We start from the raw sequence: 57,671 nt of genomic DNA on the forward strand, positions 1-57,671 counted from the left end.
CTGCATGCGGGAGCGTGTGGGAGAGTAGGACGCCGCCGAACTCCTTGTGGGGAAAGCCCCGTCGGATGTATCCGACGGGGCTTTCTCACGTTCAGGCCGCTCCGCTTTCCGGGGCTCGATCTCCCGTCTGTCGGCACGGACTGACGAGGGCCCGCTCTCCGGAGACGAAGTGCATGGCGGACAGCCGTGGCGGAGGCCGTCTGCTTCTGCCTGATCGAGCCGATGCTGCCGATCTGACCCGAGAAGACTCCCGGTCCGAGGTCGGTACCGGACCGGCTGTGCCTGCGGGGCATCCTGTACGGGCTCCACAACGACATCGTCTGGCAACTGCTGCCCCTGGAACTGGGTTCGTCCCGGGCTGGACCTGTTGGCTCGGGACGACCGAAACGTGACCCCATGACGAGTTCGAGGATCTTTACGGTGTGAAGAAGTCGGCGAGTGCGCGGCCGATTTGGTCGGGGGCGTTCTCCGTGGGGATGTGATCCGCATTCGGGATGCGGATGAGCGTGGTGCGGGGCATCTCCGCGGCGAATCGTTCGGCGTATTCCACCGTCTCGTGGAGGTCATCTTCCCCCCAGATCAACAGCTTGGAGACGGTGGACTGCTGCAGTGCGGGAACGAGGTCAAGGGTGTAGCGGTTGTCGGCTGCGCCCGCCAGGGCCATCCAGGAGCGGCGCACCCGCTCATCGGTCCACGGATCCACGTAGTCCGCTGTCAACGACTCCGTGGCGATACCGGCGAGCACCCTCGTAATCGCCTGCCGGCGGGCGGCCAGCACGCCCTCGCCCGTGTCTCCGCCCTGGAATCGGGCCACGTGGGGCGCGGGCCAGGAGTCGTAGAGGACCGAGTTGACCAAGGCGAACCGGGACACCTCGAGCAGGTTGTGGGCAAGAAGGTGCTGGGCGACGGCGCCGCCGATGTCGTGTCCTGCCAGGGCGACGGGACCGGCGAGGTCCAGTGCAGAGACGAATCGCGTCACCCAGTCGGCGAGGGCCGGGACGGTGGCCGTTTCGGGGGTGAGCCGGCCTCCTGAGCGTCCCAGCCCGGGGAGGTCGACCGCGAGGGGCCGCAGCCCCGCTTCGGCGAGGTGGTCGAGTACGGGGAGCCAGACACGGCTCCAGTACGTTCCGTGCAACATCAGCACGGGCGGGGCGTCCTGCCGCCCTGCGGTCAAGTAGCTGGCCATCTCGTCGTCGACCTGGACTGCGGTCCGCAGCACTGTCGCTTCGGTGCTTTCGCTCATGGGCCCACTGTGTCCTGTGCGGGTCATCCGGCCGAGAGTCCAGAAAGACGCCTAGAAGTACAATCCTGCCATGTGCTCTCATCGGGTGGTGGCCTTGCTCAATCCGCCTCAGTCGCCCTTCGAGCTCTCCTGCGCCGGCGAGGTCTTCGGCACCGCCCCACTGGACGGGCCGCCCCGCTACAGCTTCGGGATCTGCGCCGAGAGCCCCGGCCCACTGCCGACCACCGCCGGCTATGCGATGGTCGTCGACGCCGGGCTGGGGGCCCTGGAGCAGGCGGACACCGTGATCGTGCCCGGCTGGCAGCCGCCCGGCGCCCCCGCGCCACCAGCAGTCACCGCGGCACTGCGGGCTGCCCACCGCCGCGGGGCGAGGATCGTCGCCATCTGCACGGGAGCCTTCATCCTCGCCCAGGCCGGACTGCTGGACGGCCGCCGCGCCACCACTCACTGGCGCCACACCACCCAACTCGCCGCCACCTTCCCCCAGGTGCTTCTCGAGCGGGACGTGCTCTTCGTGGACCACGGTGACGTTGCCACCAGCGCCGGAACCGGCGCGGGCATCGACCTGTGCCTGCACCTGGTCCGTTCCGATCACGGCGCTGCGTACGCGGCCCAGATCGCCAGAAACATGGTCCTGCCGCCGCATCGCGAGGGCAGCCAACTCCAGTACGCCGTACAGCCCACACCGGCCAAGGCGGACGAGTCGTTGGCACCTCTGCTGGAGTGGGCCACCTCCCGGCTCGACACCCGACTGACCCTCGACCGACTCGCCGAACGCGCCGGGCTGTCCAGCCGGACCCTCGCCCGGCGCTTCACCGAACAACTCGGCACCAGTCCAGGGCAGTGGCTGCTCGACCAGCGTGTCGACGCGGCACGCGTCTTGTTGGAAGAGACCGACCTGCCGGTCGAAGCCGTCGCCACCCGCGTCGGACTCACCTCGGCAGTCAACCTGCGCCGCCGCTTCCGGGCACATCTCGGCACCACCCCGGGCGCCTACCGACGCACCTTCAGTCAAACCTGAGGGCGGAGCCGGGCATCGGCTCCGGTGGTGTGGGGCGAAACACCCACACCACCGTGCCCTGCAAGGACACCTTCAACAACATCCTGTTACGAGCTCCCAGGGAGCACCCATCGTCCAGTGTCCGGAGATCGACCGGAGCCGATAGGCCCCTTGCCCACTGTTCACAGCCGTCCCGCGGCTTTGAGGGAGAGATACGCGTCGGTCAGCGCGGAGGCGAGACGGGACGGGGGCTCGTCCACGACAGTCACGCCATGCCGGCGCAGACGCTCTGCCGTCTCCTGCCGTTCCGCAAGCGCCTGTGCTGCGGCCGCCGCACCGTACACCGCGTCGAGAGTGCCCCGTCCGCGCGCCATCTCCTCGATGCGGGGATCGGATACCGAGGCGACGAGAACGGTGTGGCGTCGGGTGAGGAGCGGCAGAGCAGGCAGCAGCCCCGCGTCGACCGGTGCCCGGTCGAGCCCGGTCAGGAGAACCAGGAGCGACCCGCTGGGTGTGGCACGGAGGGCCCTCGCCGCCAGAGCGCGCAGGTCGGATTCCGTGAGAGCGGGCTCGAGAGGAGCCATGGCGGCTACGAGCGCGGGCAGAGCGTCGGTACCGGCGCGGCCGATGACGCTCGTCCTGGTGGCACGGTCATGGGCGAGCATGTCGACGCGGTCGCCGGCGCGGACGGCCGAGGCGGCGAGGAGCAGTGCTGCGTCCATGGCCACATCCAGGCGGGGGACGTCACCGACTCGGCCCGCCGAGGTGCGGCCCGTGTCGAGGACGAGCAGGATCCGGCGGTCCCGCTCGGGCCGCCAGGTCCGGACGGCCACCTCCGCACGGCGCGCCGTGGCACGCCAGTCGATGGAACGGGTGTCGTCTCCGGGCGCGTAGTCCCGCAGACTGTCGAACTCCGTCCCCTCGCCGCTCGTCAGGATGCTGGTGCGGCCGTCGAGTTCGCGGAGGCGGGCCAGTTTGCCCGGAAGGAGTCTCCGACTGGGGAAGGCGGGAAGGACACGGACAGTCCAGGAGACCTCGTGATGCCCCTGGCGTGCGGCGAGCCCCAGGGGGCCGCGGGAACGGACCGTGACACGTACCGCTTCGCGGTCTCCGCGGCGGGTGGGCTGGAGCCGGGTGGTGACCCGGCGCCGTTCTCCCGGGGGCACGCGGAGCGTATGGCGGCCCGCGTGGTCGGAGATGTCCTGCGGCCAACTGCTGGGCGGCCAGGCGTCGCGGAGATGCGCGTGCAGGATGCGACCACTGGGATTCGTGACGAGGAGAGAGACGAGTGCCTGTTCGCCGAGTCGAACTGAGGTGTCACCGCTTCGGGTGAACAGGAGCTGACTCACTGGCGCTGCCAGGAGAAGGTCGGCCACGATGGCAATCAGCAGGGGAAGTTCGACGGCGAGGATCCCGGTCCAACTGGGCAGCAGGAGGCCCACGATGAGTGTGGCCAGGCCGGCTGCCAGGGCCGTTCTGCCTGTGAGGGCCATGGTGGAATCCCGGATTCTCAGCGGGGGACTGGGGTGTGGGTCAGAACGGAGTGCAGCACGCTGTCAGAGGTGACACCTTCCATCTCGGCCTCGGGCCGTAGCCGGACGCGGTGTCGGAGTGCAGGCGGGGCGAACGCCTTCACGTCGTCCGGCGTGACGTAGTCGCGACCGGTGAGCCAGGCCCAGGCGCGGGCGGCGGAGAGCAGAGCGGTAGCGCCTCGGGGGGAAACCCCGAGGGAGAGCGAGGGGGAATCGCGGGTGGCACGGCAGATATCGACGACATAGCCGGTGACGTCGGAGGACACGGTGGTCCGGGCGACGGCTGCGCGCGCGGCTTCGATCTCGGCGGGGCCCGCGACGGGGCGTACGCCCACGGCGGCCAGGTCCCGGGGGTCGAAGCCCTCGGCGTGCCGGGTGAGTACATCGAGTTCGGTTTCCCGCGAGGGCAGCGGGATGTTCAGTTTGAGCAGGAAGCGGTCGAGCTGGGCTTCGGGCAGGGGATAGGTCCCCTCGTACTCGACGGGGTTCTGGGTGGCGGCGACCAGGAAGGGCTGGGGAAGCGGATGAGGTCGGCCGTCGACAGAGACCTGGTGTTCTTCCATCGCTTCCAACAGGGACGCCTGCGTCTTGGGAGGAGTGCGGTTGATTTCGTCGGCGAGCAGGAGGTTGGTGAACACCGGGCCGGGCTGGAAGGAGAACGTGGCAGCGCGCGAGTCGTAGATCAGTGATCCGGTGACATCGCCGGGCATCAGGTCCGGTGTGAACTGAACCCGCTTGGTGTCGAGTTCGAGTGCTGCCGCCAGCGTGCGCACCAGGAGTGTCTTGGCGACGCCTGGCACGCCCTCGAGTAGAACGTGCCCTCGGCACAGCAGGGCGATGACGAGGCCGGTGACTGCGGCGTCCTGTCCTACGACAGCCTTGGAGATTTCCTCACGGAGGGCTTCGAGGGCGCTGCGGGCGCTGTCTGCGGAGGGGGTGCTCACTGGGTGATGTCCTTGTCTGCCCTTCGACGGTGCTGCTGGGGGCCGGAGGGGGCGAAGAGTTCTTCGAGATGGTCGAGTTCGTCCGCGAGATGGAGCAGCGCGGCGTCGTTCGGAGGAGGGGAGCCGAAGAGGAGGGAGCGGATCCTGGCCTCGTCGTATGCCGGTTCACCCGGTTCGGGTGATGCGCGGTGCACTGGTCGTGAGGCCAGGGCAGGGACGAGGACCTCGCGGTCGTGCGCCTGCGCGCGAGGCACCCCGGCCAGGAGGGCGAGCCGGGCGCGGCAGGAGGTGCGGAGGGAGTCGGCCGCGTGCCCGCGGTCATTGGCTTTGCGGTAGAGGCGGGATCTTCCCTCTGTCGTCTCGGCCGCGGGCACAGCGACCGGGAGCTGTTCGGTGACGAGCGGGCCCAGCCGCCGTGCCCTCCACAAAGCGGCGAGGAGGGCCGCGACGGCGAGTTGTACAGCCGCCCAGGACCAGCCGCCGGGCAGCAGGTCGAAGAAACTGCGCGCCTGGTCGTCGGAGGGAGCCGCACCGCTGTCGGAGGGGAGGTACCAGAGGAGCTGTGGATGCGGTCCGAGGAGTTGGAGGGCCAGGGAGGCGTTGCCGTGGTGGTCGAAGTGTTCGTTGCGGAGGGGATCGGTCGTCCCGAGGAGGACGGTGTCGCCGCGGGATGGCGAGTGGAGGCGCAGCAGGGTGGCGCGGCCGTTCCGCGGATAGCAGCTCTCGGCGAGTCGGTCGGTGGTGCTGTAGCGGTGTCCGCCGAGATCCGCACTGCCGGCCCGGCGGGCCGCGGCCAGGTCGCAGTCCGGACGTGTCGGCTGGACGGGCAGGCCGGCGAAGGTGCGGATGCCGGGAGTGAGAGCGGAGGCCGTTCGCGCATCCGGTGCCAGCAGGACGGTGCGGCCGGAGTCCTCGGCCGCCTTGCGGACGGCGGCGCGCTGGCGCTCGGTGAGGGAGTCGGGGAAGGGGACCAGAAGTGTGGTGCCGGGGCCGGTCTGTCGTCGCAGGGCGGCGGAGCCGGTGACGACCGTGGTGTGCACGCCCCGATCAGTGAGGAGACGGGCGAGGGCTCTGCTGCCGTCGGGCGAGGCCGAGCGGGGGTCCAGCGGGGCGGTGTGCTCGGTGGAGCGGAGCGCGGCGAGGGTCACCCCGGCGACGGCGAGGAGCGCGGCAGCCAGGAGGAGCCCGCGGGCCCGCTGCCATATATGACGTGCAGGGGGCGAGGCGGATGTGGGAGCCGTGGTGGTCACACGGCCCATCCGTGGGACGTCGGCGCCGAGGAGGTGCGGCTCGCGAGCGGGGCGGGAGTGGTGCGGAGGAGGGCGTGGTCCAGGTCGCGGAGGAGGGCGTAGTCGGCGGGGTCGGCCGGCCGGTCGGCGTAGCTGACCTCGTCGAAGGTGCGGGCAGCGGCGCGCAGCCGTTCGGCGAGCTCTGGGAGGTCGGTGGCGGCCTCGGTGGTGGCTTCGTCGGCTGTGCGGCCCGGGCGGGGGTCGAGCAGTGCGCGCTCCTCCAGGGAACGGACCAGTGCGCGCATCCGCTCCTGGACGGCCGGGGTCCAGCGGTCGGCCTGGGCGTGGGATTCGGCAGCTGCGCGGTGGTCGGCCGCGCTGCGGAGCCGGTCGGGGAACAGGGCCGCGGAGCCGATGGTGGAGCGGGTGCGGAGGGCGCCCAGACGGAGGCGGAGGGCGACGAGGAGAAGGACGAGGACGAAGGCCAGGACCGTGAGGCCCACCGATCCGCCCGGGGCGGCTTCCGCGGCGGTGCGGAGCAGGTCGCCGAGGCGGTCCCACAACCAGTCGAGGGCGCGATGCAGCAGGGAGGGGTCGTGATGGTGGTACTCGGGGCGGGACAGTTCCCGCTCGGCGTCCTCGCGGGCCGGCAGCCGGGGGGTGGTGACAGGGCCGTCGCCCTCGTCGACGGTGGCCGCCCGGTGGAGAGGGGCGGCGCAGCAGCGGGAGAGCGCGTCGATGTGTCCCCCCGGCACGGTGTCAGCCTCCCGCGGCGGGGTGCTCGGTGTCCTGGTGCTCGAAGCCGGGGACGCCCGCCGCGCGGGCCAGTTCGAGGTCGAGGGCCTCGCGGCGGATGCGCTGGTCGAGGTAGAGGAGGGCGGTGATGCCTGCGCTGAGGGGAAGGGCCACGGTCGACGCCAGGACGGAGCCGATGCCGTTGATGACGAGGGAGGTCCAGGTCGTCGCGGCAGCGGGATCGGTGAGGGTGTCGCCGCCGCTGACGAGTGCGGAGATGGCAGTGGTCGGCAACGAGACCACGAAGGAGATGGCGGTGATCAGGACCAGGGTGAGCAGCTGGATGCCCAGGATGCGCCACCAGCTTCCCGTCACCAGTTTGGCCGAGCGCCGCATGGCGTCGAACAGCCCCTGCTTCTCCAGCATCAGCGCGGGCGGCGCGAGGCAGAACCGGACCCAGACCCAGGCCGCGGCGGCGATTCCGCCGAGCAGCCCGAGGAACAGCAGGATGAGCGCCGGTCCGACCGGACCCGCGAGTGCGACGAGGATCCCGGGGAGCAGGCAGCCGAAGAGGACGAGGCAGACCAGGAGAGGAAGGAGGAGGAGCAGACCGAGCAGGCGGGGGAGCTGGGGCCGTGCGTCGCGCCATGCCTCGCCGGGAGTGACCGGGCGGCCGAGGACCGCACGGCTGACGACCACGGTGAGCATCGCGGTGGCGACCACCGTGCCCAGCATCCCGACGACCCAGGTCACGCTCAGAGTGCTGAGCGTGTCGGTGAGGGCGTTGTTCAGCTCCTCGAGGCTGGGCTCGTCGTTCTTGGTCAGGGTCTCGAACGCGGTGGAGTCGCCGAGCCAGAGCCGCATGGTGAGGACCGAGACGAGCTCGGTGAGGACGGCGACGACGAGGGCGATGCCCAGCGCGGTGCGCCAGTGGGCGCGCATGGCGCTGACGGAGCCGTCCAGGATCTCGCCGATGCCCAGGGGGCGGAGCGGGACGACGCCGGGCTTCGCGGCTTGCGGCGGGTGTGCCCAGGCGGTGGGCGGGCCGTTGTGGTTCCAGCCCGGGGTGGGGCCGGGGCCGGGTGGTCCGGTTCCGGGGCCCGCTGTCCGCCCTCGGGGGCCGCCGGGGTGCTGCCGCGGGATCTGCCCCCGGTTGCCGCGCCGGGCTTGGCTGTCGTCCCGGTCGCCCCAGTTCCAGCCCTGGGGGGCGGCAGGTGGCTGGTCGGCGGCCCAGTTGCGGGGGCGATCGTCCGCCTCGGGTCGCGGTGCCTCGGGTGTGGCGCGCTCCGTGTCGTCGCCCGTCGGGTCCCCGGTGTGCTGTCCGGGCGTGCCGGAGGGGCGGGGGGCGGGCGAAGCGGATCCGGGCGAGGCCCGGTCCGGGGAGTCGTTCACGTGAGGTCACCTCGTGTAATCCCGGGCCTGGTGGGCTGCCCATCGTGCCACGGGGTGGTGCGGGTGCGGCCAGTCGGGAGCCTGCGACGCCCTTCAACGGGCCGGCGCCGAGCGGGCAGACTGGACGGATGGCTGACGAGTGTGTGCCCGTGATCCGTTACGAAGAGTCACCGGAGGGGCCCGCGGTGGTCCTTCTCGATCAGACCCGGCTGCCGGTGGAGGAGGCGGAGCTGGTGTGCGCGGACGTGCCGACGCTGGTGGCCGCCATCCGGTCGCTGGCGGTGCGGGGTGCGCCGGTTCTGGGCATCGCCGGTGGCTACGGGGTCGCGTTGGCCGCGGCGCGGGGTTCCGACGTGGCGGAGGCCGCGGAGCAGTTGGCGCATGCACGGCCGACGGCGGTGAACCTCGCCTACGGGGCGCGACGGGTGGAGGCCGCGTATCAGGAGGCTGCCGGTGGTGGTGCGGCGCATGCGGCTGCCCGGGCGCTGGCCGCGGCGCGGGCGCTGCACCTGGAGGACGCCGAGGCGAGCGAGCGGATGGCGGGGCATGGGAGGGAGCTGCTGGCGGGTCTGGTGCCCGGTGGCGGACTGCGGATCCTGACGCACTGCAACACGGGGAGGTTGGTGTCCGGTGGGGAGGGCACGGCACTGGCCGTGGTGAAGGCCGTGCACCGGGACGGTGAGCTGCGGCGGCTGTGGGTGGGGGAGACGCGTCCGCTGCTGCAGGGGTCGAGGCTGACGGCGTACGAGGCGGCCGAGGCGGGGATGGCCTACAGCGTGCTGGCGGACGGTGCCGCCGGGTCGCTGTTCGCGGCCGGTGAGGTGGATGCGGTGCTCGTGGGTGCCGACCGGATCGCGGCGGACGGTTCGGTGGCGAACAAGGTCGGCACGTATCCGTTGGCGGTGCTGGCGCGTCACCATGGGGTGCCGTTCGTGGTGGTGGCTCCGGTGACCACGATCGATCCGGACACGGAGACGGGCAGTGGTATCGAGGTGGAGCAGCGGGCGGCCCGTGAGGTGACGGTGGGGCCGGCTCCCGGGCCCGAACCGGGTCAGGCGGGTGCTGGAGGGGGCCCGGTGCTGGCTCCGGTGGGGGCGCACGCCTACAATCCGGCGTTCGATGTGACGCCGTCCGCCCTGGTCACGGCAGTGGTCACGGATGAGGGGACAGCCTCTCCCGTGACGGCTGCCAGTATTGCGGAACTGTGTTCCACATCACGAAAGCGAGCGTCACGATTGGCTAATGGGATGATGAAGGCATGAAGGGACGCGTCCTTGTCGTCGATGACGACACCGCACTGGCAGAAATGCTCGGCATTGTGCTGCGCGGAGAAGGTTTTGAACCGTCGTTCGTCGCGGACGGCGACAAGGCGCTCGCCGCCTTTCGGGAGACCAAGCCGGATCTGGTGCTGCTCGATCTGATGCTGCCGGGGAGGGACGGGATCGAGGTGTGCCGCCTGATCCGGGCCGAATCCGGCGTACCGGTGGTCATGCTCACGGCCAAGAGCGACACGGTCGATGTGGTGGTCGGGCTCGAGTCCGGGGCCGACGACTACATCGTCAAGCCGTTCAAGCCCAAGGAGCTGGTGGCGCGGATCAGGGCGCGGTTGCGGCGCTCCGAGGAGCCCGCGCCGGAGCAGTTGGCCATCGGCGACCTGGTGATCGACGTGGCCGGGCACTCGGTCAAGCGGGAGGGCCGGTCCATAGCCCTGACCCCGCTCGAGTTCGACCTCCTGGTGGCGCTGGCGCGGAAACCGTGGCAGGTCTTCACCCGCGAGGTGCTGCTGGAGCAGGTGTGGGGCTACCGGCACGCGGCGGACACCAGGCTGGTCAATGTGCACGTGCAGCGGCTGCGCTCGAAGGTCGAGAAGGACCCGGAGCGGCCGGAGATCGTCGTGACCGTGCGGGGTGTGGGCTACAAGGCCGGGCCGGGCTGAGATGGCCCGGAACACCGCACCGAACCGCACCGGTGGGGGGCGGGGCGCGGGTCGCGAGTCCGACGTGTCCAAATTCGGACGCCTGTGGAGGAGTGGAGTCCTCTTCTCCGACGGTCTGCTCCCCGAGGGGGCGACCGGTCCCGGCGCGCGCCCCATGGTGCGGTTCTTCGTGCGGTGGGTGCGGAGGCCGCTGCTGCCCGTGATGCGGCTGTGGCGGCGGAACATCCAGCTTCGGGTGGTCGTGGCGACGCTGCTGCTCTCGCTCGGAGTCGTGCTGCTCCTGGGGCTCGTCGTCATCGGGCAGGTCCGTAACGGCTTGCTGGAGGCCAAGGAGCAGACCGCGCAGAGCCAGGCTTCCGGCGGCTTCGCCGCCGCCGAGCGGATGGCCGACAGCGCCGGCAGCGGCCCCAGCGGCGGTGAGGACAGCATCCGGGGCAGCAGGGGTGCGCAGAACTCCGGCACCTGGTTGACCAACCTGGTCGAACAGCTCGCCAGCAGTGGCCAGGGCGTCTATTCGGTGGTGGCGCTCGGTTCCGACAACAGCGAGTCGCCCTTTCTCGGCAACAGCAGCCTCACCACGCGCGGCCCGCGCGCGGGCGGCGACATCCGTCCCGAGAGCATCCCCGCCGATCTGCGCAAGGCCCTGGACGACGAGCCGGGCCCGCACCGCCGGTACGCCCGGGTCTACCAGCAGGACTCGACCCGCGAACCGGCGTTGATCGTCGGCAAGCGCCTCAACGACGCGCGCGGCAACCCCTTCCAGCTCTACTACGTCTTCCCCTTCATCCAGGAGGAGGAGTCGCTGAGCCTGGTCAAGGGCACCCTGGCGACGGCAGGGGTGTTCGTCGTGGTGCTGCTGGGCGCGATCGCGTGGCTGGTCGTACGGCAGGTTGTGACGCCCGTGCGGATGGCGGCCGGGATCTCCGAGCGGCTGGCGGCCGGGCGGCTCCAGGAGCGGATGAAGGTCACCGGTGAGGACGACATCGCCCGGTTGGGGGAGTCGTTCAACAAGATGGCGCAGAACCTCCAGCTCAAGATCCAGCAGCTGGAGGAGCTGTCCCGGATGCAGCGCCGCTTCGTCTCGGATGTCTCGCACGAGCTGCGGACGCCCTTGACGACGGTGCGGATGGCGGCCGATGTGATCCACGAGGCGCGTGAGGACTTCGACCCGGTGACCGCCCGCTCGGCCGAGCTGCTGCTCGGGCAGCTCGACCGGTTCGAATCGCTGCTGGCGGACCTGCTGGAGATCAGCCGGTTCGACGCGGGCGCCGCCAACCTCGAGCCGAGCGCCGTCGATCTGCGGGATGTGGTCCACCGGGTGGTGGAGGGCAGCGAGCCGCTCGCCGAGCGCAAGGGCAGCAGGATCCGGGTGAAGGGTGACGAGCAGCCCGTGGTCGCCGAGATGGACGGCCGCAGGATCGAGCGGGTGCTGCGCAATCTGGTCGACAACGCGGTGGAGCACGGAGAGGGCCGCGACGTGGTGGTGCGCCTGGCGACCGGGGGCGGTGCCGTGGCGGTGGCCGTGCGGGACTACGGCGTCGGCCTCAAGGAGGGCGAGGCCGAGCGCGTCTTCAACCGCTTCTGGCGCGCCGACCCGGCCCGGGCCCGCACCACGGGCGGTACCGGACTGGGGCTGTCGATCGCGCTGGAGGACGCCCGGCTGCACGGTGGGTGGCTGCGCGCCTGGGGCGCGCCGGGTGACGGATCGCAGTTCCTGCTCGTCCTGCCCTGCACGGCCGGGGAGCCGCTGCGCGGCTCTCCGCTGCGGTTGGAGCCCGAGGACTCGCGCAGGAAGCGGGAGCGGGCCAGGGAGCGGCAGCGGCAGGCGGTCGCGGCGGGAATCGCGTCGGCGCCGGCCAACGGAGCAACCGGCGGGGCGCGGAACGACGAGCGGGCAGGGCACTCCGGAGAGGAGCGGGGATGAGAGCGGCCGAGGAGCGTACGCGGCGGGGCGGAACCGCCGCGCGGCGGCGGCGCGCCCTGATCGTGCTCGCCTCGTGCGGCGCGCTGCTCGCCGGGTGTGCGTCGATGCCGGACGGGGGCAAGGTCAAGCACGTCAGCTCCTCGCACCGCAGCGGAGTCGACTCCCAGGTGCGGGTCTACAGCGTCAGTCCGCAGAAGGGCGAGGCGCCGACCCAGATAGTCCGGGGTTTTTTGGAGGCGACGACCAGCGACGAGGCCACATTCCCCACCGCGCGCGAATACATGACCCCCGACATGGCCCGCAAATGGGACCCGTTCGCGTCGACGACGGTGCTCTCGGACGCGCCGGGTGCGGTGAAGGCGCCGCCGGAGAGCACCGCTGTCAAGGGCGGCTATTCGGTGGAGGTCTCGGGCGACCGGATGGCCGAGGTGGACAACAAGCACGCCTATTCGCCCTCCGAGGGCAAGTACAGCGAGGTCTTCCGGCTGACCAAGGTGAAAGGGGAGTGGCGCATCGACGAGATGCCGGACGGCCTCGTGCTCGGCGAGTCCGACTTCCAGCGCATCTACCGCCCCATCAACACCTACTACTACGCGCAGCTCGGGCCGGATGCGGCTTCGATCACCGACGGACAGAACGTGCTCGTCGCCGATCCGGTCTATCTTCGGCGACGCATCGACCCGGTCACCGAGACGGTGTCCGCGCTTCTGCAGGGTCCGTCCGGCTGGATCGACCCCGTGGTCGGCTCCTCCTTCCCGCGCGGCAGCCGCCTGGCGCGCGGACAGCACCTCTCGCTCGACGACTCGGGCGTGCTGCGGCTGCGGCTCAACGCCCGCGCTGCCGAGGCGGGTGGCAGGCGATGCGCGCGGATGGCGGCGCAGGTGCTGTACTCGGTGCAGGACCAGGCGTCGGCGAAGGTCGGCAAGGTGGAACTGGCCGGTCCCAAGGACCGGCAGCTCTGCTCCCGGACCCGGGAGCAGGTGGCCGCCTACCAGCCGGGCCGCCTCAACGGCAGCGCGAAGCGGGCGTACTTCATCGACGGGAAGCACCGCGTCGCGTCCTTCAAGAGCAAGAGCGCGTCGGCGCGGCCGGTCGAAGGCCCGCTGGGCAGCGGGCAGGTGGAGATGGGTGCGGTCGCGGTCAACCGGATCGAGAGCGAGGGCGCTGCCGTCTCGCGCGGCCGGCGCGCCCTCTACGTCGCCTCCCTTGAGGGCAGCAGTGCCAGCACCGCGCTCGGCGATCCGGTGCTCACCAGCGCGGCGGAGAAGGAGAAGGACCGGCTGACGGCGCCGAGCTGGGACGGGCTGGGCGACCTGTGGGTCGCCGACCGTGACCCGGATGCTCCCCGGCTGCTGCGGTTGCGCAGCGGCAAGGAGCAGCCCGACGAGGTGAGAGTGCCGGACCTGGGCGACGACGAGCGCATCGAGTCGCTGCGGGTCGCCTCCGACGGGGTGCGGATCCTGCTGCGGGTGCGGGACGGCGAGGGCCATGCCTCGCTGCAGCTCGGCCGGGTGGTACGCGGGGGGACGGCGAAGAACTCCCGGGTGACGGTCGAGCAGTTGCGTCCGGTCGCTCCCCAGCTGGTGGACGTCTCGGCGGTCTCGTGGGCGGGCGGCAGCCGTCTCGTGGTGGTGGGACGCGAGTCGGGGAGTGTGCAGCAACTGCAGTACATGGAGACCGACGGCTCGGTCTCCGACCAGCCGACGCTCCCGGGGATCACTGACGTGACGGGGGTTGCCGCCTCCGAGGACGAGAGCAAGCCGCTGCTCGCCGATTCCGAGGACGGCATCGTGCGGCTGCCCCCGGACGCGAACTGGCGGATGCTCACGGAGGACGGCTCGGCCCCCGCCTACCCGGGCTGAGCCCGTTCGGCGTGCCGGACCGCTGCCCGGACCGGGATCCGGCGGGCCCTGGAGGCATCTGTGAGCCGCGGTGTTGCGGCGCATGGGCGCTGACGGCCGGGGGGGGCCGGCCACCCGGGCGTTCCGGGAGTTTTCCACAGGGGTGGTGGCGCCGGATCCCCGGTGCCAGAGTGGGGCCATGTCGAGGACCTGGCTGGGACTTCGGCGGGAACTCGCAGGTCTGGTGCTGCCCGTGGGGTGTGCCGGATGCGGTCGCCCGCGCACGCGGGACCGCTTGTGCGAAGAGTGCAGCAGCGTGCTGAATGGCGCGGTGCCGCGGCGGGTGAGTCCCTCGCGCGTACCGTCCGGACTGCCGCAGGTGTATGGAGCCCTCACCTACACCGACGAGGCCCGAGCCGCGCTGCTCGCTCACAAGGAGCGCGGTGCCCTGGGGCTGGCCGCGCCGCTGGGAGCGGTGCTCGCACGTGCTGTCGAACGCGCCTCGCGTGCGGCGGGCACCTCTGCGCCGGCCGCACCCGTCCGGGGCGGGTCGTCCGTCGGGGCAGGCTGCCGGTCGGCACGGCGCCCGGCGTCGACCCTGCTGGTTCCGGTGCCCTCCATGCGGCGCGCGGTCGCGGGGCGGGGGCACGACCCGGTGCGGCGTATGGCGCGGGAGGCCGCGGCGGTGCTCAGAGGGCAGGGCATGGCCGCACAGGTGCTGCCGGTGCTGTGCCTGCGCCGGAGGGTGGTCGACCAGGCGGGGCTGGGCGCAGCGGAGCGGACCGCGAATCTTGCCGGAGCTTTGGAGATGGTGCCAGGCGGCGTACGGCTGCTGGGCGAGGGCCGGGTCGTGCTGGTGGACGATGTGATGACGACGGGCGCGACGCTCGCGGAGGCGTCGCGGGCGCTGGGAGGGGTGGACTCGGCTGCGGTGCTCGCCGTGGCCTCGGTCGAGTGATCAAGAAGAACGGAAAGTTGCCCCACGTGACGCGATGGAACTATCAGATCGGGGACGTCGTTGCAGGTGGTACCAGGGTTCGCTCCCCTGATCGGAGGTACGTGCCGGTAGGGGGTGCCGAGCCTCCCCCAGTGGAGGTACGTTCGGATTGAGTGGCGATCTCTCCTCCGGGGGAGAAGGAGGTGAAACTCGCAAGCCGACTCGAGCCGGAGAGCCAAACGGCGGGAGGGCCGAGCCTCCGGCGTCAGTGCACCAAGGACGGTCGCACGGGAATGTGGGACCGTCCGGGAACGGAGTTCTGCGTGGACATCGTCGTCAAGGGTCGCAAGACAGAGGTGCCCGACCGGTTCCGCAAGCACGTGGCCGAAAAGCTGGAGAAGGTTCAGAAGCTCGACGGCAAGGTGATCAACCTTGAGGTCGAGGTGGCCAAGGAGCACAACCCCCGGCAGGCCGACCGTTCCGACAGGGTTGAGATCACCCTGCGTACGCGTGGACCGGTCATTCGCGCGGAGGCAGCAGCCTCCGACCCGTACGCGGCGCTCGACCTGGCCTCCAGCAAGCTGGAAGCCCGGCTGCGCAAGCAGGCCGACAAGCGTCGCGTCCACCGCGGCGGCAGCCGCGCACCGATGAGCGTGGCGGCGGCGACCGCCCACCTCGCGTCGGAACTCAACGGAGAACTGGACGCCGCCGCCGGGTCGGTGGCCGTGGCTTCGGAGGCTGACGGCCAGCCCGTGGTCACCAAGATGGGACCGCTGGAGGTCCGCGGCGAAGGACCGCTCATCGTCCGCGAGAAGACGCACGCGGCAGCGCCCATGACGCTGGACCAGGCGCTCTACGAGATGGAGTTGGTGGGCCACGACTTCTATCTGTTCGTCGACTCCGAGACCAAGCAGCCCAGTGTCGTCTACCGTCGGCACGGCTATGACTACGGCGTGATTCATCTGGAGCCGGACCCGTTCGTACAGGACCCGCCGCCCGGAGCGGGCGGGGCGTTGGGCGGCTGACACCGCCCGGCGCCGGTCAGGTGCGGTCCACCGGCGATCCGCCGGGCACGGTCCGGCACCCGCTCTGCGCGCCACCGGCTTGATGTTCGCGCCCCCGGCCGGATCTCGGGACCCGGCCGGGGGCGTCGGCATGAGTAACATCAAGGCCCGGGCCAACCTCCGTTGGCCGTAGCGGGGTTGGTGGGAGATCAGGGTGCAGGGGGAGGAACGATGGTGGACAGCTTCGGGCCCGTGATGCCCGTGCCCGACGCACACCCGGGCCCGGTGGCGGAAGAGGAGCCCTACGAGCGGGAGCGGCGCAAGGAGCCGATCCGGGTGCTGGTCGTCGACGACCACGCGCTGTTCCGGCGCGGGTTGGAGATCGTGCTGGCCCAGGAGGAGGACATCCAGGTCGTCGGAGAGGCCGGGGACGGGGCCGAGGCGGTGGACAAGGCGGCGGATCTGCTGCCCGACATCGTGCTGATGGATGTGCGGATGCCGAAGCGGGGCGGGATCGAGGCGTGCACCTCCATCAAGGAGGTCGCACCGAGCGCCAAGATCATCATGCTGACGATCAGCGACGAGGAGGCCGACCTCTACGACGCCATCAAGGCGGGTGCGACCGGATATCTGCTCAAGGAGATCTCCACGGACGAGGTCTCCACGGCGATCCGGGCCGTGGCCGACGGCCAGTCGCAGATCAGTCCCTCGATGGCGGCGAAGCTCCTCACCGAGTTCAAATCCATGATCCAGCGCACCGACGAGAGCAAACTGGTGCCCGCGCCCAAGCTCACCGACCGGGAGCTGGAGGTGCTCAAGCTGGTGGCCACCGGGATGAACAACCGGGACATCGCCAAAGAGCTCTTCATCAGCGAGAACACCGTGAAGAACCACGTCCGCAACATCCTGGAGAAGCTTCAGCTCCACTCCCGGATGGAGGCCGTGGTCTACGCGATGCGGGAGAAGATCCTCGAAATCCGCTGACGCGCGGACAGCGGACCGCCGCGTGCGGACAGGAACACCGCGAACGGGCGGCAGGCGCCGCCCGCGGGCAGAGAGCCGCCGGGGTGCGGGCGGCTCACCCGCCCAGCGCGTCGAGTGCGCTGCGGAGCCGGGGCCGCAGCTCCTCGGGGGCGCAGCGCTCCACCCGCACCGCGTCGCAGCCCACCCACGCGGCCGCCTCGCACAGCGCCTGCGCCATCGGTTCCACGGCTTTCGCGCTCTTCAGGGAGAGCTGGCGGGCGACCAGCGTGGTGCCCTCCCGGGCCGGGTCCACGCGACCGACGAGCTTGCCGCCTGCCAGCAGGGGCATCGCGAAGTAGCCGTGCACCCGCCTCGGCTTCGGGACGTACGCTTCCAGCCGGTGCTGGAAGCCGAAGACGCGTTCCGTGCGGGGGCGGTCCCAGACCAGCGAGTCGAACGGGGAGAGCAGCGTCGTACGGTGCCGACCGCGCGGTGCGGACTCCAGGGCTGCCGGGTCGGCCCAGCCGGGCTTGGGCCACCCCTGCACCCGGACCGGCACCAGCCCGGTGTCCGGCAGTACCGACTCCACCTGTTCGGCCTTGAGGCGGTGGTAGTCGGCCAGATCGGCCCGGGTGGCGACGCCCAGCGCCGAGCCCGCCTGGGCGACGAGTCGGCGCAGGCATGCGGGGTCGTCCAGGTCGTCGTGGAACAAGGCGCCGGGGATCGCGCGCTCCGCGAGGTCGTAGACGCGCTTCCAGCCGCGCCGCTCGGTGACCACGACCTCCCCGATGTCCAGCAGCCACTCGACCGCGATCTTGCTCTCGGACCAGTCCCACCACTCGCCGCCGTTCCGGCCGCCGCCCAGGTCCGCCGTGGTCAGCGGGCCCTCCGCACGGAGCCGGTCGCGGACGGCCGCGCACGAGCCCTCGCGGTCGGTCATCTGGTGCCACCGGTGGCCGCGGTCGCGGAAGGCGCGGCGGCGGAAGGCGAAGTGCGGCCACTCCTCGATCGGCAGCACGCACGCGGCGTGCGACCAGTACTCGAAGCTGTGCGCTCCGGACCAGTAGGCCGACTCCACGGCCTGTCGTCCCACAGCCCCCAGCCGGGCGTAGGGCACCAGTTCGTGCGAACGGGCCAGGACCGAGATCGTGTCCAACTGGACCGCGCCCAGGTGCCGCAGTACTCCGCGCGCTCCTGCCCTGCGGTCCGGGGCTCCCAGCAGTCCCTGCGCACGCAGTGCGATCCGCCGGGCCTCGGCGGCGGAGAGGGAGACCTGCGGCGCATGGGCGCCGCCGGCCGGGACAGCGGTGGCAGGCAGACCGGTCGTCATGCGGCACACCCTAGGCGGGGCCACTGACACTCCCCGCGCCGAGCCGTCGGGCCCGAACCGCCGCCGAGCGGCTGCTCGGCGGTCGACGAGTGGCTTCCCGGCGGCTGCCTGCCTCGCACGTCTGCCCGCACCCGGCCGTGACCGGTGCTCCTGGAGCGCCCGCCCCGACTGCTGATTCCCCTCGCGGCGGTCCCCGTCTCCCGCAGCGCCTGCCAGCGCCTGCCAGCGCCTGCCAGCGCCTGCCAGCGCCTGCCAGCGCGGGCCAGCGCGGGCTGTGCGCGGGAGCTGCGCGGGCTGTTCCGGGGGAGCTATCCGCGTGGCCGCGAGGGCAGGTAGGGGGTCGGCTGCGGGTGTCCCAGGTCCGGGGGGAGCAGGGCGGCGACGCGGGCGTCACGGCGTGTTCCCCTGTGCACGATGCGTGCCCGCGCGATGCCCTCCTCCACGAAGCCGAGCCGTTGCGCCACGGCGCGTGAGCCGGTGTTCTCCACCTGGGCCAGCCACTCCAGCCGCTCCACTCCCAGCGCGGTGAACGCCCAGTCCGCCACGGCACGCGCGGCCTCCGCGGTGTAGCCCTTGCGCCGGTGGCCGCGTGCTGTCCAGAAGCCCAGTTCGGCCTGGCGTTCGGCGGTGTGCAGGGAGAGCCGGACCAGTCCCATGGAGCCCACCAGTTCGCCGCCGGTGCCGCCGTCCGCCGCACGGCCGTCCTCCGCTCCGCCGTCACCGCTCCCGTCCGCGCCGCCGCGGGTGAAGACGCCGAAGTTGTACATCGTGTCCTCCCGCCAGCCGTTCGCGCTCACACCCCGGACGAACTCCTCGGCGTCGTTGAGCGTGTACGGCTCGGGCACCGGGACGAAGCGCTGGATGTCCGGATCGTCGCAGGCCGCGGCGAGCGCCGCCGCGTCCCGCTCCTCGAAGGGACGCAGCAGCAGCCGCTCGGTCCGCAGTGTGATCGGTTCCATAGACCGATTGTGCCGCCGGGGTCCCCGGCACCTTCGGGGGCTCCGGCACGTTGGGGGTACAGGGGCAGTCGTCCCTCGCATACGATGGCCGGTGCGGTACAGGCCCTCGGCAAGGAGAGGACCTCGGTGATCCGCACCGATATCCGCACTGACCGTGCAGACCGTGCCAGGCCCGACCGGCAAGGAGCCACCTTAAGTGTCCGTCTTCGGCAAGCTCATGCGTGCAGGTGAAGGGAAGATCCTGCGCAAGCTGGACCGCGTCGCGCGGCAGGTGAATTCCATCGAAGAGGACTTCGTCGACCTGTCCGACGCCGAGCTGCGCGCGCTCACGGACGAGTACAAGGAACGGTACGCCGAGGGCGAGAGTCTGGACGACCTGATGCCGGAGGCGTTCGCGACCGTCCGCGAGGCCGCCAAGCGCGTACTGGGCGAGCGGCACTACGACGTCCAGTTGATGGGCGGCGCCGCGCTGCACCTCGGCTATGTGGCCGAGATGAAGACCGGCGAGGGCAAGACGCTGGTCGGCACGCTGCCCGCGTATCTGAACGGGCTGTCGGGCGACGGCGTGCACATCGTCACGGTCAACGACTACCTGGCGCAGCGCGACTCCGAGTGGATGGGCCGGGTGCACCGCTTCCTCGGGCTCGAGGTCGGCTGCATCGTCGCCAACATGTCCCCCGCCGAGCGCCGCGAGCAGTACGCCTGCGACATCACCTACGGCACGAACAACGAGTTCGGGTTCGACTACCTGCGGGACAACATGGCGTGGTCGAAGGACGAACTGGTGCAGCGGGGTCACAACTTCGCCATCGTCGACGAGGTGGACTCGATCCTCGTCGACGAGGCCCGTACGCCGCTGATCATCTCCGGCCCCGCCGACCAGGCCACGAAGTGGTACAGCGACTTCGCGAAGCTGGTCAAGCGGCTGGAGAAGGGTGAGCCCGGCGACCCGCGCACCCAGAAGCCGGAGACCGGCGACTACGAGGTCGACGAGAAGAAGCGCACGGTCGGCATCCACGAGTCCGGCGTCGCCAAGGTCGAGGACTGGCTGGGCATCGACAACCTCTACGAGTCGGTCAACACTCCGCTGGTCGGGTACCTCAACAACGCGATCAAGGCCAAGGAGCTCTACAAGAACGACAAGGACTACGTCGTCATGGACGGCGAAGTCATGATCGTCGACGAGCACACCGGCCGCATCCTCGCCGGGCGCCGGTACAACGAGGGCATGCACCAGGCGATCGAGGCCAAGGAGGGGGTGGACATCAAGGACGAGAACCAGACGCTCGCCACGATCACCCTCCAGAACTTCTTCCGCCTCTACAACACCCTTTCGGGCATGACCGGTACGGCCATGACCGAGGCCGCCGAGTTCCACCAGATCTACAAGCTCGGCGTGGTCCCCATCCCGACCAACCGCCCGCTGGCCCGGGCGGACCAGGCCGACCTGATCTACCGCACCGAGGTCGCCAAGTTCGACGCGGTCGTGGACGACATCGCGGACAAGCACGAGTCGGGGCAGCCGATCCTGGTGGGCACCACCTCGGTCGAGAAGTCCGAGTACCTCTCCAAGCAGCTCACCAAGCGCGGCGTCGCCCACCAGGTGCTCAACGCGAAGAACCACGAGCGTGAGGCGCTGATCGTCGCGGAGGCGGGCCGCAAGGGCGCGGTCACGGTCGCCACCAACATGGCCGGCCGCGGTACCGACATCAAGCTCGGCGGCAACGCCGAGGGCATGGCGGAGAACGAGCTGCGCGACCGCGGGCTGGACCCGAACGAGCACCCGGAGGAGTGGGCGGCGGCCCTGCCCACCGCGCTGGACAAGGCCGAGAAGTCGGTCAAGGCGGCCGTGGACGAGGTCAAGGAGCTGGGCGGCCTCTACGTGCTGGGTACCGAGCGCCACGAGTCGCGCCGGATCGACAACCAGCTGCGCGGCCGCTCCGGCCGGCAGGGCGACCCGGGCGAGTCCCGCTTCTACCTGTCGCTCGGCGACGACCTGATGCGGCTGTTCAAGGCGCAGATGGTGGAGCGCGTGATGGCCATGGCCAACGTTCCCGACGACGTCCCGATCGAGAACAAGATGGTGACCCGCGCCATCGCCTCCGCGCAGTCCCAGGTCGAGCAGCAGAACTTCGAGATCCGTAAGAACGTCCTCAAGTACGACGAGGTGCTCAACCGGCAGCGCGAGGTCATCTACGGCGAGCGCCGCCGGGTCCTGGAGGGCGAGGACCTGCACGAGCAGGTGCGGCACTTCATGGACGACACGATCGAGGCGTACGTCCAGGCCGAGACCGTCGAGGGCTTCGCCGAGGAGTGGGACCTGGAGCGACTGTGGAGCGCCTTCAAGCAGCTCTACCCGGTGCAGGTGAGCATCGAGGAGCTGGAGGAGGCCGCGGGCGACCGCGAGGGCCTGACCGCCGACTTCATCATCGAGGCGATCAAGGACGACATCCGCGAGCAGTACGACGCACGTGAGCAGGAGCTGGGCTCCGAGATCATGCGTGAGCTGGAGCGGCGCGTGGTGCTGTCGGTGCTCGACCGCAAGTGGCGCGAGCACCTGTACGAGATGGACTACCTCCAGGAGGGCATCGGCCTGCGCGCGATGGCCCAGAAGGACCCGCTGGTCGAGTACCAGCGGGAGGGCTACGACATGTTCCAGGCCATGATGGACGGCATCAAGGAGGAGTCCGTCGGCTACCTGTTCAACCTGGAGGTCCAGGTCGAGCAGCAGGTCGAGGAGGTGCCGGTCGAGGACGAGGCACCGGCGCCGTCCCTGGAGAAGGAGGGGGCGCGCGACGCCGTACCGGCGGGTGCGGGCGCGGGGCCGGCCCCCGCGATCCACGCCAAGGGGCTGGACCAGCCGCAGCGCCCCGACCGCCTGCACTTCTCGGCGCCGACCGCCGAGGGCGGCGTGGTCGAGCGCGACCTGGACACCAGCGAGACGGCGGACGAGGACGGCGGCGGTCCGGTCCGCTCGTCGGCCGACGGTCTCACCCGCGCCGAGCGCCGCAAGGCCCAGAAGGGGCGCAAGAAGCGGAAGTAGCGCGCTGCGCGGCCGCCGCGCGCCCGACGCGCCCGACCCCGTCGGGCGGCTGTCCGGGGCGGCTCGCGCACTCCTACGCGGCCTGAGGGGCCGGGCACCCGGTGCCCGGCCCCTCAGCCGTGCCCGGTGGCCGCTCGGCCGCGTCCGGGCTGCGTCTGGCCTCTCGTCGGTACGGTTCCTGGCCCCTCGGTCGCCCGGTCTTGCGCCCTTGCGGCGCCGAGCCTCTCGGGTGTGCAAGGGCTTCTCGCCGGGGCCGGGGCCGGGGCCGGGTCCTCCGGCCGGTGTCCGGCTGCTCGGTGGGGCCGGGCCCCTCGACGGAGTCCGGTCCTACGTCCGGGGCGCGTCCCTCGGCCGTGCGGCGCCCGGTCTCCGGTGCGTGCCGGGTGCCTCGACCGTTTCCGACCTCGCCGGACACCTCCATTCACGGGCGGCGCTCGGGCCTCCCGCCGTGCCCGGCTGCGCCTCCGCCGTGCCGGCCCTGTGTGCCCCCGCGGGATTCGGGCGCCTTCAGCCCCCGGCGACGACGTCGAGTTCGACGGCGGTGCAGCGCCAGCGGTTGTCCGGGCACCATTCCAGGCGGAACGCGATGGCGCGCTGGTGGGCGCCGGTGGCGATGCGGGCGAAGGCTTCGATGACACCGGCCCGCGGCTGGGTGCCGCGGGCCTCCAGCACCTCGGGTGCCGTGCGGTCCGTGCCGCGTGGGCGCAGCGGTGCCGAGGGGGCCAGGGCGGTCAGCCGGTCGTAGGCGGGTCCTCGGACGTGGGCCAGCAGGGTGTGGACGGGGCACTGGCCGCTCAGCACCAGCAGCAGCCGGTGGGCGAACCAGAACGGGGGCCGGCCCTGGCGGGCGCGGTGAGCTGCGGCCCGGAGTGCGGCGTCGGCGGGGCGGCGGCTGTCGCGCCGGGCCGGCGGCCGGGTGGGCGCCGGGCGCGGGCCGCGCCTGCGGGGCTGACGTCCGGATGCCGGGTAGGAGACGGGCGTCGTCATGGGCTCCCTCGGGGTGTGTGCCGGGACCCGACGAGCGAATACCGGGCGGTAACTGGCTGGACGGCAATGGTTGTAGCGGCGGAGCGCGGGGTGCCGCAATGCGCGGGGGCGGCCCGGTGGGGGGCTGCGGCAGATTCCCCTATCCGGTGGGGGCGACCCGTGGGTGTTGACTCCGCACCGTGTTCACCTGCGGGTTCGTTCGGCCGCCGAGCAGGGCGCCGTGCGGGGCGTGCCCGTATGCTGACGGGGCATCCGGTCCCGGCGATACACGAAAGCGGCAGCCCATGCGTGTCTATGTCCCTCTGACCCTGCCCGCACTGAGCGAGGCGCACGGTGCGGGTGAACTGGGACCGGCGCCCGTCGAGGCGTACGCGGTCACCCCCGGGCTGCGCGTGTGGTGGGGCTCGGAGGACGCGGAGGAACTGGAGTACGCGGCGCTGCGGCAGGCCGCCGGTGCTTCGCTGCGGCTGCTCGCCGACCAGTACGAGGCGGCGCGCCGCCGGGTCGTCGTCGCGCTGGAGGCCGCCGACGGGACCGTCGTCCCCGAAGAGGAGGACGAGGAGTCCCGGGGCGGCGCGGAGGCGGACGCCGGGGCCGTGGGCCGGGTCCGGCTGACCGCCGCCGTCCCGCTGACCAAGGCGGCCGCCGTCCACCTCGACGCGGAGGACGCGGTGGACGACGTGACCGCCGCGGTCGGTGCGCTGTCCGCGGCGCTCAGCGGTGACGAGCGGGCGGAGCAGGTGGTGGACCGGGCCGACGACCACGAGCTGCTCTGGTTCGCCACCCAGGAGATCCCCGCGCTCGTCGGCTGAGGGGGCTGCCGGAGGACCGCCGATGGACTGCTGAGGAGCCGCCGACCGGCCCCCGGCAGGCCCCGACCGGCTCCGCCCCGCGGCGGCCTGCCGCCCGCAGGGCGGGAAATCGGTGTCGCGATGTCAGTGGCCTCTCCTACCGTCGGCTGCATGGTCCTGGGGCGAGAAGAGCAGTCCGCGCACATCGTGTGGGACTGGAACGGCACACTGCTGCACGACATCCATACGGTCATCGAGGCGACGAACGCCGCGTTCGGCGAGCTCGGTATGCCGAGCATCACACTGGAGCGGTACCGGGAGCTGTTCTGCGTACCGGTGCCGCGCTTCTACCAGCGGCTTCTCGGCAGAATGCCCACCGACGACGAGTGGCGGGTCATGGACGAGACCTTCCACCGGCACTACTGGGCCCTGGCCCCGCGGGCCGGGCTCGCCGAGGGGGCGGCCGAACTGCTGGCCGCCGGACGTTCGGCGGGCCGCACCCAGTCGCTCTGCTCGCTGGCGCCGCACGACCGACTGCTGCCGCTGCTGCGCACCTACGGCATCGAGGAGCACTTCGTACGGGTGGACGGTTCGGTCGGCCCTTCCGGCGGCGGCAAGGCGGCGCAGATGGTGCAGCACCTCGCCGCGCTCCGCGGTGTGGAGCCGCGCCGCACGGTGGTGATCGGGGACGCCGTGGACGACGCCTCGGCAGCCGCGCACGCGGGTGCCCGTGCGGTGCTGTTCACCGGCGGTTCGCACAGCCGCGCCAGCCTGGAGGAGGCGGGCGTCCCGGTGGTCGACACCCTGCACGAGGCCGTCCGGACGGCGGAGCTGCTGGCGGCGGAGCCGTGACCGAAGCCGTGACCAGTGGCAAAACGTGACCAAAGCCGTGACCGGTGACCAACGCCGTGATCAGTGACCAAAGTCGCGACCGAGGCCGCGATCGAGGCCATGACCGAAGCCGCGACCGAAGCCGTCCGGGGTGCGGGAGCCGGCCGGGGAGGCGGCAGAGGCGGCCCGGCAGGGGGCGCGGCGTCCCTGCGCCGCATTGGCCGCGCGGATCACGGTGGCACGGATCACGGTGGCACGGATCACGGCCGCACGGATCACGGTGGCAGCGGTCGGCGCCACCCCGGCTGCCCGAAAGGGGGAACCGTACGGGCCGCTCGCACCGTCTCCGGGAGCGTGCCCCTGGAACGTCGCTTTGCCAGAAGTTTTCCCGAACCCGCTCCACCTGGCCGGTTCGGAGAAGACGATCTCGGCGTTCTCCCTATTCGTACATATAAGGCCCATGACGCGTCGGCGGCCGGGGGCGATAGCCTTACCCACGTGATCAGCGCGATATCCACCGGAGGATCAGCGCCCGAGCGATCCTCCGTACAGCGCCCCCCGCGGCAGCGCGGGCGGGGCGCCGCTGGTCGTCTCTCCCGGCACAGCGGCGGACCCGAGCGGAGACCCCGCGTCGTTCCGGTGCCGTGCCTTCATTTTCCCGACGTCACGCAACGGCGCGCGACAGGAGCCAGAGGACATGCAGAGCAAGCTGGAAGAAGCAAAGGCCGAGCGGCTGGCGGAAGCCGCACGGGTGGCTGAACGGAGCCCGGCCCAGGGGCGCCACCCGGTCCAGGGGCCCCAGGACGACGCCCTTGGTGCGTATCTCCAGCGGTACTACCTGCACACGGCGCCGGAGGATCTCGCCGACCGCGATCCGGTCGACGTCCTCGGAGGTGCTCTCGCCCACTACCGGCTGGCCGAGGAGCGGCCGCAGGGCACGGCGAACGTCCGCGTGTACTCGCCGTCGATAGACGAGAACGGCTGGTCGTGCACGCACTCGGTGGTGGAGGTCGTCACCGATGACATGCCGTTCCTGGTCGACTCGGTCACCAACGAGCTCTCGCGGAGGGGGCGCGGCATCCATGCCGTGATCCACCCGCAGATGGTGGTCCGCCGGGATCTGACCGGGAAGCTGCTGGAGGTGCTCTCCGTCGGCCGGGACGACCTCGCGCAGGTGCCGGACACCCAGTTGCCGGACACCCGGACCGCCGGGGCCGGCGAGCCCGCGGCCGGTGGGCAGGGCGGGGCCGGGGAGGTCGGGAACGGGAAGCTGCCGCACGACGCGGTGGTCGAGTCCTGGATCCACGTCGAGATCGACCGCGAGACGGACCGCGAGGACCTCAAGCAGATCGCCGCGGATCTGCGCAGGGTCCTCTCGGACGTGCGGGAGGCCGTGGAGGACTGGCAGAAGATGCGCGGTGCGGCCCTGCGCATCGCCGACGACCTGCCCGGCGAGCCCACCGACGAGCTCCCCCGGGAGGAGATCGAGGAGGCCCGGGAGCTGCTGCGGTGGCTGGCCGACGACCACTTCACCTTCCTCGGCTACCGCGAGTACGAACTGGACGTCGAGGGGGGCGCGGACGGCTCCGGGAAGAGCGACGGCGGCGAGGAGCTGAGCCTGGCACCGCTGCCCGGCACGGGGCTGGGCATCCTCCGTGCCGACCCGCAGCGCAGCACGGAGGAGAGCCACCCGGTCTCGCCGTCCTTCAACCGGCTGCCCGCGGACGCGCGCGCCAAGGCGCGCGAGCACCAGATGCTGGTCCTCACCAAGGCGAACAGTCGGGCGACCGTGCATCGCTCGTCCTACCTCGACTACGTGGGCGTCAAGAAGTTCGACGAGGCGGGCAACGTCGTCGGGGAGCGCCGCTTCCTCGGGTTGTTCTCGTCCGCCGCCTACACCGAGTCGGTGCGCCGGGTCCCGGTGGTCCGCCGCAAGGTCACCGACGTGCTGGAGAGTGCGGGCTTCACGCCCGACAGCCACGCCGGGCGTGACCTGATGCAGATCCTGGAGACCTACCCGCGCGACGAGCTGTTCCAGACCTCGGTCGAGGAGCTGCGCTCCATCGTCACCTCCGTCCTCTACCTCCAGGAGCGCCGCAAGCTGCGGCTCTACCTGCGCAAGGAGGAGTACGGGCGGTACTACTCGGCGCTCGTCTACCTCCCGCGCGACCGCTACACGACCGCGGTGCGGCTGCGGCTGACCGAGATCCTCACCGAGGAGCTGGGCGGCACCAGCGTCGACTTCACCGCGTGGAACACCGAGTCGGTGCTCTCCCGGCTGCACTTCGTCATCCGGGTGCGCCCCGGCGCCCAGCTCGCCGAGCTGACCGACGCGGAGATCGAGCGCATCGAGTCCCGGCTGGCCGAGGCGGCCCGCTCGTGGGCGGACGGTTTCAACGAGGCGCTGATCGCCGAGTGCGGCGAGGAGCAGGCCGCGGAGCTGTCGCAGAAGTACGCGCGGGCCTTCCCCGAGGGCTACAAGGCGGACTTCTCGCCGCGTGCCGCCGTCGCCGACCTGCAGCACCTGGAGGAGCTGGTGCGGGGCGGCCAGGAGAGCGACTTCTCGCTGAGCCTGTACGAGCCGGTCGGTGCGGGCCCGGGTGAGCGCCGCTTCAAGATGTACCGCACCGGCAGCCCCGTCTCCCTCTCGGCCGTGCTGCCGGGACTGCAGGCGATGGGCGTCGAGGTGGTCGACGAGCGGCCCTACGAGCTGCGCTGCGCCGATCGCTCGCACGCCTGGATCTACGACTTCGGGCTGCGGATGCCGGACGGCCGGCGCGGTCTGGAGGAGGAGGCCCGCGAGCGCTTCCAGGAGGCTTTCGCCGCGGTGTGGACGGGCCGCGCCGAGAACGACGGGCTGAACGCGCTGGTGCTCTCCGCCGGGCTGACCTGGCGGCAGGCGATGGTGCTGCGCGCGTACGCGAAGTATCTGCGCCAGGCGGGCGCCACCTTCAGCCAGTCCTACATCGAGGACACGCTGCGCGGGAACGTGCACACCACCCGGCTGCTGGTCAACCTGTTCGAGGCCCGGCTGGACCCGGCGCGCCGGTGGGCGGGGCACGAGCTGACGGACGGCATCCTGGAGGAGCTGGCCGGGGCGCTGGACCAGGTGGCCAGCCTGGACGAGGACCGCATTCTGCGCTCCTTCCTGACGGTCATCAACGCCACCCTGCGCACCAACTACTTCCAGCGCGGCAGTGACGGCGAGCCGCACACCTATGTGTCGATGAAGTTGGATCCGCAGGCCATCCCCGAGCTGCCCGCGCCGCGCCCCAAGTACGAGATCTGGGTGTACTCGCCGCGGGTGGAGGGCGTCCACCTGCGGTTCGGCAAGGTCGCCCGCGGCGGCCTGCGCTGGTCGGACCGGCGGGAGGACTTCCGTACCGAGGTGCTCGGCCTGGTCAAGGCGCAGGAGGTCAAGAACTCCGTCATCGTGCCGGTGGGCGCCAAGGGAGGCTTCGTCGGCAAGCAGCTCCCGGACCCGGCCGCCGACCGGGACGCCTGGCAGGCCGAGGGCATCGCCTGCTACCGGACGTTCATCTCGGGTCTGCTGGACGTCACCGACAACCTCGTCTCCGGGGCGGTCGAGCACCCGCGGGACGTGGTGCGGCACGACGAGGACGACACCTACCTCGTCGTCGCCGCCGACAAGGGCACCGCCAGGTTCTCCGACATCGCCAACGAGGTCGCCGAGTCCTACGGCTACTGGCTGGGCGACGCCTTCGCCTCCGGCGGTTCGGCCGGCTACGACCACAAGGGCATGGGCATCACCGCGCGCGGTGCGTGGGTGTCGGTCGAGCGGCACTTCCGGGAGCTGGGCCACAACACCCAGACCGAGGACTTCACCGTGGTCGGCGTCGGCGACATGTCCGGTGACGTGTTCGGCAACGGCATGCTGCTCTCCGAGCACATCCGGCTGGTGGCCGCCTTCGACCACCGGCACATCTTCCTCGACCCCGACCCGGACGCGGCGACTTCCTACGCCGAGCGCCGCCGGCTGTTCGAACTGCCGCGCTCGTCCTGGGCGGACTACGACCCCGGGCTGATCTCGCAGGGCGGCGGCATCCACCCACGCGGCGCCAAGTCGGTGCCGATCACCCCGCAGGTGCGCGAGGCGCTGGGCATCGAGCCGGGGGTCACCAAGATGACGCCCGCCGAGCTGATGCGGGCCATCCTCTCCGCCCCGGTCGACCTGCTGTGGAACGGCGGCATCGGCACCTATGTGAAGGCGTCGACGGAGAGCGACGCGGATGTCGGTGACAAGGCCAACGACGCCATCCGGGTGGACGGCCAGGACCTGCGGGTGAAGGTGGTCGGCGAGGGCGGCAACCTCGGCTGCACCCAACTGGGCCGGATCGAGTTCGCGCTGAACGACGGCCGGATCAACACCGACGCGATCGACAACAGCGCCGGGGTGGACACCTCCGACCACGAGGTGAACATCAAGATCCTGCTGAACTCGGTGGTGGCCGACGGCGACATGACCGTCAAGCAGCGCAACGCGCTGCTGGCGGAGATGACCGACGAGGTCGGCATGCTGGTGCTGCGCAACAACTACGCGCAGAACGCGGCGCTGGCCAACTCGCTGGCGCAGGCGGCGAGTCTGCTGCTGGCCAGCCAGCGGCAGATGCGCCGGCTCTCCAAGGAGGGCAAGCTCGACCGGCCGCTGGAGTTCCTGCCCTCCGACCGGCAGGTGCGGGAGCGGCGCGGCAACGGCCAGGGGCTGACGCAGCCGGAGATCGCGGTGATGCTCGCGTACACCAAGATCAATATCACTGCTGAGCTGATCGGCACCTCGCTGCCGGACGACCCGTACCTCGAGGGGCTGCTGTACGCCTACTTCCCCGAGCCGCTGCGCGAGCGGTTCGGCCAGCAGATCGCCAACCACGCCCTGCGCCGCGAGATCATCACCACGCTGCTGGTCAACGACACGGTCAACACCTCCGGCTCGACCTTCGTCCACCGGATGATGGAGGAGTCGGGCGCCTCCACGGAGGAGATCGTGCGCGCCCACACCGCCGCCCGGGCCATCTTCCGGCTGGGCGACATCTGGGACGCTGTCGAGTCGCTGGACAACGAGGTCGCCGCCAACGTCCTGACCGACATCCGGCTGCGCTCCCGGCAGTTGGTGGAGCGCGGTACCCGCTGGCTGCTCAACAACCGCCCGCAGCCGCTGGAGCTGGCCGACACCATCGAGCTGTTCGCCGACCGGGTCGAGGCGGTCTGGGCGGAGCTGCCCAAGCTGCTCAAGGGCGACGACCTCAAGTGGCACCAGCGGGTGTACGACAAGCTGTCGGGCGCCGGTGTCCCCTCGGATCTGGCGTTGCGCCTGGCGGGCTCGGCGGCCGCGTTCTCCGCGCTGGACGTGGTGGCCGTCGAGGGCCGTACGGACATGGGCCTGCTGGATGTGGCCGAGGTCTACTTCGACCTCGCGGACCGGCTGGGCATCACCCAGCTCCAGGGGCGGGTCAGCGAGCTGCCCCGCGCCGACCGCTGGCAGTCCATGGCCCGCTCCTCCATCCGCGAGGACCTCTACGCGGCACACCAGCTGCTGACGGCCGATGTGCTGGCGGCCGGGGACGGCGCCGCGTCCTCGGAGGAGCGGTACGAGGCGTGGGAGGAGAAGAACCACGCGATCCTCGTCCGTGCCCGGGCCACCCTGGATGAGATCCAGGCGTCCGAGACCTTCGACCTGGCCAACCTCTCGGTGGCGATGCGGACGATGCGCACCCTGCTGCGCAGCAACCGCTGACCCGGGTCCGGCACCGGACACCCCGACCGCCGCGCCGCGGGACCTTCCCGCGGCGCGGCGGTCACGCGTTCGGCCGCCTGTGCCGCGACGAGCCGCACCGGCGCTGCCTACGGTGAAGTGTGGGTGTGCTGGTGGACGGAGTGGACGACGCGAACGACGACAGCGGCGCGCACGGGGACGGCGACGCGGTCGGCGGCCGCCGTGCGGCCGGTGACGGTGGCCCGCGGCCGGACGCCGCGGGCGGCCCCCCGGGGGTGGACGAGGCCGACACGCTCGTACTCGACCCGGTGACCGGCTCCGGCCGGTCCGGAACCGGCACGGCGGTGGCCGTGCACCGCGCGGGCCGTACCGGGGGCGACACCACGCAGCGGCGGCAGCGCCGCGCCGTGCTGCGGCACAAGGCCGGGTCCGCGGCGGCGCTGGTGCTGCTGGCCGCCGGCTATCTGCTCCAGGTGCTGGGCATCGCCTACCCGCACGCCTTCCTCGTCGTCGCGGGCGCGCTGCTCGGCCTGCTGACCGATGTGCTGCTGCCCTACGGTGCGCAGCAGGTGGTGCGGGAGCTGCGCCGGGCGCAGCTCACACCGCCGGTTCGGCAGCTGCTGCGGGACGCGCTGCTGCTGGGCGGGTTGGGCGGGCTGGGGGTGCTGCGCCCGGCCGGGGCCGGTGCGCTGCTGCCGGGCGCGGTGCTGCTCTGCTGGATCCTGCACTTCTCCTGCCAGGCCGTCGCGGCCGCGGTGCGCGACCGGCGGCGGCTCCCGGTGGTCACCCGCAACATCGACACCTCCGCGCTCCGGCTCTCACCCGCGCCGCCCGCGCTGTTCGCCCAGCGGGCGACCGTGCGGCTGACGGCTGTCGCGGCGCTCACGACGGCCGGGATGAGCGCTTCGGCCGCGTCCGGGGAGCCGGGGTGGGCGTCGGTCCTGGCGTGGGCCTGCTGCGTGGGGCTGCTGGCGGGGACCGCGCACCTGGCCGGGCGGCTGCTGCCCGGCAGGCGGGTGGCCGGTGAGGAGGAGGCGCTGGCCTGGCTGGACGGATGGCTGGCGGAGTACCGGCCGACGGTGGCGATGTACTTCTCGGGCGGGACGACGTCGGCGTACCAGGCGAACATGTGGCTCTCCACGCTGGCGGAGCTGGAGGGGCGGCCGCTGATCGTGCTGCGGGAGCGGTTCATGGTGCGCAAGATCGACGCCACCGACGTCCCGATCGTCTGCATCCCCAAGGTCTCCCATCTGATGCACCTGGAGCACTCCACCCTCAAGGTGCTGCTGCACCCGGCCAACTCCGGCAAGACCTCCCAGGCGCTGCGGATCCCCACCCTCAAGCACGCCTTCATCAACCACGGCGAGTCCGACAAACTCTCCTCCTGCAACCCCTACGCCAAGGCCTACGACCAGGTGTGGGTCGCCGGCGAAGCCGCCCGCGAGCGCTACCGGCTCGCCGAGGTCGGCGTGGACGACAAGGACGTCGTCGAGGTCGGCCGCCCCCAGCTCACCCCCATCCGGCACGCCGACGAGCGCTCGGCGGGCGGCGGAGACGGGCGGCTGACCGTGCTCTATGCGCCCACCTGGGAGGGGTTCACCGACGATCCGGGCAACACCTCGGTGCTCACGGCGGGGGAGAACATCGTCCGCGCGCTGCTGGCCGACCCCAAGGTGCGGCTGCTGTACAAACCGCACCCGATGACCGGGTCGATCGACCCGCGGGCGGGCGCCGCCGACCGGCGCATCCGCGCGCTGGTCCTCCGCGCGGGCGCCGGGCAGGGCGGCGCGCAGCCGGATCCGGAGGCGGTCGCCGCGTTGGAGGAGGCGACCCGTGCGCTGGAGGAGCTGACCCGCGCCGACCTGCGGCAGCATGCCGACGAGGTGGAGCGGATGCTGCGCCAGCAGGCACCGGCGCCGGGCCGCGCCAGGGCGACGGCCGAGGCCCAGCGGCGGTGGGAGGAGGCGTACTGGGCGGCGCGGCCCGCCGGGTGGCACCAGGTCGTCGACGGGCCCAGACCAGGGCTGTTCAGCTGTTTCAACGAGGCCGACGTGCTCGTCTCGGACGTCTCCTCGGTGGTCTCGGACTACCTCAGCAGCGAGAAGCCGTACGCGGTCGTCAACACCAGCGGTATGGACGAGGACGGCTTCCGCCGCGCCTTCCCCACCGTGCGCGCGGCCACCGTGCTGGGCCCGGACGGCGCGGGGGTTCCCGGACTGCTGCGGACCGTGCGGCACCCGGAGGAGGACGCGCTCGCCGCCGCCCGCGCCGCACTGAAGGTGCGGCTGCTCGGCCCGGCCGAGCCGCCCTCGCTGGTCCGCTTCGACCGTGCCGTGCAGGCCCTGGCGCGGGAGGCCGAGGCCCGCGCACGGCACGTGCGGGAGCGCGGCGGCCCGGGCGCCGCGCAGGCCGGTCCGGATCAGGCGCGGGTCGAGGCGCTCGGTGCCGACGACCGGTCCTGACGGCTCGCGGCGTCCGCCGCGGCCCCGCCCCGGGCGGCCTGCTCCGCGCCGGGCTGCCGTACCTGCTCCGCCGGGTGCGGGGCGAGGGTCCGCAGGGCGAGGACGAGGTTGTTGTTGAGCGAGAAATAGAGCTGCACGGCCTGGCCGCCGTCGCCGAGCCGGGTGGGCGGGGTGACGTCGGTCTTCTTGCGGTCCGGCAGGTCGCCCAGCAGCCGCCCCATGCGCATCCTCTCGGGGCCGAGGCCGGGGCGCAGCCACAGGTCCCACACGCCCTGCGGGGCGCCGTCGGCGAACGCTGCGGGCAGCTCGAAGGGCAGCTCCATCCGCACGGTGTCCGTGCGCTCCGTGCCCTCTGCGCCGTCACCGCTCCACCGCCCGGGGAACTCGAAGGCCTGGCGCGGATTGTCGCGCGGCACCGCCGCCAGCACCGGCCCGCCGGACAGCTCCTCGGTGCGCCGCGACAGCGCCGGGCGCGTGCCCCGCCCGTACAGCCGTGCCGTGAGGGTGTAGCCGTGCTCGCCCATCTCGATCGAGGTGACTTCCGCGTGCCGGGTGCGCGACCAGGCGCGCACGGCGAGGTAGCCGTCGCTGGTGACGTAGGGGATCCGGGGGTTCAGGGTGCCGTCGCCGGTGAGCGGCGCCGGCATGGAGAGCAGGTGCGCCGTCTCCACGAGGAGGGCCTTGACCCGTCTTGCCGCGCCGTCGGAGGTGCGCTCCACGTAGGCGTCCCACCGGGCCTCGTACAGGTCCGCTCCGGAGCGCTCCAGCCGGAGGGCGACCCAGCCGTCCGCGTCCGCCCGGTCGCGGGGCGGCAGCGGGAGGCGGACGGGTGCGGAGTCGTCCCGGTGCCGGGGGCGCAGGGACAGCACCGCCGGGCCCTTGGGGAGCGTGTCGGCCCGGAGCCGGACCAGTAGGGCCCCGTCCCGCTCGGCTCGCGCCCGGGCCACCGGGCGCCGCATCCCCTTGGCGGCGCCGCCCGGCGCGCCTCCGCCCGGTCGCAGGGCACGGGCCAGGGGGCGCAGCGCGGGGACGAGCGCCCGCGGTACGAGGCGGCGGGCGGCCCGTGCGACCCGCGCACGGCTGCCCGCGCGGGGGGCGGATGCCGCGGCTGCGGGCTGCCGGGCGGCGGACCCGCCCGGTGTTCCCGGCCCGGTCTGCGCGTCGCCCGCCGGTTGCGCGGGTCCGGCCGGCCGCGCGTCTCCCGCCGGTTGCGCGGTCTCTGCTGTCGGCGCCGGTGCGGCTGCCGGTGCCGGTGCCGGTCCGGGAGCCTGTCCGGGGCCGGACGGCTGTGTCGGTCCTGCCGGCTGTCCGGGGCCGCCGTTCGGCGGTGCGGCCTCGGGTGCGGCGCGGCCGGGGGCGGCGCCCGCGCCGGGGCGGCCCGCCGACAGCCGGGTCAGCAGGGCCTCGTACTCGCCCGCCACCCGCCGGGGGCAGTAGCGGGCGGCCTTCTCCCGGGCCGCGCCGGCCATCCGGGAGCGGAGGTCCGGGTCCTCGATCAGGTGCAGCAGGGCGTCGGCGTAGCCGCGTACGGTCGTCTCCTCGCTGCCGCCCAGCGGGGCGAGCAGCCCGTCCTGGCCGTTGGTGATGATCTCTCCCGGTCCGTACGGGCAGTCGGTGCTGACGACCGGGACGCCGCAGTGCATGGCCTCCACCAGGGTCATGCCGAAGGACTCGGCGTCGGAGGAGACGGCTGCGATGGAGCCCTTCGCCCACTCCGTCTCGATGGGGGAGTGGACGCCCATCAGGAACGCGCGGTCGTGGAGGTTGCAGTCGTTCAGGGTGGCCCGCAGCGCGTCCTGTTGCGGACCGCGCCCGTACAGCCGCAGCGACCAGTCCGGGTGGACGTCGGCGACCAGCGCGAAGGCGCGCAGCAGCCGGTCGTACCGCTTGACCTTGATGAGGCGGCCCGCGGCGACGATGAGCTTGGCCTCTCCGTCGGAGGGTTCGACCTGCGAGGCGGGTACCGCGTTGGGCACGCAGGTGATCTCGGCCCGCACCTCGGGCAGGGCGGCGCGGTAGTCGGCGGCGTCCGCGTAGGAGACCGTGACGAAGGCGTCCAGGTGGGCCAGGGCGGCGTCCTGGTGGCTGCGGATGTGGTCGCTGTGCATCGCGTGGGTGAGGTGTTCCTGCCCGATGCGCAGATAGCGGTCGGTGCCGTAGGCGGCGAGGTAGTCGTTGATCTTCGGCCGGGTGCCGATGACGACGTCCGCGTCCAACCGCTCCAGGAGTGCCTTCACCCGCAGGTCGCCCAGCCGGGTGGCGATGCCGCGCTCGACGTGGTCGCGGCCCTCGATGAAGCGCTCGCTGGGCCGCCGGTAGTCCGGGTGGTCCCCGTCGTAGCCGGGGGAGGAGCGGCGCAGGTCGATGAGGGAGGTGAGGGTGACGCGGGGGTCGAAGACGAGCGCCGGTTCCTGGCGTGACCGGCGGAGGCTGACGACCTCCACCTGGTGCCGATCGGCAAGCGCTCCGGAGAGGTTCACCGTCGACCTGATCGTCCCGCCGATTCCGTAGGCGTTGTCCAGCAGGAACACGATCTTCATCCGCGGCTTCCCCTTCTCCGTGCTGCGCACGTCCATGTGCTCGAAAACAGATGATTTCCACCGACTATTTGAGGTGTGAAAAGGGAGGGGATGCGCTCGTAACACTCGTATGTCCCTCGTTCGGCCCTCGCGGCGGCATGCCGCGACCGGATGGACAGCCGCCGCGCCTACTGTCTGATCAATGGCCTCGAAGATCATCGACCCAGCCGGACCGGGCGGCACCGACGGCGGCCCGCCCGCCGGTTCCGGCGTGCCCGCGGACGGCGCGGCCGCCGAGGGGGCCGCCCCGGCGGCAGCCGGTACGGCGTCGGCGGTCGCTTCCGGGGCGCCGGCCGATTCCGGGGCGCCGGTCGGCTCCGGGGCACCTGCCGGCGCGGCCCACGACACTGCCGGCGACGCGGCCGTCGCCGGCGGCGCGGCCGACGGCACAGGGCGCCCCGCCCGGGACCCGTTCCTCGACAACGCGAAGTTCCTGCTCATCGTGCTCGTCGTGATCGGCCACAGCTGGCCGATGGGGCTCGTCGAGGGCTCCCGCACCGTCAAGGCCGGCTATCTGTGGATCTCCTCCTTCCACATGCCCGCCTTCATCCTGCTGAGCGGCTACTTCTCCCGCGGTTTCACCGGACGCCCCGCGCAACTGCGCAGACTGGTGGCCGGAGTGCTGGTGCCCTACCTCGTCTTCGAGGTGCTCTACACCGCGGTGGAGACCGCCGCCTGGGGGAAGCCGTTCCGGCTGACCCTGACCGAACCCACGTTCGTGTGCTGGTTCCTGGCCGCACTCTTCGTCTGGCGGCTCACGGTCCCCCTGTGGCGGGTGATCCCCCGGCCGCTGCCGGTCGCCGTGCTCGTCTCCCTCGCCGCCGGCACCTCCACCCTCGGGGACGACCTGGCGCTGCCCAGGGTGCTGATGTTCCTGCCGTGGTTCGTCCTCGGACTGGCCCTGCGGCCCGCCCACTTCGCCCGGCTGCGGACCAGCGTCCCGCTGCGGTGCTGCGCCCCGCTGGTGCTCGCCGCGGGCGGCGCCGCGGCGTACGCGCTCGCGCCGGGCACCGATGTGCACTGGCTGTGGATGAGCTACGGCCAGGCCGAACTGCACGCGAGCACGCTGCCCTACCTGCTGGTGCGGCTCGCGCTGTTCGCGGTGACGGCCCTGATGACCGGCGCCTTCCTCGCGGTGGTGCCCCGGCGCACCCGCTGGATCACCGCGTTCGGGGCCGTGACGCTGTACCCGTACCTGCTGCACGGACTGCTGACCACCGCCGCGCACGGCTACGGCTGGGACGCGCCGCTGCGTCCGCTCGGCCCGCTCGGTGCCGGTCTGCTGACGGTCTGCGGAGCCGCCGTCGCCGTACTGCTGTCGACCGCGCTCGTACGGCGGCTCGCGCGGCCCCTCATCGAGCCACCGGTGCCGGGTCTCACCCGGCCGCGGCGCCGGGGACGCTCGCCCGGAACGAGTGAGCCAAGGACGGCGTGATGGCCTGGGACCCTTTCACCGACACCTTCGTGACACCGTCGCGCACGGCACCCGGCGCCGCGGAACCGCCGCGTACCGCGCCGCCGGACGGCGAAGCCGCGCCGCGGTACGCGCCCACGGTCTCGGCCCTGGGCTCCTGCGCCGGGCCGGAGGGCTCCGGCGGCGGCGTCCTCCCCGGGCCGCCCGGAACCGCCTCCGGGCTGCCCGCGCCCTCCCCGGCGCCGTCCTCCTCGGGCACCCGGCGGCCCGGGGAGCGCGGCGCGGCGGACGAGGCCCGAGGGGCGCGCGAAGGCGACTCCGGCGGCCCGGGGACGGCCGCGGGAGCCCATCAGAGAGCGGCCCGGGGATCCCATCGGCGGGCCCGCGGCGCCTCCGCTGCGGGGCGGCTCAGCGGACGCGACCCGTTCCTCGACAACGCGCGCTTCCTGCTGGTCCTCCTCGTCGTCCTGGAGCACAACTGGGCACCCGTCGCCGACGCCATGCGCGGTGTCGAGGCCGCCTCGCTGCTGGTGTACTCCTTCCACCTGCCCGCCCTCGCACTGCTGTGCGGCCACCTCTCGCGGAACTTCACCGGGCGGCCCGACCAGATGCGCAGGCTGCTGACGCACCTGCTGGTCCCCTACCTCGTCTTCGAGGCCGCCTTCGGGGGGATGCGCACCCTCTTCTGGGAGCAGCCCTTCGCCGTCACCCCGACCCGGCCCTCCTTCGTGTGCTGGTTCCTGCTGGCGCTGTTCGTCTGGCGGCTGACGGCGCCCCTGTGGCGGGCCGTCCGCTGGCCGGTGGCCTTCGCCGCGCTGCTGTCGGTCGCCGCCGGGTTCACCGACCTGGGAGACGAACTGGCCCTGTCCCAGCTGCTGATGTACTGGCCGTGGTTCGTCCTGGGGCTGCGGCTGCGCGCCGACCGACTGCGCCCGCTGCGCAACCGGGCCGCGCGCAGATGGGCACTGCCGGTGCTGGCCGCCGCCGCGGCGGGCGCCTGGTGGGCGGCGCCCCGGGTGAGCCGCGACTGGCTGCTGATGGAGGCGGGCGCCCACGAACTGGGCCTGCGCCCGCTGCCGTACGTGGGCGTGCGGCTCGCGCTGTTCGTGCTCGGCGGGGTGCTCGTGGCCGCGTTCCTCGCGCTGGTCCCCGCACGCCGCACCGGCTACACCGTGCTGGGTGCCTGCGCGCTCTACCCCTTCCTGCTGCACGGACTCGTCGTCGAGGCCGTCCGGCAGACCGGCGGCTACCAGGTGGTGGTCACCGGGGGCCTGCTGGCGGTGGTGGGGACGACGGTGCTCGCCGTGGGGCTCACGATGCTGCTGGGGTTGCCGCATGTGCGGCAGGTGCTCTGGCCGCTGGTGGAACCGTCGTTCCCCGGATGGCTGCACGGGCGGGCCGCGCCGGAAGCGGGCGGCGCCCCGGCGCCCGAGAGTCGGCTCCCCCGGGTGCGCGCCCCGCAGGGCGGCAGCGGCCGGTGGCCGGCGGACGGCCGGACCGTGGCACCCCGCACCGGCGGGACCCGGGTGCCGGGCCGGATCGCGAACGGCGGCTGAATCCCGGATGGCCGCGCCGCTGCGGCTCGCCGAAGCTCTGCCGACGCACGGCGCGGCGGGCTCCGACGCGCCCCGGCGGGCGGTACAGGTGCCAGGGACGCCCGCACGCACCCGTACCGAGGAGAGCGCCTTCCCATGACGACCACCGCCTCGTCCGGCCGGGCTCTGCCCGACGCCGCCGCCGAAGCCCCCGCCGCCGATGCCGCCGACGGCCGGGAACCGCCCAGGCCCCGGACCTTCGAGGAGGTACCCGGCTGGTTCTACCGCACGGACCTGATCCTCTTCGACTGGTTCCTGACCCGGCAGCGCGAACTCCAGCACCGCGGCGACCTGCTGGAGATGGGTGCCTATCTCGGCAAGAGCGCCGTCCTGACCGGCGGATACCTGAACGGCCCGGACGAACGCTTCACCGTCTGCGACCTCTTCGACTCCGAGGCCGCGCCCGACGACGCCAACGGGCGCGAGCTGCGGCGCTCCTACCCCACGCTGACCCGACGCGCCTTCGAGGCCAACTACCTCTCCTTCCACGACGAGCTGCCGCGGATCCTCCAGGCGCCGACGACGGCGGTGCCCGACGAGGTGGCGGACGGCAGCTGCCGCTTCGTCCACGTGGACGCCTCCCACCTGTACGCGCACGTGCGCGGGGACATCGCCGCCGCGCGGGGCGCCCTCGGCCCGGCAGGGCTCGTCGTCCTGGACGACTACCGCTCCGACCACACACCAGGTGTCGCCTGCGCCACCTGGCAGGCCGTGCTGGAGGACGGGCTGCGGCCGGTCTGCGTGTCCGGCCACAAGTTCTACGGCACCTGGGGAGACCCGGAACCCTGGCAGGACGCCCTCCACGCCGAACTGCGGGCCCGCGGCAAGTGCTGGCTGCAGTGGCAGGAGGTCGCGGGCCGACGGCTGCTGCTGGTGGGGGCGCGCAAGGCCGACCCGCCGGTGCTGCCCGTCTCGCGGCACGCCGAGTCCGGTACGGCCCGGGGGACCGCACTGCGCGCCGCGGCCGTCCGGCGGCTCGCCGTCGACCTCCTGCCCCCGCTGATGACCCGCGCCGTGCGCCGCGCCCGCCGCTGACCCGACCGCCGCGACCGCCGCGACCGGCTCGGCCCGGACACGCTCAGCACAGCCGGCGTTCGGCCACCAGCGGGTCCGGCGGGATGCGCACGGTGGTGCGCGACCAGGAGCCCCGCAGATTGCTCCAGAAGCGGCCCGGGGTCAGCGGCGCCCGGGTCGAGTCGAGGAGGTCGGGCAGCGGGCCGCAGGTCAGCGCGTGCCGGGCGGCCCGCACCCGGCGCGGATCGACGCCCCGGGGCACCGGTGCGCCCGGCGCGGTCAGGTCGGCGAGGATCCAGGCGCGGTTCAGCGGCTTCTCGTGCCCCGCCTTGCGGTGCGAGACGGGTTCGGTGTGGGCGCCCAGCGGGTTGCCCAGACCGAGGATGTCCACGACCCGGCCGTCCAGCGGGAGGACGGCCCCGGCCAGCCCCAGCCGCGCCTCCGCGCCCGCGACCGGCGCCCGCACCCGAGGGGCCAGCGGCACCAGCGGGAACCCGGTGTCGCGGGGCAGCCGCAGCACCAGCGTGTGCCCGCCCTCGCGCAGGGCGTGCCGCGCCACCAGGGTGAAGTCCCGCGGCGCCGCGGTGTGGTCGTACTGGCTCACCGGATGGTGCGCGCCCAGCGCCTGCTGGTAGACGCTGTGCGAGTCGAAGACGATCCGCTCGTCCTCGAGGCTCCCCAGCGGCGGGCGGAGCGCGACGAGACAGACCAGGCCCCAGCCTGCCACCGCCGCCGTCAGCACGGCCGCCGCACGACCGAACGGCAGCAGGAGGACGGGCAGCAGCAGCAGGAAGAGGGCGGGCAGCACCATCCGGCCGTGCATGAAGTCGCCGCCGACCTTCACCACGAAGAGCGCCGAGAGCAGCCCCGCCACGGCGGGCGCCACCACCAGCGCGGCGTCGGCCCCGCGTGGCGCGCCCGGCGCACAGCCGCTGCTGTCGATGCCGCTCCCGCCTGCGCTCCCGTCTGTGCTGTCGCTGCCCCTGCCGTTTCCGCTGCCGTTTCTTCTTCCGTGTCGCGCACGGACCAGGTGGAGCACTCCGTACGCGGCGAGGAGGCCGAGCGGTACCCACAGCAGGTACGGGTCCAAGGTGTTGCGCAGGTAGTACCAGCCGTAGCCCCACTGGCTGCCGGAGGCTTCCTTGGCGATGGCCGGGAGCGGGACGAGTACGCCGTAGTACCCGGCGCGGAAGAGTTCGTAGCCGCCCGGCAGCGCGACCGCCGCGCCCGCCCAGGCGAGCGCGGTGCGCGGCCGGGGGCGCCGCACCACCCACAGCGCGACCAGGAACACGGCGCCGACCAGCACGAGGTCCGGCCGCACCAGCGGGCCCAGGCCGAACACGAACGCGGTGGCGGGCAGCGCCCGTCCGGGTGCCGTGAGCGCGTGCCGCAGCCAGCGGAGCGCCGACGCCTTCCGGTCCCGGTCCCGGTCCCGGTCCTGTTCCGGGGCCGGATCCTGTTCCGGTTCGGGTTCCGAGCGCGCCCGGACCAGCAGCCACCAGCAGCCGCCCAGATAGCCGAAGGTCAGCCCGCTCTCCAGCCCGGAGGTCGCGTAGTCCCAGGTCGCGCAGAGCGGGAGCAACACCAGCACCCCGACGGGCAGCAGCGCGCCCGCGGGCCGGTGCAGGCGGATCATCCGGCGGCTGCCGTCCAGCGCCAGCAGGAAGCCCGCCACGGTGCACAGCAGCCCCAGCGCGACCGCGAGCCGCAGCGGGTCGTCCACCCCGGGCGCGGTGCTCCCGGCGGCGAGCAGCCACTGCCAGAGCGTCCCGGTCGAGGTCTCGGCCCGCTCGCCGACGTTGTAGACCGGGCCGTTGCCCGCCAGGATCTGCCGCACGGTGCGGGTGTAGATCAGCGCGTCGTCGTTGGTCCAGCGGTGCCGGTACCCCAGGACGAGGACGGTCGCGCCGCAGGCGAGGACGGCGAGCGCGTTCCAGCGCTGGACCAGTGTGCCGGGCAGACCGAAGGCCCGTGGTCCCTGCGCCGGTTGGGGGACGGGGATCTCATCCGAGCGCGACATACCGCCAGCCTCTCCCCGGGCCCGTCGGCCCCCGCGCCTGCGGCGCGCCGCCGGGGTGCCGCTCACCCGGTCGGCGGAGGGGCGCCGCGGGGAAGCGGGCGGACTCCGGGTGCGTCGCGCGCGCCGGTCGCCGGACACGCCGCGTGCCGCGGCCATATTCGGCCCCGGACCGGTTCGCCGGGCCGGACCGGGCCGGAGTGGTCCGGCCCGGTCGAAGCGGCCCCGGACCGCCGGTCCCGACGCGTCCGCCGTGTCCGCCGTGTCGTTCCGCCCCCGTACCGCCCCCGTACCGCCCCGCACAGAGAGCGAGTCGCCATGCCCACCGCCGATCCCACCCCCAACCCGGCCTCCCCGACCCCGGCCGCCGCCTCCGGACCGGCCTCGTCCTTCCGTCCGCCGCACCACACGCGTGCGGGGGACTTCCGTGCGATGCCGGGCGCGCAGGTCTCCGAGCGCGCCGCCGTGGGGGACGGCAGCACCGTGTGGGAGCTCGCGCAGGTGCGCGAGGACGCGGAACTCGGCGCGGAGTGCGTGATCGGGCGGGGTGCCTACGTCGGTGCCGGGGTCCGGATCGGCGACCGCTGCAAGCTGCAGAACCACGCCTTGGTCTACGAGCCCGCCGTCCTGGGCGACGGCGTCTTCGTCGGACCGGCCGTGGTCCTCACCAACGACCGCGCCCCACGCGCGGTGGAGCCGGACGGCGCGCTCAAACGCGCGGGGGACTGGGAGGCGGTGGGGGTCACGGTCGACGACGGCGCCTCGCTCGGCGCGCGCGCCGTGTGTGTGGCGCCGGTGCGGATCGGCCGCTGGGCGATGGTGGCGGCGGGCGCCGTGGTGACGGCAGACGTACCCGACTTCGGCCTCGTCGCGGGGGTTCCGGCGCGCCGCATCGGCTGGGTGGGCCGGTCCGGGGTGCGGCTGCGTCCGGTGCCGGAGCGGCCGGGGGAGTGGGAGTGCCCCAGGACGGGCGAGCGGTATCGGGAGCAGCCCGAGGAGGGCGCCGCCGAGGCGGCCGGGTCCGGCCCCGGCCTCCGCGAGGTGCGGCCCGTGGAGCACGGGGCGGGGGCGCGCGGCCGCCCGTGACGGGGGCGGGGGCGGGCCGCTCCGTGACGGGGACCGGGCTGTCCGCTCCGTGAGGGTGATCTGGCGGTCCGCGCCATGAGCGGCACCGGGTGGTGTGCTCGGGAGGAGCCGGGGCCGCTGACGGGGCCCCGCCGGGTTCCTGACGGGGCCGAGCCGCTGACGGGGCCCGGCCGCTGACGGAGCCGGTCCCGGGGCCGGCTCCTGTCGTCCGCTCGGTGACGGGGCGCGTTCGGAAGGCGCCGCCGCGCTCTCGTCCGGGGTGCAGATGTAGGCGATCCGAGTGATTTGTAAGCAAATCATGCAAGAGGGTGGCCGGATGCGGGTCCACATAGGGCGAATCTGCCGGGGGAACCGGAGGGCACATCCGCATGCAAGGGCTGCGAAAAGACATGATTCCGGCTGCCAAGCCCATGATTCCGGCCGCCAAACCCGTGCTCGGGGACGACGAGGTCGCCGCCGCCGTGCGGGTCCTGCGCGACGGCCGCGTGGTCCAGGGCCCCGAAGTGGCGGCTTTCGAAGAAGAGTTCGGCGCACTGGTCGAGGGTCGTCCGTGCGTCGCCGTGAACTCGGGCACCTCCGCGCTGCACCTGGCGCTGCTCGCGCTCGGCATCGGGCAGGGCGACGAGGTCGTCGTCCCCTCGTTCTCGTTCGCCGCCACGGCGAACGCGGTCCGGCTCGCCGGCGCCGAACCCGTCTTCGCGGAGATCGACCCGGAGACCTTCTGCCTGGACCCGGACGCCGCCGCTGACGCCGTCGGTCCGCGTACCGCCGCACTGCTGCCGGTGCACCTGTACGGCCATCCGGCGCCCATGGGGCGCCTCACCCAGCTCGCGCAGCGGCACGGACTGGCCGTCGTCGAGGACGCCTGCCAGGCGCACGCCGCCGCGCTGCACGGGCGGCCGGTGGGCGCTTTCGGGGACGCGGCCTGCTTCAGCTTCTACCCGACCAAGAACATGCACGCCCTGGAGGGCGGCATGGTCGTCGTCCCGGACGCGGAGCGGGCCCGCACCCTGCGGCTGCTGCGCAACCAGGGCATGGAGCAGCGGTACGAGAACGAGATCGTCGGTGCCAACATGCGGATGACCGACGTGGCGGCGGCCATCGGCCGGGTGCAGCTCGAACGGCTGCCGGAGTGGACCGAGCAGCGCCGCACCAACGCCAAGGCGCTCGACGCGGGCCTGACCGGCGGACTGGTCACCCCGCAGGTCGCCGACGGCGCCCGGCATGTCTTCCACCAGTACACGGTCCGGGTCCCGGGCGGCTCCGCCGTACGGGACGCCGTCCAGCGCGAGGTGCAGGCCGCGGGGGTGGGGTGCGCCGTCTACTATCCGACGCCCATCCACCGGCTGAAGCCCTACGCGCACCTGGGCGCCGACCTTCCGGTCACCGACCAGGCCGCAGCCGAGGTGCTCTCGCTGCCCGTGCACCCGGCACTCACCCCCGAGGACCTGGACCGGATCGTGGCCGCCGCGAACAGCGCAGCGAGCCGGGCCGGAGTGACCGAATGACGGCGGCGAGGGCGGCCTCGGCGGCGCCGACCGCGGCGGCCGCCCCCGTGGCACCCGCGGCCAACGCGCCCAGGACCGCCCGTGCGCCCCGCGCGGGGTCCGGCCCCGGGGCCGCCGCCGCGGCCGCGGGGCCGGAGCAGCACGCGGGGCACGGTTCCGGGCGGCGGCTGCGCGCCGGACTCGTCGGACTGGGGGTGATGGGCCGCAACCACGCGCGGATCCTCTCCGCGCTGGACGGCGTGGAGTTCGTCGGCGTCGTCGACCCGGCCGGAGCCCCGCACACCGGCGGGCCCCTGCCGCCGGGCGTGCCGGTGCTGCGCGAGGTGGCCGACCTGCTGGCGCTGGGCGTCGACTACGCGGTCGTCGCCTGTCCGACCGCGCTGCACGAGGAGGTCGGCCTGCAGCTCGCCGCGCACGACGTGTGCGCGCTGCTGGAGAAGCCGCTGGCACACACGCCGCAGGCCGCACGGCGGCTGGTGCAGGCCTTCGAGGAGCGCGGCCTGGTCGCCGGGGTGGGCCACGTGGAGCGGTTCAACCCCGCGCTCCAGCAACTGCGCACCCGGCTGGAGGCGGGGGAGCTGGGGGACCTCTTCCAGGTCGTCACCCGGCGGCAGGGGCCCTTCCCGCACCGGATCGCCGACGTGGGCGTGGTCAAGGACCTGGCCACCCACGACATCGACCTGACGAGCTGGATCACCGGGCAGGGCTACGCCTCGCTCTCGGCCCGCACCGTCTCCAAGAGCGGCCGCGAGCACGAGGACATGGTGGCCGTCGTCGGCTCGCTGACCGGCGGCACCATGGTCAGCCACCTGGTGAACTGGCTCAGCCCGCTCAAGGAGCGCTTCACCGCCGTCACGGGCGAGCGGGGCTGCTTCGTCGCGGACACCCTCACCGCCGATCTGACCTTCCACGCCAACGGCGCGGTGGCCACCGAGTGGGAGGCCCTGCGCGCCTTCCGCGGGGTCGCCGAGGGCGACGCGGTGCGGTACGCGTTCCCCAAGCGTGAGCCGCTGCTCGTCGAGCACGAGCGGTTCCGCGACGCGGTGCGCGAGGGCACCGGCGAGGGCAGCGGCATCGTCACGGCCCGCGAGGGGCTGCGGACGGTGGAGGTGTCGGCGGCCGTGCTGGAGTCGGCACGCGAGGCGGGCCGGGTACGTGGCGGGGCGCCCCCGGCGGCGGGAGAGACGGCCGGGCCGCTCGAACCGCTCGTGGTGGCCTCTCCCGTCAGAACATCCGCCGCTGCGCCGGACCCGGGCGGACCGGCGCCGCACGCCGCCGCCACCTCCCACGACCCGACGGCCCCCCACGACCCGACGGCCCCCCACGACCCGACGGCCCCCACCATCGCGGAGCACACGGCATGAGGCACACGCACCGCAGCATCCGGCGCCGGACGGCGCGCGGCAGCAACGCACCCGAGGCGCCCGGCGCGGCGGCCGGGCGGATGGCCGGGAGCGCAGCCCGGCAGGGTGAGGAGCGTCCCCGGGGGCGTCCGCGGCTGGCCGTCGTCGTCGGCAACACCATCGCCGGGGACTCGCGGGTGCAGAAGACCGCGATCGCCGCGGCCCGGGCGGGCTGGGACGTGACGCTGGTCGGGCGCAGCCCCTCCCGGCGGCGCGAGGAGTCGGTGCTCGGCCCGGTCCGGGTCATCAAGGTGCCGGTCTCGGCGCATCTGCGGGCCGTGGTCGCCACCGAGCGCCGCCGCCCCGGAGTACGCAGCCGGCTCACCCAGTTCGGACTGCCCGACGACGCCGCCTGGGTACGGGCCCGGGCCGCGCACGCGGCCTGGGTGCGCGAGCAGACGGCACGCGTCGGCTGGCTCGGCGGCCCCGCACCCGAGCGGCCGGCCGGCCAGGAGCCGCGGGCCGCCGCACTGGCCCGGCAGCTCGCCCGGGAGGCGCTCCGCGGATGGGTGCGGGCCCGCCGGTACGCGCACCGGGGCCGCGGCCGGGCCTACCGGTGGGAGCGGCGGCAGGTGGCGGGTGCGACGCGGCCCACCGGCGACTGGCGCACCGACTGGCCCGAACTGCTCGACATCGACCTGGCGTTCGGTCCGGTCGTGGAGGAGCTGGAACCGGACGTCATCCACGCCAACGACCATCTGATGATCGCCGTGGGGGCGCGCAGCGCCGCCCGGCTGCGGGCCCGTGGTGTGCCCACCCGCTGGCTGTACGACGCGCACGAGTACGTCCGCGGCGTCGAGTGGCCCGACGCGGTGCGCGCCAGCGCCTTCCCCGGAGTGGAGGAGGAGTTCATCGGCCGCGCCGACGCGGTGGTCACCGTCTCCGGGGAACTGGCCGGCATCCTGCGCGAGGCGTACGCGCTGCCCGCCGAGCCGCTGGTCGTCGCCAACGCGCCGGTCCGCGAGACCGTCAGCGCCACGGCGGGCGAGTGCGTCCGCGTCCGGGACGTGTGCGGGTTGAGCCCCGACGTACCGTTGCTCGTCTACGCCGGATGGATCGGCCCCGAGCGCGGGCTGGACACCGCCGTGGAGGGCCTGGCGGAGCTGCCGCACGCCCATCTCGCGCTGGTCGCCGGCAAGGAGAACGCGACGCTCCAGGGGCTGCTGGCCCGGGCCGAGGAGCTGGGCGTCCGGCAGCGGGTGCACGTGGTGCCCTACGTGCCGCAGGAGCAGGTGCCCGACTACCTCTCCTCCGCCGACCTCGGCCTGGTCTGCTTCCGGCATGTGCCCAACTGCGAGATCTCGCTGCCCACCAAGGCGGCCGAGTACCTGCACGCCGGACTGCCGATGGTCACCAGCGGGGTGCGCACGCTGCGCAACTTCGTCGAACGCACCGGTGTCGGCGAGGTGTTCGCCACCGAGGACGTCCGCTCCTTCGTGGCGGCCGTGCAGCGCGGCCTCGCCAAGCGGAGCACGCTGGCCGCGCGGATCACCGAACCGCTGCTGCGGGAGCTGTCCTGGGAGCAGCAGTCGGCGGGACTGCTGGACCTCTACGAGCAGCTCGCGGGCCCGGCCGCCGCGGCCCGTCTGGCGCCCCGCGGCGTGCCGTGGTCCGCCTCCGAGCAGCCCGGACCGGCCGCCCCGGCGCGTGCCGTGTCCCCGGTGTCGCCGGAGTCCGGCGCTGCGCCGTCCGCGTGGCGGTCCCTGGGCGGCACCCCGGTACGGCTCGGCCTGGGGTGCGCCAACTCGGCCGGTCAGCTCGCCGGATTCGCGCGAGCGCTGTGCGAGCGCCGCCAGGACCTGTCGGCCGAGGTCGTGATGCAGACCCACGACCAGAGCGTCATCTATCCGGCCGACATCTACGCGATCGGCGAGCGGACCGGCGACCTGGGTTTCCAACTGGAGCGGGCACGCCGGGTGCTGGGCTCCTACACGCATTACCTGGCCGACTCCTTCACCCCGGCGCTGGGCCGGCTCAACGGCGGCCACATCCAGGACGACCTGCCCTCGCTGTCCGCCGCCGGGATCAAGGTGGCGCTGCTGGCGCACGGCAGCGACGTGCGCGACCCCCAGCGGCACATGAGCCGCTACGAGCACTCCCTCTTCCACGCCGCCGACGAGGCCGTCCTCAAGGCTCTGACGAGGAAGAGCGCCCGCAACCGGCGGGCGGCCGCGCAGAGCGGACTGCCCCAGTTCGTGACCACCCCCGACCTGCTGGAGGAGCTGCCCGGGGCCCGCTGGGCGCCGCTGGTGGTCGACACCGGGAGCTGGGCGAGCGAGCGGCCCGCCATGGAACGCTCCCGGCCCGTGGTGGTGCACGCGCCCTCCAAGCGGTGGACGAAGGGCACCGAGAAGGTGGTGCCGGTGCTGGAGGAGATGGACCGGCGCGGTCTGATCGAGTTCCGGATGCTGACCGGGGCACCCTGGAGCGAGGTGCGGGAACTGGTCAAGGGCGCGGACGTGGTCGTCGACCAGTTCGCCGTCGGCACCTACGGCACCTTCGCCTGCGAGGGGATGGCAGCGGGCCGGCCCGTCATCGCCTTCCTGGACGAGCGGCTGCACCGGTCGGTCGGCATCCGGCCCCCGATCGTCAACGCCACCCCCGCCACCCTGCGCGGCGCCGTCGAGTCGCTGCTGGAGGACCGCGACTTCGCCCGGCGTACCGCGCAGGAGTCCGCCGAGTACGTGCGCACCTACCACGACGGCACCTACACGGCGGACGTGCTGGACGGCTTCCTGCGCTGAGCACCCGCGCCGCCTTCTCCGGCGGCGCGCGGCGGCCGACGACAGAAGCGGCCGACAACAGAAGGGGACACCCGTGGAGTTCGACAGCGGCGCCGGAACGGGCGGCACACCTGGCGCGGAGCAGCGGTCCGCCTCCGGGCGGCGGGGCCGGATCGTGATGCTGGTGTGCAACGGGGTGGAGGGAGACTCCCGGGTGCAGAAGACTGCCCGGTCGGCCGCCGCGGCCGGCTGGGACGTGGTGCTGCTGGGCCGCTCCCCCGACGGACGGCCCGCGTCCTGGCGGCTGGGCGGAGCGCAGGTGCGGCTGCTGCCCGTGCCCACCCCGCTCGACCGTCCGCCGCGCACGGCCCGCCGTCCGCTGCTGACCCGGCCGCTGGCCTACCGGCCGGCCACCGCGCCCTATCGCGCGCAGCGCGTCAAGGCGTGGCGTGACGAACTGCGCACCCGCCGCGCCGCACTGGCCGCCGACCGCCGGTCGGTGCCGTACGCCGCGGCGCGGCTGGCCGGTCCGCGGGCCGCCGCCCGGCTCGCCCAGCGCTGGGTGGGCTTCCGCACCCGCCAGCTCGACCGGGGGACGGCGCTGCGCGGCACCGGCACCCCGCTGGACCGGGCGGCCGTGGCCGTGTGGCGGCGCGCCCGCAAGGAGCGCTGCTGGCGGCGGCTGTGGCCCGGCCTCTACGACTTCGAACTCGCTTACGGGCGGGTGGTGGACGAGCTGCGGCCCGACCTGATCCACGCGCACGACTTCCGGATGCTGGGGGTGGGCGCCCGCGCCAAGGTCCGGGCGGTGGCGGCCGGGCGGCCGGTGAAGCTGGTGTGGGACGCGCACGAGTACCTGCCCGGCGTCCGGCCCTGGCAACACGATGTGCGGTGGCTGCCGGCCCACTTGGCGCACGAGCGCGAGTACGCGCCCTGCGCGGACGCCGCCGTCACGGTCTCCGGCACCCTGGCCGCGCTGCTGCGCGAGGCACACGGGCTCGCCGAGGAGCCGGCCGTCGTCCTGAACGCGCCGGAGGCGCACGCCGCGACCGGGCCGACCACCACCGGGCCGACCACCACCGGCCCGACCACCACCGGCCCGACCACCACCGGCCCGATCACCACCGGGGCCCCGGCGTCCGGAAGTCCGCCGCGCGGTCGCCCCGCGCCCGCGAGCACCGGGTCCGGGGCGGCCGACGGCGGGGACGGCCGGGACGGCGTGCCGAGCCTGCGCGCGCTGTGCGGCATCGGCACCGGGACCCCGTTGGTCGTCTACAGCGGCGCCGCGGCCCCGCAACGCGGGCTGGGCACGATGGTGGAGGCGCTGGCCGAACTGCCCGAGGTGCACACGGCGCTGGTCGTGCCCCGGCCCTCCGCCGGATATCTGCGCGAGCTGCGCGCGCGGGCCGCGGAACTGGGGGCCGCCGAGCGGCTGCACGTCCTGCCGTACGTGCCCTACCGGCAGGTCGTTTCCTTCCTCGCGGAGGCGGACGCGGGCGCGATCCCGCTGCACCACTGGACGAACCACGAGATCGCGCTGATCACCAAGTTCTTCGAGTACGCGCACGCCCGGCTGCCGCTGGTGGTCAGCGACGTCAGGACGATGGCCGGCACCACCCGGGAGACCGGCCAGGGCGAGGTCTTCCGCGCGGAGGACACCGCCGACTACGTACGCGCCGTGCGCGCGGTGCTCGCCGCTCCACAGCGCTACCGGGCGGCCTACGAGCGTCCGGGCCTGCTGGAGGAGTGGACCTGGGAGGCCCAGGCCCGCACGCTCGACCGGATCTACGCGCGGCTGCTGCATCAGGCGGCGCCGGAGCGACCCGACCATCAGGAGCAGCCGGAAGGAGACGGGAATGCGGATCTGCGTGGTGGCGCTCGGGAAGATCGGGCTGCCACTGGCCGTCCAGTTCGCGGCCAAGGGACACCAGGTGACGGGCGCGGACACCGACGCGCGCGTGGTCGCGAGCGTCAACGACGCGGCGGTGCCGTTCCCCGGTGAGGAGGGGCTGGCGGAACGGCTGGCCGAGGCGGTGGAGGCGGGCCGGCTGTCCGCGACGACGGACACCGCGGAGGCCGTCTCCGACGCGGAGGCCGTCGTGCTCGTCGTCCCGCTGTTCGTCGACGAGCGCGGTACCCCGGACTTCCGCGCGATGGACGCCGCGACCCGCGCCGTCGCCGCCGGACTGCGCCCCGGCACGCTGGTCAGCTACGAGACGACGCTGCCGGTGGGCACCACCCGGGACCGGTTCGCGCCGCTGCTGGCGCAGGACTCCGGGCTGCTGCCCGAGCGGGACTTCTCCCTGGTCTTCTCCCCCGAGCGGGTCTTCACCGGACGGGTCTTCGCCGACCTGCGCCGCTACCCCAAGCTGGTCGGCGGGATCGGCCCGCACTCGGCCAAGGACGGGGTGCGGTTCTACGAGTCGGTGCTCGACTTCGACGTCCGCGAGGAGCTGCCCCGGCCCAACGGGGTGTGGGATCTGGGCTCGGCCGAGGCCGCCGAGCTGGCCAAGCTCGCCGAGACCACCTACCGGGACGTCAACATCGCGCTGGCCAACCAGTTCGCACGGTTCGCCGACCGGTCCGGTGTGGACATCGACGCCGTCATCGACGCCTGCAACACCCAGCCCTACAGTCACATCCACCGCCCCGGCATCGCGGTGGGGGGCCACTGCATCCCGGTCTACCCGCAGATGTACCTGTGGAACGACCCGGAGGCGGCCGTCGTCCGCGCCGCGCGCGAGACGAACGCGGCCATGCCCGCGCACGCCGTCGACCTGCTGGCCGACGCCTACGGCGAACTGCGCGGCGCCGAGGTGCTGGTGCTCGGCGCGGCCTACCGGGGCGGGGTGAAGGAGACCGCGTTCTCCGGCGTCTTCCCCACGGTCGCCGCGCTCCGCGAGCGGGGTGCGCGCCCGTACGTGTCCGACCCGCTGTACGCGCCGCACGAACTGGCCGACATGGGGCTGCGCCCGCACACCGGCCAGCCGGTGACCGCGGCCGTGGTCCAGACCGACCACGCCGCCTACCGGGAGCTGTCCGCCGACCGGCTGCCCGGCGTGCGGGTCCTGGTCGACGGCCGCCGCGTCACCGACCCGGCGCTGTGGGCGGGGGTGCGGCGGGTGGTCGTCGGGGACGGCGGCGGCCGGGAGGCGGTGGCGGTATGAGCGCCGGCACCCGGGCGGCGTCCGGGGCCGCCGGACGGGACGGGGCCGCCTGCCCCGATGCCGGCGCTGGCTGCCCCGACGTCAGCGTCGTCGTGGCCGCCTTCGACACCATGCCCTACCTCACCCGCTGCCTCTCCTCGCTCGTCGAGCAGACGATCGGAGCGCGGCGGATGGAGGTGATCGTCGTCGACGACGGCTCCACCGACGGCAGCACCGAGGAGATCGCCCGCTTCGCCGCGCGGCACCCGGACCTGTTCGTCACCGTGCGCCGGGCCAACTCCGGCGGCCCGGCCGCGCCCTGCAACCAGGGCCTGGAGCGGGCACGCGGGCGCTATGTCTTCTTCCTCGGCGCCGACGACCACCTCGCCCCCCAGGCGCTGGAGCGCATGGTGGCCATGGCCGACGACTGCCGGTCGGACGTGCTGCTGTGCAAGATGATCCCGGTCGGCGAACGCACCGTCCCCACCGGCGTGTTCGGCCGCTCCGCGCCGATGATCCGACTGGTCGGGGACGGGCTGCCGTGGGCGCTGTCCAACACCAAACTCTTCCGCCGCTCCCTGGTCGAGGAGCACGGCATCCGCTACGACGAGTCGATGCCCGCCTTCAGCGACCAGCCGTTCGTGCTGGAGGCGTGCGTGCGCGCGGCCCGGATCTCGGTGCTGGCCGACCAGCCGCACTACTTCGCCGTCCGCCGGGCCGACTCCAGCAACATCACCTACCGGGCCGGGCCCGAGGTCCGGCTGCGCTGCGCCGAGCGGCTCTTCCAGGCCGCCTGCCGCTTCCTGCCGCCCGGCCCGCTGCGGGACGCCTTCCACAAGCGGCACTTCCACGTCGAGGTCTTCCAGCTCTTCGGCGCGGACTTCCCCGCCCTCGACCACGAGGTGCGGCAGGCCGTGTGCACCGGAGCCGCACGGCTGATCGGCGCGTACGGCGACGGGGTGCTGGAACGGCTCGACCCGCGCCGCCGCCGCACCCTGGAACTGGCGTGGCGGGGCGACGTCGCAGCGCTGTGCGCCGAGATCGCCGCCGACCCCGAGCGGACATCGCGCCCGGTCACGCCCGCGGGCCGCGCCTCGCTGGTGCGCTGGCTGCGCGGCCCGGGCGGCGCCGGCCGGCCCCCGCGGGGCGGGGGCCGGCAGCCGGTCAGTTGAGCGCCTCCGGCATCCGGTCAGTTGGGCGCCTCAGGCGGCCGGTCAGCTGAGCGCCTCCGGCATCCGGTCAGTTGAGCGCTGCCGGCAGCCGGTCAGCTGAGCGCCTCCGGCGCGGGCGGCGGCTCGGCACTGCCCGCGCCCCCGGTCACGGCGCCCAGCTTCCGGGTCCGGGGCCGCGCAGCCTCCGCCCTGGCTCCGGACGCGTCCGGCCCGCCCCCGGCCGTGTCCGGTCCGGCCGCTTCCCGTTCCGCCGCTCGCGCCCCGTCCGCCGCCGGTCCGGCCGCTTCCGCCGCGAGGACTGCCTCGGCCTGCTCCGGGGTGGGCGCCGGGCGCCGCTCCGCGAGCGGCACCACCGGCGGCAGCGCCGCCGCGTCCTCGCCCAGCAGCACCCTGCGCACCACGCGTTCGGCGGCGTGCCCGTCGTCCCAGGGGCAGAACCGCTCCCGGAAGGCACCGCGCAGCGCCCGGGCCTCCGGGCCGCGCCAGGTGCCGCTGCGGAAGACCGCCGTCAGCTCGTCCTCGGTGCGGGTGACCGGGCCGGGGGTCTCGCCCGCGCGGCCGGAGAGCAGGTCGAAGTAGGTGCCCCGGGCGTCGCGGTAGCTCTCCCAGTCGGGCGCGTGGACGACCAGCGGCCGGTCGAGGTTGGCGTAGTCGAACATCAGCGACGAGTAGTCCGTGATCAGCGCGTCCGCCGCCAGGCACAGATCCTCGACCGAGGGGTGCCGGGAGACGTCCCGCACCAGCCCGCGCGCATGCAGGTCGCGCAGCACCGCGTCCCGCCCGTAGTAGTAGTGGGTGCGCACCAGCAGCACGTACTCCTCGCCCAGCCCCGCGCTCAACCGCTCCAGATCGAGGCGGGGGACGAAGCCCCTGCGGTAGTCGCGTGCCGTCGGCGCGTACAGCAGGGCGATCCGGCCGGGCGGGATGCCGAGCCGGGCGCGGACCGCGGCGACCTCCTCCGCGGTGGCGGTCGCGAACCGGTCGTTGCGCGGGTAGCCGGCGGACAGGTCCTCGTAGCCGGAGGGGAAGACCCGGTCCCACACCTCGGCCGAGTGCGGATTGGCGGTGAGGCTCACGTCCCACCGCTCCACCCGGCGCAGCAGCCTGCCGAAGTCCATCTGCGCGGCCGCCGGGTACGGCTGCTGGTCCAGGCCCATCGTCTTGAGCGGGGTGCCGTGGTGGGTCATCAGATGGACCTGGCCGGGCCGCTTCACCAGATGGTCGGGGAAGTTGACGTTGTTGACGAAGTACCGGGCCCGGGCCAGCATCCGCCAGTAGCGCCGGGAGCCGGGCAGCACGTGGTCGGTGCCGGGCGGCAGCGCGGGCACCGCGTCCGGGCGTACGACCCACACGCTGTGCAGCTGCGGCGCCAACCGCCGGGCCGCGGCCTCGATCGCCTGCGGATTGCAGGCCACGCCGCGGTTCCAGTACGCGGAGTAGACGGCCACGTCCGGATAGGCGGGTAGCCGCCGCTGCACGGCGTAGTAGAGCCGGTGCCCGGCGCGGGCGAGCTGCGGGCGCGCCGCTCGGGCCGCCGAGCGGGCGCGCCCGGCGCTGCGGCGCACCGCCTCCCGCGCCGCGAACAGCGGATAGACGTCGAGGGCCAGCAGCCGGCAGTCCCGCGCCCGCCGCGGCGGCGGGGCGAAGCCGTCGGGCACGTGCTCGCGGTAGAGCCGCGCCGCCTCCCGGAAGAAGGCGCGCCGGTCGGCCGGGCGCACCCGTTCCTTGCGCCGGATGCAGAAGACCAGATGCGAGACGGCCCGCTCGAACAGCAGCGGCCGGTGCCGGGCCAGTTCGGGGCGGCGCTCCAGGAAGGCGAAGAGGGAGGCGTACTGCGGGAAGATGTCGAAGTGCGCCCGGCCCGGGGAGCGGGTGATGGCGCCCTGGTGCCGCTGCCGGTAGTCGACGCAGACGCGCGGCAGGCAGCCGATGGACCCGGCGCACACCAGCGCCTCGTTCGAGAGCGGCGCGTCCTCGTACAGCCCGGGTTCGAAGCGCAGCCCCTCGCGCAGATAGAAGGCGCGCCGGTAGGCCTTGTTCCAGGCGACGTGGAAGAGGGTGAGCAGCTCGGGGTGTTCGGCGGCCGTGAAGGTCTGGGTGCCGACCCCGGCGAGCTGGTCGCCGAAGCAGCTGGCCTCGGCGCGCCCGTCCCAGTAGGAGCGCTGGTGGTCGAAGACCAGCACGTCCGGGCCGCCGCAGGCGGCCAGTTGCCGGTCGACGGCGGCCAAGGCGCCCGGCAGGAAGCTGTCGTCGCTGTCGAGGAAGAGCAGGTAGTCGCCGCGTGCGTGGTCCACACCGGTGTTGCGGGCCCGGCCCAGTCCGCCGTTCTCGGCCAGGTGCAGCACCCGCACCCGGGAGTCGCGGGCCGCGTACTCGTCCAGAATCGCGCCGCTGTGGTCGGGGGAGCGGTCGTCGACGGCTATCACCTCCAGGTCGGTGAAGGACTGGCCGAGCACCGAGTCGAGGCACTCGCGCAGGTAGCCCTGGACCTTGAACACCGGTACGACGACGCTGAAGCGGGGCATGACCACCAGTCCTTCGCTGCGGGGGGAGCAAGAGGCGTGCGGGGAGGGGCGCCCGGCCCGGGCCCGCCGGGGCCCGGCGCGGGCGCGGGATGCCGCTCGGCGAGCGGTACGAGGGGCGGCACCGCCGCGGGGACGGCGGCCCCCGGAGGCGCGGCGGAGCCGGTACCGGGGCCCGTGCCGGTTGCGGGGCAGGTGCCGAGGAAGACGTGTCGGACCACGCGTTCGGCCGCGTGCCCGTCGTCCCAGGGGCAGAACCGCTGCCGGAAGGCGGCGCGCAGGGTGCGCGCGTGCTCGGTGGCGTGCGCGCCGGTGGCGAGGATGTCGATCAGTTCGTCCTCGCTGCGGGTCACCGGGCCCGGCGCGGCCGCCGTCACGTCGAAGTAGGTGCCACGGGTCTCCCGGTAGGTCTCCCAGTCGGGGGCGTGCACGACCAGCGGCCGGTCGAGGTTGGCGTAGTCGAACATCAGCGACGAGTAGTCGGTGACCAGCACGTCCGAGGCCAGGAACAGCTCCTCGACCGACGGGTGCGCCGACACGTCGAGCAGCCCGCCGGGCGGCTCGCAGGGCAGACCCTGCCCGGCGTGGAAGTAGTGGGCGCGCGCCAGGACGACGAAGGACGGGCCCAGCGTCGCCACCAGCCGCGTCAGGTCGAGCCAGGGCTGCCGGCCCGGCTGGTGGTCGCGGTGTGTGGGCGCGTACAGCACCGCCGTCACCCCGTCGGGTATGCCCAGCGCGGCGCGGAGGCGGGCGACGTCGGCTGCGGTAGCGGTGTGCAGGACGTCGTTGCGCGGGTGCCCGAACTCCAGTGTGGTGTACGGCGAGGGATAGGCGCGTTCCCACACCAGCGTGGAGTGCGGGTTGCCGGAGAGGCTGTAGTCCCAGCGGTCGGTGTGCTCCAGCAGCCTGCCGAAGTCCATGCCGTCGGCGGCGGCCGGATAGGCCATCAGGTCGAGCCCCATGTGCTTGAGCGGGGTGCCGTGGTGAGTCTGGAGGAGGAGCTGGCCGGGCCGTTTGCGGTAGCTGTGCGGCAGGTTGACGTTGCTGACCAGGAAGCGGGCCCGGGCGAGCGCCGTCCAGTACGCCGTCGAGCCCGGCTGCAGCCGCCGTACGCCCGGCGGGAGGGTGTGCGCGTGGTCGGGCGGGCATATCCACGCGGTGCGGATGTCCGGGACCAGCTCCCGGGCCTTGGCCTCGATGGCCGCCGGGTGGCAGGAGTAGCCGCGGTCCCAGTAGGCGGAGAAGACGGCCAGGTCCGGATCGAGGGGGCGGCGGCGCTGGAGCAGGTAGTGCCCGCGCAGCAGTGCTTTGCGCAGCACGCGGCGTGCGCTGCGCAGCCGGGCGCCCAGCAGGCGGCGGGCGCGGCCCGCGTGCGCCAGCAGCCGGAAGGCATGGTGTGCCCCGTGCCGTACCAGCATCCGGCGCAGCCGTCTGCCGGGCGGCGCCGCCGGGCGGCCCGCGGCGGGTGCGGGCCGGTGGCGGCGGCAGTGGGCCCGCGCGCGGTGCAGGAACTCGGCGCGCGCCGACCCGGGCAGCCTGCCGGGGGTGCTGTGGATGGTGGCGAAGTGGTCGGTCATCCGCTGGTGGAGGGCATGGTGCCAGCGATCCAGTCCGGGGCGCGTCGCCAGGAACGCGAACAGCCGGTCGTACTGGTCGAAGACGTCGAAGTGGCGGCGGCCTGTGGTGGTCAGGATGCTGCCGCCGCGGCGCTGGCGGTAGTGCACGCACACCCGGTCCAGCGTGCCGAGGGTGCGCGCGGTGAGCAGCGCCGGGAACGTCCAGGGGGTGTCCTCGTAGGTCCCGGGCGGGAAGGCGAGCCGCTCGCGGAGCAGGAAGGCGCGGCGGTACGCCTTGTTCCAGGCGACGGCGGTGAGCCGGAGCAGCTCGGGCCGCTCGTCGAGGGTGCACACGCCGGGCCCGGCGCCGGGGGCGAGCAGCTCGGGGTGGGCCGGGGGGCCGAGCGAGCCGTCCCAGTAGGCGGGAGCGAAGTCGAACAGCAGGATGTCCGGGTCGCTGGTCTCCGACAGGCGTTCGGCCAGGGCGCGCAGGGTGCCCGGTGCCATGGTGTCGTCGCTGTCGAGGTAGAGGACGTAGTCGCCGCGGGCGCGGGCGGTGCCGGTGTTGCGTGCCGGGCCCAGGCCGATGTTCTCCGCCAGATGGATGACGGTCACCCGTGGGTCGGCCGCGGCGTAGGCGTCCAGGATCTCGCCGCTGGAGTCCGGTGAGCGGTCGTCGACGGCGATGAGTTCGAGGTCCCCGAAGCACTGCCCGAGCACGGAGTCCAGGCACTCGTGCAGATACGACTGCACCTGGTGGGCGGGGACGATCACGCTGAAACGGGGCATGGCGGTTCCGCGGGTCGACGGGGAGCAGGGGCGGCTGTCTCGCTCGACAGGGGTGAATCATCTGATTTATCCCATACGCCGGACGAGGGCACATCCCGGCGCCGTCCCGCCTCAGCGGGTCCCCGGCGCGCAGTCCGATGCGGAGCAAGCTTTCCGACGCCCCGGAACCCCGCCCCACGGGCGTTCCGGAACGCCGCTCTGCGGGGCCGTCCCGGGCGCCCGGACCTCAGCCCGGCAGCCGCCGGAAGACGCTGCGCGGCAGATGCCGCAGCACGCTCATCACCGGGCCCAGCGCGGCCGGCACCCACACCGTCCGCGCCCGGCGCCGCACTC

At 73.3% G+C, this 57,671-nt stretch carries 37 protein-coding genes (1 of these 37 running past the window's edge); 23 read left to right on the forward strand and 14 right to left on the reverse strand.

Going from position 1 to position 57,671, the window contains the following annotated elements:
- Window positions 1-415: 415 nt before the first annotated feature.
- Complete coding sequence (locus ACFYNS_RS27835) at window positions 416-1,243, reverse strand: alpha/beta fold hydrolase (protein WP_388605570.1); 828 nt, start codon at window positions 1,241-1,243, stop codon at window positions 416-418.
- Between the two features lie 70 nt (window positions 1,244-1,313).
- On the opposite strand from ACFYNS_RS27835, the gene ACFYNS_RS27840 reads away from it, so the two are divergent.
- A complete protein-coding gene (locus ACFYNS_RS27840) occupies window positions 1,314-2,264 on the forward strand; it encodes a helix-turn-helix domain-containing protein (protein ID WP_360294604.1) in 951 nt (316 codons plus the stop codon).
- Window positions 2,265-2,425: 161 nt separating this feature from the next.
- Here the strand turns inward: ACFYNS_RS27840 and ACFYNS_RS27845 are convergent, their stop codons facing one another.
- The 5 genes from ACFYNS_RS27845 to ACFYNS_RS27865 are packed head-to-tail and all read right to left on the reverse strand — an operon-like array spanning window position 2,426 to window position 8,075.
- Window positions 2,426-3,736 carry a DUF58 domain-containing protein gene (locus ACFYNS_RS27845; RefSeq protein ID WP_360294607.1) on the reverse strand — a complete coding sequence of 437 codons (1,311 nt, stop codon included), beginning with the start codon at window positions 3,734-3,736 and terminating at the stop codon, window positions 2,426-2,428.
- A gap of 17 nt (window positions 3,737-3,753) precedes the next feature.
- Window positions 3,754-4,719: a MoxR family ATPase gene (locus ACFYNS_RS27850; RefSeq protein ID WP_360294609.1), complete on the reverse strand. Its 966-nt coding sequence runs from the start codon at window positions 4,717-4,719 to the stop codon at window positions 3,754-3,756.
- The gene (locus ACFYNS_RS27855) at window positions 4,716-5,969 is read right to left on the reverse strand and encodes a DUF4350 domain-containing protein (protein WP_388605572.1); all 1,254 of its coding nucleotides are present in this window, start codon (window positions 5,967-5,969) and stop codon (window positions 4,716-4,718) included. The genes ACFYNS_RS27850 and ACFYNS_RS27855 overlap by 4 nt, the downstream gene beginning before the upstream one ends.
- Complete coding sequence (locus ACFYNS_RS27860) at window positions 5,966-6,703, reverse strand: DUF4129 domain-containing protein (RefSeq protein WP_360294615.1); 738 nt, start codon at window positions 6,701-6,703, stop codon at window positions 5,966-5,968. Before ACFYNS_RS27860 ends, ACFYNS_RS27855 begins: the two co-directional genes overlap by 4 nt.
- Window positions 6,704-6,707: 4 nt before the next feature.
- Entirely contained in the window at window positions 6,708-8,075 is a 1,368-nt protein-coding gene (locus tag ACFYNS_RS27865; protein ID WP_388605574.1) for a glycerophosphoryl diester phosphodiesterase membrane domain-containing protein, read from the reverse strand.
- Window positions 8,076-8,203: 128 nt separating this feature from the next.
- Here ACFYNS_RS27865 and mtnA point away from each other — a divergent pair, with 128 nt between their 5' ends.
- The 7 genes from mtnA to ACFYNS_RS27900 all read left to right on the forward strand — a co-directional run bounded on the left by mtnA (window position 8,204) and on the right by ACFYNS_RS27900 (window position 16,701).
- A complete protein-coding gene (gene mtnA, locus ACFYNS_RS27870; protein ID WP_388605576.1) occupies window positions 8,204-9,337 on the forward strand; it encodes an S-methyl-5-thioribose-1-phosphate isomerase in 1,134 nt (377 codons plus the stop codon).
- Window positions 9,334-10,011: a two-component system response regulator MtrA gene (gene mtrA, locus ACFYNS_RS27875; RefSeq protein WP_019354225.1), complete on the forward strand. Its 678-nt coding sequence runs from the start codon at window positions 9,334-9,336 to the stop codon at window positions 10,009-10,011. The genes mtnA and mtrA overlap by 4 nt, the downstream gene beginning before the upstream one ends.
- A gap of 1 nt (window position 10,012) precedes the next feature.
- Window positions 10,013-11,935, forward strand: coding sequence for an MtrAB system histidine kinase MtrB (gene mtrB, locus ACFYNS_RS27880; protein WP_388605578.1), 1,923 nt, complete (start codon window positions 10,013-10,015; stop codon window positions 11,933-11,935).
- Window positions 11,932-13,797 (forward strand): LpqB family beta-propeller domain-containing protein, encoded by a 1,866-nt coding sequence (locus ACFYNS_RS27885; protein WP_360294628.1) that lies wholly within the window; start codon window positions 11,932-11,934, stop codon window positions 13,795-13,797. Before mtrB ends, ACFYNS_RS27885 begins: the two co-directional genes overlap by 4 nt.
- A 322-nt stretch (window positions 13,798-14,119) precedes the next feature.
- Window positions 14,120-14,734, forward strand: coding sequence for a ComF family protein (locus ACFYNS_RS27890; RefSeq protein ID WP_360294631.1), 615 nt, complete (start codon window positions 14,120-14,122; stop codon window positions 14,732-14,734).
- A gap of 302 nt (window positions 14,735-15,036) precedes the next feature.
- Window positions 15,037-15,738: a ribosome hibernation-promoting factor, HPF/YfiA family gene (gene hpf / locus ACFYNS_RS27895; protein WP_360294665.1), complete on the forward strand. Its 702-nt coding sequence runs from the start codon at window positions 15,037-15,039 to the stop codon at window positions 15,736-15,738.
- A 210-nt stretch (window positions 15,739-15,948) separates the two neighbouring features.
- Window positions 15,949-16,701 (forward strand): response regulator transcription factor, encoded by a 753-nt coding sequence (locus ACFYNS_RS27900; RefSeq protein ID WP_019354230.1) that lies wholly within the window; start codon window positions 15,949-15,951, stop codon window positions 16,699-16,701.
- Window positions 16,702-16,795: 94 nt separating this feature from the next.
- Here the strand turns inward: ACFYNS_RS27900 and ACFYNS_RS27905 are convergent, their stop codons facing one another.
- Together ACFYNS_RS27905 and ACFYNS_RS27910 are read right to left on the reverse strand one after the other, a co-directional pair.
- Window positions 16,796-18,010: a winged helix-turn-helix domain-containing protein gene (locus ACFYNS_RS27905; RefSeq protein ID WP_388605580.1), complete on the reverse strand. Its 1,215-nt coding sequence runs from the start codon at window positions 18,008-18,010 to the stop codon at window positions 16,796-16,798.
- 308 nt (window positions 18,011-18,318) lie between these two features.
- On the reverse strand, window positions 18,319-18,969 hold the full coding sequence (locus ACFYNS_RS27910) for a GNAT family protein (RefSeq protein ID WP_360300679.1): 651 nt from the start codon (window positions 18,967-18,969) through the stop codon (window positions 18,319-18,321).
- Window positions 18,970-19,165: 196 nt separating this feature from the next.
- Between ACFYNS_RS27910 and secA the strand changes: the two genes are divergently transcribed.
- The gene (gene secA / locus ACFYNS_RS27915; RefSeq protein WP_360300682.1) at window positions 19,166-22,012 is read left to right on the forward strand and encodes a preprotein translocase subunit SecA; all 2,847 of its coding nucleotides are present in this window, start codon (window positions 19,166-19,168) and stop codon (window positions 22,010-22,012) included.
- Window positions 22,013-22,519: 507 nt separating this feature from the next.
- On the opposite strand, the gene ACFYNS_RS27920 is transcribed toward secA, so the two are convergent.
- Window positions 22,520-22,999, reverse strand: a complete 480-nt coding sequence (locus tag ACFYNS_RS27920) for an Rv3235 family protein (protein ID WP_360300684.1) — start codon at window positions 22,997-22,999, stop codon at window positions 22,520-22,522.
- Window positions 23,000-23,283: 284 nt separating this feature from the next.
- On the opposite strand from ACFYNS_RS27920, the gene ACFYNS_RS27925 reads away from it, so the two are divergent.
- The 4 genes from ACFYNS_RS27925 to ACFYNS_RS27940 all read left to right on the forward strand — a co-directional run bounded on the left by ACFYNS_RS27925 (window position 23,284) and on the right by ACFYNS_RS27940 (window position 32,814).
- Complete coding sequence (locus ACFYNS_RS27925) at window positions 23,284-23,811, forward strand: DUF6912 family protein (protein WP_360300687.1); 528 nt, start codon at window positions 23,284-23,286, stop codon at window positions 23,809-23,811.
- 150 nt (window positions 23,812-23,961) lie between these two features.
- Window positions 23,962-24,642, forward strand: a complete 681-nt coding sequence (locus ACFYNS_RS27930; protein WP_360300689.1) for an HAD family hydrolase — start codon at window positions 23,962-23,964, stop codon at window positions 24,640-24,642.
- 676 nt (window positions 24,643-25,318) lie between these two features.
- Window positions 25,319-30,373: an NAD-glutamate dehydrogenase gene (locus ACFYNS_RS27935; protein ID WP_360300691.1), complete on the forward strand. Its 5,055-nt coding sequence runs from the start codon at window positions 25,319-25,321 to the stop codon at window positions 30,371-30,373.
- A gap of 125 nt (window positions 30,374-30,498) precedes the next feature.
- Window positions 30,499-32,814 (forward strand): hypothetical protein, encoded by a 2,316-nt coding sequence (locus ACFYNS_RS27940; protein WP_388605623.1) that lies wholly within the window; start codon window positions 30,499-30,501, stop codon window positions 32,812-32,814.
- Here the strand turns inward: ACFYNS_RS27940 and ACFYNS_RS27945 are convergent.
- Window positions 32,772-35,390 (reverse strand): glycosyltransferase, encoded by a 2,619-nt coding sequence (locus ACFYNS_RS27945; protein ID WP_388605583.1) that lies wholly within the window; start codon window positions 35,388-35,390, stop codon window positions 32,772-32,774. The genes ACFYNS_RS27940 and ACFYNS_RS27945 overlap by 43 nt on opposite strands.
- Window positions 35,391-35,535: 145 nt before the next feature.
- Here ACFYNS_RS27945 and ACFYNS_RS27950 point away from each other — a divergent pair, with 145 nt between their 5' ends.
- From ACFYNS_RS27950 to ACFYNS_RS27960, 3 genes are all read left to right on the forward strand, one after another.
- Entirely contained in the window at window positions 35,536-36,828 is a 1,293-nt protein-coding gene (locus tag ACFYNS_RS27950; RefSeq protein WP_388605585.1) for an acyltransferase family protein, read from the forward strand.
- Window positions 36,828-38,363, forward strand: a complete 1,536-nt coding sequence (locus ACFYNS_RS27955) for an acyltransferase family protein (protein ID WP_388605587.1) — start codon at window positions 36,828-36,830, stop codon at window positions 38,361-38,363. The genes ACFYNS_RS27950 and ACFYNS_RS27955 overlap by 1 nt, the downstream gene beginning before the upstream one ends.
- A 135-nt stretch (window positions 38,364-38,498) precedes the next feature.
- The gene (locus ACFYNS_RS27960) at window positions 38,499-39,437 is read left to right on the forward strand and encodes a class I SAM-dependent methyltransferase (RefSeq protein ID WP_388605589.1); all 939 of its coding nucleotides are present in this window, start codon (window positions 38,499-38,501) and stop codon (window positions 39,435-39,437) included.
- A gap of 43 nt (window positions 39,438-39,480) precedes the next feature.
- Here the strand turns inward: ACFYNS_RS27960 and ACFYNS_RS27965 are convergent, their stop codons facing one another.
- Window positions 39,481-41,436, reverse strand: coding sequence for a hypothetical protein (locus ACFYNS_RS27965; RefSeq protein WP_388605591.1), 1,956 nt, complete (start codon window positions 41,434-41,436; stop codon window positions 39,481-39,483).
- A gap of 315 nt (window positions 41,437-41,751) precedes the next feature.
- On the opposite strand from ACFYNS_RS27965, the gene ACFYNS_RS27970 reads away from it, so the two are divergent.
- The 7 genes from ACFYNS_RS27970 (at window position 41,752) to ACFYNS_RS28000 (ending at window position 52,471) form a co-directional block, all read left to right on the forward strand.
- Window positions 41,752-42,519, forward strand: coding sequence for an acyltransferase (locus ACFYNS_RS27970; protein WP_388605593.1), 768 nt, complete (start codon window positions 41,752-41,754; stop codon window positions 42,517-42,519).
- A 389-nt stretch (window positions 42,520-42,908) separates the two neighbouring features.
- On the forward strand, window positions 42,909-44,027 hold the full coding sequence (locus ACFYNS_RS27975) for a DegT/DnrJ/EryC1/StrS family aminotransferase (protein ID WP_360301303.1): 1,119 nt from the start codon (window positions 42,909-42,911) through the stop codon (window positions 44,025-44,027).
- Window positions 44,024-45,391 carry a Gfo/Idh/MocA family oxidoreductase gene (locus ACFYNS_RS27980; RefSeq protein ID WP_388605594.1) on the forward strand — a complete coding sequence of 456 codons (1,368 nt, stop codon included), beginning with the start codon at window positions 44,024-44,026 and terminating at the stop codon, window positions 45,389-45,391. Before ACFYNS_RS27975 ends, ACFYNS_RS27980 begins: the two co-directional genes overlap by 4 nt.
- A complete protein-coding gene (locus ACFYNS_RS27985; RefSeq protein ID WP_360301308.1) occupies window positions 45,388-48,174 on the forward strand; it encodes a glycosyltransferase in 2,787 nt (928 codons plus the stop codon). Before ACFYNS_RS27980 ends, ACFYNS_RS27985 begins: the two co-directional genes overlap by 4 nt.
- Before the next feature lie 73 nt (window positions 48,175-48,247).
- On the forward strand, window positions 48,248-50,155 hold the full coding sequence (locus ACFYNS_RS27990) for a glycosyltransferase (protein WP_388605596.1): 1,908 nt from the start codon (window positions 48,248-48,250) through the stop codon (window positions 50,153-50,155).
- Window positions 50,052-51,320 (forward strand): nucleotide sugar dehydrogenase, encoded by a 1,269-nt coding sequence (locus ACFYNS_RS27995; RefSeq protein WP_360303539.1) that lies wholly within the window; start codon window positions 50,052-50,054, stop codon window positions 51,318-51,320. Before ACFYNS_RS27990 ends, ACFYNS_RS27995 begins: the two co-directional genes overlap by 104 nt.
- Window positions 51,317-52,471: a glycosyltransferase family 2 protein gene (locus ACFYNS_RS28000; RefSeq protein WP_388605598.1), complete on the forward strand. Its 1,155-nt coding sequence runs from the start codon at window positions 51,317-51,319 to the stop codon at window positions 52,469-52,471. Before ACFYNS_RS27995 ends, ACFYNS_RS28000 begins: the two co-directional genes overlap by 4 nt.
- Before the next feature lie 92 nt (window positions 52,472-52,563).
- Here the strand turns inward: ACFYNS_RS28000 and ACFYNS_RS28005 are convergent, their stop codons facing one another.
- From ACFYNS_RS28005 to ACFYNS_RS28015, 3 genes are all read right to left on the reverse strand, one after another.
- Window positions 52,564-54,996, reverse strand: coding sequence for a CDP-glycerol glycerophosphotransferase family protein (locus ACFYNS_RS28005; RefSeq protein ID WP_388605600.1), 2,433 nt, complete (start codon window positions 54,994-54,996; stop codon window positions 52,564-52,566).
- Window positions 54,894-57,338: a CDP-glycerol glycerophosphotransferase family protein gene (locus ACFYNS_RS28010; protein WP_388605601.1), complete on the reverse strand. Its 2,445-nt coding sequence runs from the start codon at window positions 57,336-57,338 to the stop codon at window positions 54,894-54,896. Before ACFYNS_RS28010 ends, ACFYNS_RS28005 begins: the two co-directional genes overlap by 103 nt.
- A 226-nt stretch (window positions 57,339-57,564) precedes the next feature.
- Window positions 57,565-57,671: the end of a decaprenylphospho-beta-D-erythro-pentofuranosid-2-ulose 2-reductase gene (locus ACFYNS_RS28015; protein ID WP_360302940.1), read on the reverse strand. 667 nt of this gene lie beyond the right edge of the window; the window shows 107 of its 774 coding nt (coding positions 668-774); the start codon falls outside the window, past its right edge; it ends in the stop codon at window positions 57,565-57,567.

It is taken from the genome of Streptomyces sp. NPDC006925, from assembly GCF_042869575.1.
Classification (GTDB): domain Bacteria; phylum Actinomycetota; class Actinomycetes; order Streptomycetales; family Streptomycetaceae; genus Streptomyces.

Coding starts and splice junctions, on each gene's coding strand:
- mtrB (WP_388605578.1), top strand. CDS start 10,013: ATGGCCCGGAACACCGCACCGAACCGCACCGGTGGGGGGCGGGGCGCG.
- mtnA (WP_388605576.1), top strand. CDS start 8,204: ATGGCTGACGAGTGTGTGCCCGTGATCCGTTACGAAGAGTCACCGGAG.
- ACFYNS_RS27930 (WP_360300689.1), top strand. CDS start 23,962: ATGGTCCTGGGGCGAGAAGAGCAGTCCGCGCACATCGTGTGGGACTGG.
- ACFYNS_RS27835 (WP_388605570.1), bottom strand. CDS start 1,243: ATGAGCGAAAGCACCGAAGCGACAGTGCTGCGGACCGCAGTCCAGGTC.
- ACFYNS_RS27905 (WP_388605580.1), bottom strand. CDS start 18,010: ATGACGACCGGTCTGCCTGCCACCGCTGTCCCGGCCGGCGGCGCCCAT.
- ACFYNS_RS27885 (WP_360294628.1), top strand. CDS start 11,932: ATGAGAGCGGCCGAGGAGCGTACGCGGCGGGGCGGAACCGCCGCGCGG.
- ACFYNS_RS28000 (WP_388605598.1), top strand. CDS start 51,317: ATGAGCGCCGGCACCCGGGCGGCGTCCGGGGCCGCCGGACGGGACGGG.
- ACFYNS_RS27945 (WP_388605583.1), bottom strand. CDS start 35,390: ATGGACGTGCGCAGCACGGAGAAGGGGAAGCCGCGGATGAAGATCGTG.
- ACFYNS_RS27935 (WP_360300691.1), top strand. CDS start 25,319: ATGCAGAGCAAGCTGGAAGAAGCAAAGGCCGAGCGGCTGGCGGAAGCC.
- ACFYNS_RS27960 (WP_388605589.1), top strand. CDS start 38,499: ATGACGACCACCGCCTCGTCCGGCCGGGCTCTGCCCGACGCCGCCGCC.
- ACFYNS_RS27900 (WP_019354230.1), top strand. CDS start 15,949: ATGGTGGACAGCTTCGGGCCCGTGATGCCCGTGCCCGACGCACACCCG.
- ACFYNS_RS27840 (WP_360294604.1), top strand. CDS start 1,314: ATGTGCTCTCATCGGGTGGTGGCCTTGCTCAATCCGCCTCAGTCGCCC.
- mtrA (WP_019354225.1), top strand. CDS start 9,334: ATGAAGGGACGCGTCCTTGTCGTCGATGACGACACCGCACTGGCAGAA.
- ACFYNS_RS27970 (WP_388605593.1), top strand. CDS start 41,752: ATGCCCACCGCCGATCCCACCCCCAACCCGGCCTCCCCGACCCCGGCC.
- ACFYNS_RS27965 (WP_388605591.1), bottom strand. CDS start 41,436: ATGTCGCGCTCGGATGAGATCCCCGTCCCCCAACCGGCGCAGGGACCA.
- ACFYNS_RS27955 (WP_388605587.1), top strand. CDS start 36,828: ATGGCCTGGGACCCTTTCACCGACACCTTCGTGACACCGTCGCGCACG.
- ACFYNS_RS27975 (WP_360301303.1), top strand. CDS start 42,909: ATGATTCCGGCTGCCAAGCCCATGATTCCGGCCGCCAAACCCGTGCTC.
- ACFYNS_RS27980 (WP_388605594.1), top strand. CDS start 44,024: ATGACGGCGGCGAGGGCGGCCTCGGCGGCGCCGACCGCGGCGGCCGCC.
- ACFYNS_RS28005 (WP_388605600.1), bottom strand. CDS start 54,996: ATGCCCCGCTTCAGCGTCGTCGTACCGGTGTTCAAGGTCCAGGGCTAC.
- ACFYNS_RS27985 (WP_360301308.1), top strand. CDS start 45,388: ATGAGGCACACGCACCGCAGCATCCGGCGCCGGACGGCGCGCGGCAGC.
- ACFYNS_RS28010 (WP_388605601.1), bottom strand. CDS start 57,338: ATGCCCCGTTTCAGCGTGATCGTCCCCGCCCACCAGGTGCAGTCGTAT.
- ACFYNS_RS27920 (WP_360300684.1), bottom strand. CDS start 22,999: ATGACGACGCCCGTCTCCTACCCGGCATCCGGACGTCAGCCCCGCAGG.
- ACFYNS_RS27845 (WP_360294607.1), bottom strand. CDS start 3,736: ATGGCCCTCACAGGCAGAACGGCCCTGGCAGCCGGCCTGGCCACACTC.
- ACFYNS_RS27925 (WP_360300687.1), top strand. CDS start 23,284: ATGCGTGTCTATGTCCCTCTGACCCTGCCCGCACTGAGCGAGGCGCAC.
- ACFYNS_RS27950 (WP_388605585.1), top strand. CDS start 35,536: ATGGCCTCGAAGATCATCGACCCAGCCGGACCGGGCGGCACCGACGGC.
- ACFYNS_RS27910 (WP_360300679.1), bottom strand. CDS start 18,969: ATGGAACCGATCACACTGCGGACCGAGCGGCTGCTGCTGCGTCCCTTC.